The organism is Streptomyces sp. NPDC079141, assembly GCF_040686775.1.
Classification (GTDB): Bacteria; Actinomycetota; Actinomycetes; order Streptomycetales; family Streptomycetaceae; genus Streptomyces.
In genome coordinates this window covers 57,672-115,342 of record NZ_JBFBLP010000002.1, presented here as the reverse complement: position 1 = coordinate 115,342, position 57,671 = coordinate 57,672, and the positions used below count along the sequence as shown (strand labels likewise).

The window sequence follows — 57,671 nt, the reverse complement described above, 5'->3', positions numbered from 1 at the left end:
TTCCTGGCGGCGGGCTGCGGCTACGGGTCCCGGGCGCCGGGGGTGGCGGCCGCGCCGGCCGTGGGCACCGGACCGCCGCTGTCGGCGGAGGAGGTCTCCGTCGGCTACTTCGCCAACGTCACCCACGCCACGCCGCTGGCCGGTGTGCAGAAGGGCATGTTCACCCGTGAGCTGGGCGGCACCCGGCTGCGCACACAGGTGTTCAACGGCGGCCCGTCGGCGCTGGAGGCGCTCAACGCGGGCGCCGTGGACATCGCGTGGATGGGACCCTCGCCGGCCGTCAACGGCTTCCTGCGGTCCGAGGGCCGCGGTCTGCGGATCGTCTCGGGCGCCGCCTCAGGAGGGGTCTCGCTGGTCGTCGACGCCGACACGAAGGTGCGCGGCACCGACATCCGGGGGCTCCGGATCGCGACACCGGAGGCGGGCAACACCCAGGACGTGGCGCTGCTGCACTGGATCCGCGAACAGGGCTGGGAGGTGGACCCGCGCACCGGGCGCGGTGACGTCACGGTGGTAAGGCAGTCGTCCAAGGAGATCCCGACCAGCTTCCGGCGGGGCACGATCGACGGAGCGTGGGTGCCGGAGCCGGTGGCCGCGCAGCTCGTCGCCGCCGGCGGCCGGGTGCTCCTGGACGAGTCGGACCTGTGGGACGACGGCGCGTTCGTCACCGCCCTGGTGGTGGTGTCCCCGACGTTCCTGGCCGAGCATCCCGATGTCGTGGAGGCCGTACTGCGCGGCTCGGTACGCACCAACGCCTGGCTGAAGAGCCACCCCGCCGAGGGGAAGGCGGCCGTCAACGACGCCATCGAGACGGTGACCGGCAGACCGCTGGAGCGCGACGTCCTCGACGCGGCCTGGCGGCATGTGCGCCTCACCGACGACCCGCTCGCCGAGACGCTCGCCGAGGAGGCGGACCGGGCCGACCGGCTCGGGCTGCTCGGCGGGAACCCCGAGGCCCTGGACGGAATCTTCGATCTGCGCCCCCTCAACCGGGTCCTCGCCCAGCAGGGCGAACCGGCCGTGGACGACGCCGAACTCGGTGTCGCCACTCCGACCACCTGAACCCGAAGGATTTGATCCCATGTCAGAAACGGTGCTGCGGGCCGTATCGTCGGCCCGCCCGGTCGCCCTGGCCGAGACGGGGCAGGCGGCCGTACGGCTCAGCCATGTCTCCAAGTGGTTCGACACCGCGGGACGGCGCCAGACGGTCCTGGACGACATCAGTCTGACCGTCGGCCACGGGGAGTTCGTCTGTGTGCTCGGCGCCTCGGGCTGCGGCAAGTCCACCCTGCTCAACCTGGTGGCAGGACTTGACCGGCCGTCCGCGGGCGCCATCGAGGTCACCGGCGGCCGTCGGCCGGCCCTGATGTTCCAGGACCACGCCCTGTTCCCCTGGCTCACCGCGGGCCGCAACGTCGAACTCGCCCTGCGCCTGCGCGGAGTGCCCCGGCGCGAGCGCCCCGACGAGGCCCGCCGGCTCCTCGACCTGGTCCGGCTGAAGGACGCCTACGGCAAGCGGGTGCACGAGTTGTCCGGCGGTATGCGCCAGCGCGTCGCCCTGGCCCGCGCCCTCGCGCAGGAGGGCGACGTACTGCTGATGGACGAGCCGTTCGCCGCGCTCGACGCCATCACCCGGGACGTGCTCCACGAGGAACTCACCCGCATCTGGTCGGAGAACAAGCTCTCCGTCGTGTTCGTCACCCACAACGTCCGCGAAGCGGTCCGGCTCGGCAAGCGGATCGTGCTGCTGTCCTCCCGCCCCGGCCGGGTCGCCCGCGAGTGGACCGACTCCGAGCTCCCGGAGTCGGCGCTGACGGCCCGGATCACCGACGCACTGCGGGAGGAGATCCGCCGCCATGGGCGCCAGTGATACGACCGCCCCCCGAAAGCTCCAGGAGACCGCGGCCGTCGAGGCCGGTCTCGACGCGCTGGACAGCGCACCGGCCGGCCCCGCCCGCACCCCCGTGCGGCAGATCCTGCGCGAGCGGGTGCTGCCGCCGGTGGCCGCCGCCGTTCTCGTCCTGCTCGCCTGGCAGCTCGCGTACGAGGCCGAGATCAAACCGGACTACCTGCTGCCGTCACCGGCCGACGTGTGGCGGGCGCTGTCGGACCAGTGGTACGAGGGCACGCTGTTCTCCACGGTGTGGACGAGCATGCAGCGCGGCGCCCTCGGGTTCGCCGCGGCCGTCGTCATCGGAACGGCGCTGGGGCTGCTGCTCGGCGCGGTGCGCTCGCTGCGGGTCGGCATCGGGCCGGTGCTGTCGGGGCTCCAGTCTCTGCCGTCGGTGGCCTGGGTACCGGCGGCGGTCGTGTGGTTCGGGCTCACCGACGCCACCATCTACGCGGTGGTCCTGCTGGGCGCCGTACCGTCCATCGCGAACGGGCTGCTGGCGGGCGTCGACCAGGTGCCGCCGCTGTATCTGCGGGCCGGACGGGTGCTGGGGGCGACCGGGCCCGCCCGGGTCCGGCACGTCCTGCTGCCCGCCGCGCTGCCCGGCTACCTGGCCGGCCTCAAACAGGGCTGGGCGTTCTCCTGGCGGTCCCTGATGGCGGCCGAACTCATCGCCAGCTCCCCGGAGTTGGGCCTCGGCCTGGGACAGCTGCTGGAGAACGCGCGCACCTACCAGGACATGGCGCTGGTCCTCGCCACCATCGGGGAGATCCTGGTCGTCGGTATCGCCGTCGACCTGATGCTGTTCGCGCCGCTGGAGCGGCGGGTGCTGCGGTCCCGGGGACTGGCGGGGGCGCGTTCGTGACGAGAGGGGCGCCGGTCCGCGTGCCGTCTGCTGTACTGACCCGGTGAGCCTGCCCTCGGGTCCGGGGCCCTCGTGGCTGCTGCGGCTGGCGCCGTCCGCGGTGCCGCCGGAACCGGCGTGCCCGCCGGAGACGCTGGCCGTGGCCGAACGCCCGCTGGGCCCGGGCCCGGTCGGCTGGGCCGTCGAGGTGGCCCGGGACATGGCGGCGCACATCGTGCGACAGGTGCCCGAGCACGGCGCCCCCGGCGCCTACCCGCCGTTCCAGCGGGCGGTGGAGGCCACCGTTCTGACGGCCCTGCGGGGCCTTGCCACCGAACCGGAGCCGTCCGCCGCGCTGGTCGCACCGGAGGCGCTGGCCGGCAACGCCGAACTGGCCCGCCGCAACCTCCCGTTGGACCGGGTGCTGCGCGGCGTCCGGCTCGGCCACGCCTATCTGCACGCACGGCTGATGGAGGCCCTCGACAAGGAACCGGAGGACATCCGCGCCCAGGAAGCCCACCGGGTCAGCGAGTTGCTCTTCGTCTACGCCGACGTCCAGGCCAGCCGGCTGGCCGAGGAGTACGTCGCCGAACGGGACCGGTGGCGGCGCAGCACCGAGGCCGCCCGCCGCCGCACGGTGGACGACCTGCTGGCCGGACGGCTGATCGGCGGGGCGGTCGCCGCGCGCACCCTCGGCTACGAACTGGCCCGGCACCACGCGGCGTTCATCGTCACCTCCCGTTCCCAGGACACCTCCGCCGACGAACTGCGGCAACTGGCCGCCGAGTTGTGCCGTGCGGCCGGCGGGGAGAGCCTGCTGGCCGTGGCGGCGGGCGCCACCGAGCTGTGGGCGTGGGCCTGCTGGCCGGCCGAGCCGCCCCGCGGCGCACTGGCCGGGCTGCCCGGACTGGTCCCCGAGCGCAGACCGCTGCGGGTGGCGCTGGGACCGGTGGGATACGGCGCGGAGGGCTTCCGGCGCAGCCACCGCGGCGCCCGGGAGGCCGAGCGGGTGGCCCGCCTCGGCCGTACGGGCTGGCTGTGCGACTACGCCGACGTCAGCACGGCGGCGCTGCTCACGGCCGACGCGGAGCATGCGCGGTGGTTCACGGCTCGGGTGCTGGGAGCGCTGGGGGCCGATGATCCGCGGGTGCGGGAGCTGCGGGAGACGCTGCGGGTGTATCTCGCCGAGGGGCGCAGTCCACAGGGCGCGGCCGAACGGCTGTTCGTGGCGCGCAACACGGTGACGTACCGGGTGCGGCGGGCCATGGAGCTTCTCGGCCGGCCGTTGGAGCAGGACGCGCTGGAGCTGCGGATGGCGCTGGAGATCGCCCGGTTGCTCGGGCCGGGGTAGGTATGGGTCCGGCATCCCAAACAACGGCCGGAGTTTGGGCTGTCGGCCCAAAGCCCGGAAGGCGCGGTCGACGTTCACTGCAACGGAAGACCAACAGCACCTGACCGCGCGCCCCCACCGCGCACCCGCAGCCGTACCCCTTCTCCACTCCGGGATCAGCCATGCCCTCTTCTCCCGCAGCTCCGGCCTCCCCCACCCGCCGCACCCTGCTGCGCACCACGGCAGCCACTGCCGTCACCCTCCCCCTGCTCCCCACCCCCGCGCAGGCCGCGCCCCTGTCCAGTAGCGGCACCGAGCTGATCCTGCTCGGCACCAGCGGCGGCCCCGTCCCCATGCACGGCCGCGCCGGAATCGCGTCCGCGCTGGTCGTCGACGGCCAGGTCTACCTCGTGGACTGCGGCCCCGGCACGTTCGGCCGGTACGCGCAGGCCTGGCTGACGGCCGGCCAGCTCGCGGCGATCTTCATCACCCACCTCCACTCCGACCATCTGTCGGACCTGTACGCCCTGTTGTGGCTGCGATTCGGCGGCTTCCAGCCGCTGGACAACCCCGTGCACGTCTACGGCCCGGGTTCCGCCGGAAACCTCCCCGCGATCTGGCCGAAGGGCCGATCGGTCCGGACCGTCAGCCCGTCGGAACCCGCACCCGGCACGGAGGACCTGATCGCCGGGCACATCGCCGCCACCGCGTACGACATCAACGTACGGATGCGCAGCGAAGGCTGGCCCGACATCCGCACCATGATCCGCCCGCACGACGTGCGCTTCCCGATGCCCAAGGGAGCCGGCCCGCGCAAGCTGATGGCGCCGCCGATGGAGCCGTTCGAGGTGATGCGGGACGACCGGGTCCGGGTGACCGCGGTGCTCGTCGAACACCCGCCGGTCTTCCCCTCCTTCGCCTTCCGCTTCGACACCGCCGACGGCTCGGTCGTGTTCAGCGGCGACACCGCGCCGTGCGCGAACGTGGCCCGGCTGGCCAAGGGCGCGGACATCCTGGTGCACGAGGTGATGGACCTGGACACGCTGGCCCTCGGCGGGCTGAAGCCGGCGCAGCTGCGGCACATGGAGATCAGCCACACGGACGCCACCCGGGTGGGCCCGCTCGCCGAACGCGCCGGCGTGGGCACGCTGGTGCTGAGCCATCTGGTCCCCGGCGCCACGAACGTCGTCCCCGACTCGACCTGGCACACCAAGGCGAGCAAGGGCTACTCGGGCCGCGTGATCGTGGGCAACGACCTGGCCCGGCTGCCGGTGGGGGCGCGGCGCGGGTAGAGATCGAGGGCCGTGCGTACCTCGTGCTGAAACTCGGTGGTTTGCGGTACGTCGGGGGTGGGGGCGGCGGATACTGGCGCCCTGCACGGAGCCGCTCGGGGGGTACGAGGTGTTCAAGGGGCGTCTGGCCGGCATCGGCGTCGGGGAGTACACGTCGGATGCGCACAAGCAGCTGGATCATGCGGTGGGAGACGTGGAGGCGCTATCCGCGCTGCTGGGGGGCGCCTTCGACGGAGAACCACTGCGGAACCCCACGGAGGGGGAGGCGCGCGGCTATCTGAGGGGGCTGCGGGGCACGCTGGCGGCCGACAGCGCGCTGGTCGTGGTGTGGAGCGGGCACGGCAGCCTTCCGGCGGCCGGTGGTCTGCGGCTGCTCACCACGGACAGCGGCACATACGCGGACGACGGTCTCGGCCTGACCGACGTCGTGCTGCCCTGCGCCCAGTCCGGCGCCAACCAGCTCCTCTTCGTCTTCGACACCTGCTTCTCCGGCGACGGGATCTCGGCGGACGACCTGGCCACGCTGATCATGCGGGAGACCCGGGCGGCCGGACAGGTCTGGGTGGGCGTGATCACCTCCTGTCTGCCGCCGGAGAAGGCCCGCGACGGGCTGTTCGGGCAGCGGCTGCGCAAGGTCCTCGCCGTGGGTCCGGATCTGCCCGAGCTGCGGATGCGCTGGTCGGTGCACAACGAGTACGTGCGCGGCGACGACGTCTGCGACGCGGTGGTCAAGGAGTGGAACAGCGGCGCGCAGACCCCGGACTTCCGGTCCCGGGGCAGCGCGTGGTGGATGTTCCGGAACCCGCTGTACGACGCCGGGGCGCCCGAGCAGGTGGTCGAGCATCTGCTGCGGGCGGCGCGGAGCGGGGCGCGACTGGACGAGCAGTCCTGGTTCACCGGGCGTACGGCGGAAGTGGACCAGGTCGTGGAGTGGGTGCAGGCAGGCAGCCCCGGTCTGCAGGTGGTGACGGGGTCGGCGGGGACCGGGAAGTCGGCGATTCTGGGGCGGGTGGTCAGCCTGTCCAACCCGGAGGAGCGGCGGCGGCTGCTGCATGAGGACGGCCGTCCCTGGAGCCATGAGCTGCCCGCGGAACGGTCGGTGTCGGCGCATGTGCACGCACGCGGCCTGACGGCGGACCTCGCGGCCGAACAACTCGCCGGCCAGCTCGTCCGGACCGGCCTGCTGACCGCCCGGGAGGCGCGGCGGAACGCCAGTGAGCTGGTGGGCGAGGTGCAACGGGCCGTCGAGGACGGGGCCGAGCCGCCGGTCCTGGTGCTCGACGGGCTGGACGAGGCGCGCGGCGAGGCCTTCAAGCTCGCGGACGATCTGCTGACGCGGCTGGCCGCGCATGCGGTGGTGGTCGTGTCCACCCGGGACATGCAGCGCGGGGAGGGCCCCTCACTCGTGGCGACGCTGGCGCCCGAGGGGGCGGGGATCGACCTCGACGATCCCGAGGTGCGGCAGCGGGGACGGGACGATCTCCGGAAGTACGTACGCCTGCGGCTGAGCGACGTCGACCCGCGGATGGACGCGGAGGCAGTGGCGGGACATCTGTTCGGGGAGGACGCGGCCGAGGTTCAGCACACGTTCCTGCTGGCCCGGTTGGTGGCGGACCAGCTCTCCGCGGCTCCGGTCGACACGTCCGAGGCGGGCTGGGAGGAGAAGGTCAGCCACTCGGTGGAGGAGGCGCTGGACACGGACCTGGCGGCGGTGCCCGCGGACTCCGTCGACCTGGCCAAGTCCGTTCTGCGGGCGCTGACCTGGGCCTACGGCGCGGGATTCCCGGAGGACGAGTGGCTCGCCGTCGCCAACGTCGAGGCCCCGGAGGGGGCCGAGGTCACCCGGGAGGACCTCAGCCGGGTGCTGGAGCAGCTGGGCCGGCATGTCGTGCAGGACGGTGAGGAGGGCGTCGCCGTCTATCGGATGGCGCATCAGAGTCTTGCGGATCATCTGCGGCCGGTGTTCACGGGCTCGGCCGAACAGCCCTTCAATCCACGAGGGTTGGCGGTGGCCGAGGCGCTGCTCGGGGTGTACCGGGATCACCTCGCCGCGGGGATTCCGGCCGAGAGCCCGGCCTATCTGTGGCTGTACGCGTGGCGCCACGCCGCGGATGCCGGGCCGGAGGGGCTGGCGCTGCTGCGCCCGCTGGCGGAGACGAGCCCCCCTCTGCTGCCCGATGTCGGCATGACCGCCTCGTTCATCGGCGTGCGGTTCCAGCACTGGGGGCTGGAGGTCGAGGCAATGCCTCTCATCGAGGAATCGGCCGATCTCCACCGCACGCTCGCCGAGAACGACACCGCCTACCTCCCCTCCCTCGCCAGCGCCCTCACCCACCTCAGCAACGGCTACGGCAGCCTGGGCCGCCACCACAAGGCCCTGCCCCCTGCCGAGGAAGCCCTCGATCTCTACAGCGACCTGGCCGAGAGCAACCCGGCCCACTACCCCGAGCTCGCCATGGCCCTCACCAACCTCGGCATCCGCTACAGCGAACTCGGCCGCCACGACGACGCGCTGCTCCCCACCGAGCAGGCCGTCGACCTCTACCGGCTGCTGGCCGAACACGAACCGGCCCACCTCCCCGACCTCGCCAGCGCCCTCAACAGCCTCGGCATCCGCTACCGCAACCTCGGCCGGATGGACGAGGCGCTGAGCCCCGCCGAGGAAGCCGTGGACCTCTACCGCACCCTGGCCGAACGCGATCCGGACCATTTCGCCGACCTCGCCATGGCCCTGAACAACCTCGGCATCCGCTACGGCAACCTCGGCCGGCACCGGGAGGCGCTGGCCCCCGCCGAGGAATCCGTGCGGCTGCGGCGGGTAATGGCCCTGACCAACCCCGCCCATCTCCCCAGCCTCGCCAGCGCGCTCAGCAACCTCGGCACCCATTACGGCAGCCTCGGCAACCACACCGACGCACTGGGCTGCACCGAGGAGGCCTACCAGCTCTACCGCGGTCTGTCCGACACGAACGCCGCCCATCTCCCCAACCTGGCCGGGTCGCTCAACAGTCTCGGCACTCACTACAGCAGCCTGGGCCGGCACCGGGAGGCGCTGGCCGCCGCCGAGGAATCCGTTCGGCTGCGGCGGCTGCTGGCCGAGACGAACCCCGGCTACCTGCCCAGCCTCGCCGGATCCCTCACCAACCTCGGCAATCACTACCAGACCCTCGGCCTGCGCACCGAGGCACTGGACACCGCCAAGGAAGCCGTGGACCGATGGCGCACGCTGGCCGGGACCAACCGCGCCTACCTGCCCAGCCTCGCCGGATCCCTCACCAATCTCGGCAACCGCTACAGCGGCCTCGGCCGGCACAGCGAAGCGCTGGACTGCGCCAGGGAAGCCGTGGAGCGATGGCGTGTGCTGGCCGTGGACAACTTGGGCCACCTGCCCAATCTCGCCGGGTCCCTCAACAGTCTCGGCCTCCGGTTCAGCGAGCTCGGCTACCGCGCCGAAGCGCTGGACTCCGCCGAGGAAGCCGTCGGCCTCTACCGCACCCTGGCCGAGACCAACCCCGCCCACCTCCCCGAACTCGCCAGCGCCCTCACCAACCTCGGCATCTGGTACGGCGAGTTCGACCGGCACGAGGACGCGCTGCCCCCCACCGAGGAAGCCGTCCGCAGCTACCGCACCCTGGCCGAGACCAACCCCGCCCACCTCCCCAATCTCGCCAGCGCCCTCACCAACCTCGGCAACCACTACAGCAACCTCGGCCGGCACCGCGAAGCGCAGGACCTGACCGTGGAGGCCATCGGCCTCTATCGCACGGTGCTCGAAGCCAACCCCGCCCACCTCACCGATCTCGCCAGCGCCCTCGCCAACCTCGGCATCCATCTCGGCAGCCTCGGCGACCACACCGCCGCCCTGGAACCCGCCGAGGAGTCCGTCGCCCTCTATCGCACCCTGGCCGCCGCGAACCCCAACCATCTGCCCGACCTCGCCGTGGCATTCACCGCCCTCGCCAACCTCTACGGCCTGCTGGGGAGATCAGCTGAGCCGCTGTGGGCGGACATTCTCGGCGAGGCCACCCCCGTCAGCGCCGCTCACCTCCTGTTGCAGCGCTCCGCCCTCGCGCCCGCCGGCGACCCGAGCGCGGCGGCCTGGCTCGCCGAGGTCGAACGGTCCGAGACCGCCGCCGAGTCCAAACGGTCCAGGGCCGCCGTCGAGGACACCGGGCTCCTCTGGCTTCTGCACGCGGAGGGCCGACGGCACCGGGCCGCCGACCCCGAGGCCTTCGACCGGGAATGGCGCCGGCTCACCGCCGAGCCCCCACCGGCCTGGCTCACCCTCGACCACGATCTGCTGGAGCAGGTCCGGGCCTGGGTCGACACCGAGTCCTACAGCGCCGAACGGAACCATCTCGCGGCGCACCCGGAAATCCTCGCCCCTGAGGCCGACGTCTGTGTGGACGAGATCCTGTCCGGTCTCACCGACGATGCCGCCGAGCGCTACCGTGCCCTGCGCCAGTCGGCCCGGAGCGAGGGCGTCGAGGCCGCGTACCGCCCGATCCTGAGCTCCGTCCTCGCCTACGAGTTCGCCACCGCCTCGTACGCCGACCGGCGAACGCTCCTCGCGCAGCGCCGTGCCGACCTCCTGGACGACTATGTCTTCGGCACGCTGTCGAGCGAGGCCGCCGACGCCGAGGACCGCCGTCTGTTCAGTCAGGCCTACTGCCTGCTCAGGCTGGCTCAACAGGGCGCCGAGGCCGCCGCTTTCGACGCGCTGGACGACCCGTCGCTCTTCCCCGCCCTGCTCCACGACGCGGCGCGGCAGCCCGACCCCGTCGCCCTGCACGCCGCCGCGCTCGTCGCCCTCACCGCCGCCACCGACGACTCCTCCATGGCCGAGGCCGAGTTCCATCTGGCCATCGCCATCGCTGCCGCCGACGACGGAGAACAAGCCGCCGAAGCGCTGGCCGCCGCCTGCGACCGCACCCCCGACGCCATCCCCACCTGGATCGACGCCCTCGTGGACATCACCCCCCACCACCCCGCCGCCCGCACCCTCGTCCCCCGCCTCACCGCCCGCCTCCGGAGGACCACCCCCGATGACCACTGACCTCGTCGTAGTCCTCCCCGGCATCACCGGCAGCACCCTCCGCACTCCCAAAGGCCTCGTCTGGTCGCCGACCCCGGGCGCCGTCCTGGAGGCGATCAGGACCTTCGGCCGTTCCGTGAACGACCTCCGCCTCCCCGAAGGAATCGGCGACGACCACCCGGGCGACGGCGTGGAACCCGTGGCCCTGATGACCGACCTCCACCTCGTCCCCGGCCTCTGGACCCCGGTCAAGGGCTACGACGTCCTCCTCGACCGCCTCCACTCCCTCGGCTGGACCGAGGCCGCCGGCAACCTCCTCCCCGTCCCCTACGACTGGCGCCTGTCCAACCGGTACAACGCCCGCCGCCTCATCACCGTCGTCGAGCCGGCCCTGGAACGCTGGCGCGCGAAGCATCCCCGGAACGCCGACGCCCGGCTCGTCTTCGTCTGCCACTCCATGGGCGGGCTCATCGCCCGCTGGTACATCGAGAAGTGCGGCGGCGCCGGCCACACCCGCAAGCTCATCACCCTCGGCACCCCCTACCGCGGCGCCGCCAAGGCGCTGGCCCAGCTCGTCAACGGCACGCACCAGCGCCTGGGCCCCCTCTCCTTCGACCTGACGGCGTTCGCCCGCACGCTGCCCTCCCTGTACCAGCTCCTCCCCGAGTACGCCTGCATCGAGGACCCGACGACGGGAGAGCTCTCGAAGACGACGGAAGTCCGCGGCGGAATCCCGGAGTTGGATCACAAGCAGGTCCTCGACGCCATGCGCTTCCACACCGACCTGCGCACAGCGGAGTCCGCCCGCCCCGCCTCGCTCACCGCCACCCACGCCCTGGTCGGCATCCAGCAGAACACCCCGACCACCGCCCGCATCAAGAACGGCGGTATCGAACTCCAGGGCACCTACATCGGGGAACTGCACTACGGCGACGGCACCGTGCCCCTCCCCGGCGCCTGCCGCTCCGACGTCCCCATGGACAGCAACACCCTGCGCCGCATCCCCGACCAGCACGGAAACCTCCAGCGCAACACGGCCGCCCTCGACGAGCTCGAAGGCATCCTCACCGCAGCCGACGTCGTGGTCCGGGCGCCCGGGGAGACACAGTTGCGGCTCGACGTGCCCGAAGTCATCACGGCCGGCGAGGAGTTGTCCGTACGGATCGCCTCGGCGGGCGGCGCCGGGATCGCCGTACGCCTGACCGTCACCGACGAGAACGGCGGCCTCGAAGACGCCCGTGTGGTCCTCGCCGGGCCCGAGCCGACGCAGGCGCTCTTCGACGGTCTCGCGCCCGGCGCCCACACCGTCGACGCCACCGGCACCCGGCCCGGTTCACCCGTCGCGGCCGTCAGCGGCGACACACTCGTATGGGAATGACCCGAGGACCGGCTCACCCCCGCACCTCGCCCAGCACCCCCCTCAACCGCTGTGCCCGCAGCACCAGTTCCAGCTCGAAGCGGCGGTCGGGGTTGTCGATCTCGTCGCCCCACAGTTCACGGATCTGGCGCAGGCGGTAGCGGACCGTCTGGGGGTGGACGCCCAGTCTGGCCGCCACCTCCGGCGCCCCGCCCCGCGTCTCCAGCCAGGCCAGCAGCGTCTCCGCGAGGCGGCGGCCGTGGGTCGGGCCGCAGTGGGTGAGGGGGGCCAGGCAGCGCAGGGCCAGGTCGTCGATGAGTTCCTCGGGCTGCAACAGCACCAGCGCCTCGGTGTGTTCCGTGCAGTACAGGACCTCGCCGGCCGGCAGCAGGCCGCGTTCCATCAGCCGTACCGCCGCCTCCGCCCAGCGCAGCGACTTCGCCGCGTCGGCGAGCGGGACCGGGGGGCCGATCGCGCCCGACCAGCCGGTCAGCGCGCGGTGGAGCAGCTCCGAGCGGCCCGCCGCGTCCGGTTCGGGGACGACCATCCTCGGCTGTTCGTACTCCATGTCGAGCAGTACGCCCTGCCCGACCGCCGGCGCGACCGCCTCCCGGGCCGGGCGCAGCACCACGCCGACGGCGACCTTCGACGGCAGCGGCCAGCCGATGCGGGCGGCGCGTTCGGAGAGGGCGTCGGCCGGGTCGCCGCGGTGGTGTTCGGCCAGCAGGAGCTCCATCAGCCGGCGCTGGAGGCGCAGGCGTTCGCCGGCCTGCCGCGCCGCCGCCTCCGCGTAGCCGCGCACCGACTGGTCGACGAGGCCGTCGAGGTACTCGTAGCCCGCGTCGACGAGTTCGTACATCGCCGGGGGCGGGATCTCCACGCGCTGGCCGATGTCGGCGAAGCGGCGCCAGGCCAGGCGTACGCCCATGCGGTAGATCGCCTGCAGCGAGTCGAGGCTGCGGCCGTTGATGCCCTCGCCCCGGCCGAACTCCTGGAACACGCCCGGCGGGACCGTCGGGCGGCCCTCCGCCGTCTCCAGGTGCTGGACGAAGACCTCGATGGCGCGGCGGATGCCGACCAGGGCCATGGGCTCGCCGGACTCGTCGAGGACCACGGGCAGATGGGGGTACTCGCGGCGGATCTCGCGCAGGATCTCCTCGGCGAGCGCGGGCGCCTCGGCCATGGCGATCGCCGCGAAGCGGCGGACCTGGAGGCGGGGGACGTCGTGCCAGGCCGAGCGGGCCGTGACGGCGTCGGTGCGGGCGGCGGGCGGCACGGGTCAACTCCCCTGGCCTGCTTGTTCGTACGTGATCAGCGGGGTGTTGGGCTGGTCGGGCGTCGCTTCGAGCAGGGCGACCACGCCGAGCGCGGCACCGACCGCCAGGGCGGCGGCGAGCGCTACGGTCAGCGCGGCGGCGAGCAGTCTGGACATCGCAGGGTCAGCCTCTCTGTACGGCCGCTTCTCGGTCGTCCCCACCCGGGCTTCCCGTCCCTGCCTGTCGGCCCCCAGTGTCGGCAGGACATTGACACTCCGTCAAGGGGCGCCTACGGTTCCCGGCCCATAGAGCGGCCCGAACTCCGCCATCTCACCCTCTCCTGGAGTGCCCGGATGCGCCGAACCGCCTCACCTCTCTCGCTGATACTGCTGGGCCTCGGCACGTTTCTGCTGGTCCTGGCCCCCCTGCTCGCCTGGTACGTCGAGCCACGGGCCGCCGTGAACCCGATCGACATCGACACCACCGCCGTGTACGAAGGCACCGGCAGCGTCTTCGACACCGAGCGGATCGAGACCGTGCCGGACCGGAAGATCACCGTCACTCAGCGTGTGCGGGGCAATGTGGCGGAGAGCGAGCGCAGCGGCAACGCCGTGTGGGACGTCACGACGACCGTGGACACCGACAAGTCGCTGCCGGCCGCGGATCCGCACGACGCGCTGGACTTCGTGCCGCACCGCTGGGTGATGGACCGCAAGACCACCGAGCCGGTGCACTGCTGCGAGGAGAAGCCGTACATCCAGGGTGAGGCGTATCTGAAGTTCCCCTTCGACGTGGAGAAGCGCTCCTACCGGTGGTGGGACAACACCCTGGGCGGGACGGTCACGATGCGTTACCGGGGTACCGAGAAGGTTCAGGGGTACACCGGATACCGGTTCACGGCGTCGGTGCCGGCGACGAAGACCGGGACGCGGCTGGTGCCGGGGAGCATCGTCGACCTGGACGTGCCGCAGGTGCTGGCCGAGGAGTGGTACGCCAACCACGGTGTCGAGCTGATCGTCGACCAGACCACCGGCCGCGTGCTCTACGCGCAGACAGGCCCGCGCCGCACGCTGCGCGCGCCCGGCAGCGAGAAGGACGCGGCGGTGCTGCTCGACGCGCGGAAGATCTCGTTCACCACCGAGACGCAGAAGGAGGCGGTGCGGCAGGCGGAGCAGGACACCGACCAACTGCGCATGGTGGGAAAGACTTTGCCCATTGGTGCGGCTGTGGCGGGCTTTGTCCTCGCCGCGGTGGGGGGTGTTTTGGTGGTACGCGGGAGGCGCCGTCCCGATTCTTCCGAGTTGCCCCAGCCTCCGCTCACGATATGACGTGACGTCAGCTCTAATAAAGCCGGAAATTGTCATCTCGGTGAGTAGCCGTGGCGAACGGCTGGGCGAAAACTGTCCACCCCACCCGAGCACAACCCGTCCACAGTCCGTTCGCAGCAAGCACCTGGTTCCCCCACAGAAGCACCCATTCCGCCCCGGCCGTAACCAGTCGGCTCTTTTCCCCCACGCTGAGTTCCGCACCCCGAGACGAGTTGGAGCACCCATGCCCCAGCACGTGCCGTCCTCGCTGCACGCACCGTTCCCCACGGTGCCGCAGCACCCTCCGGCGCTCCCCCCACAACCGCGCCGAATCGTTTTCCTTGCCCACCGTGACCTCGGCAACCAGGCCGCCGGGGGCTCCGAACTGCTCGTCGACCGGCTCGCCGACGGACTGACCCACCTCGGCCACCAGGTCACCCTGCTGTGCGGCGGACCCGCTGCCTACCGCGACTACCGGGTCGTCTCCGCCGGCGGCGCCTACGGCCACTACCTGCGCGCCCGTTCCGCCTTCGCCCGTCAGGTCGGCGAGGCCGATCTGCTGGTCGAGGTCTGCAACGGGGTGCCGTATCTGGCGCCCCTGTGGCACCGCGGTCCCACGCTGTGCCTGGTCAACCACGTCCACACCGACCTGTGGCGGATGCGGTTCTCGGGGCCGCTGGCCCCCGCTGCCCGGATCGGACGAAGACTTGAGCACTGGGCGCTGACGGGGGCGCAGCAGCAGAGTCTGCTGGTGGCCGTGTCGCCGTCGACCGCGCATGCCCTCCGGGCGATCGGCGTGGAGCGGGAGCGGATACGGGTCGTCCACAACGGGGTTGAGGAGCCGGGGCCGCGCGCGGACCGCTCCTCCGAGCCGCTGTTCGTCGCCGTGGGACGGCTGGTCGAGTACAAGCGGATCGATCTGCTGCTGCGGTTGTGGGAGCGGGTGCGGCCGGTGACGGGCGGGCGATTGGTGATCGTCGGTGACGGTCCCGAGCGGGGGCGTCTTGAGCAACTCGCCGGGCCTGGAGTCGAGTTCACGGGGCATGTGACCGAGGCCGAGAAGCACCGGCTGCTCTGCGCGGCCTGGTTGCTGCTGCATCCCTCCGCGGTGGAGGGGTGGGGGCTGGTGGTGACGGAGGCTGCGGCTCGGGAGACTCCGGCGATCGCCTTCGACGTGCCTGGGCTTCGGGACTCCGTGGTTGACGGTGAGACCGGGGTGCTGGCCTCTGGGGAGTCCTCCTTCGCTGCTGCCTGGTGCACCTTGGCGCTGTCCGGGCATCGACGGGAGTTGATGGGGAAGGCGGCGCGGGATCATGCGGCCGGGTATCGCTGGGACCGGACGGTGAGGCAGTTCCGGGCTGTTGCGGCGGAGGCCGTGCGAGGTTGGCGGCCGTGACGCCTAATCGCCGGGTGAGTGAGGCCGTCTCGCGGCTGCGGGTGCGTCGTGGCTTGTCGCGCGCACGCGGCGGTAGCCGCATATCGGATACAGCCCCGCGCCCCTATTCACGCGACCCCTCGTTTGGCAGATCCCTCACTCTGTTTCGCGCCTTCATGCGCGAGCAGGACGATCCCGAAGCCTGCTACTCCCTCCTCGCCCGCGATGCCGTCTCCCAGGTCGAGGCCTACGACGGCCCCCTCGCCGGCCGTACCGTCGTCGACGTAGGCGGCGGCAGCGGGTACTTCACCGAGGAGTTCCGGCGGCGCGGTGCGGACGCGTATCTCTTCGAACCCGATCTGCACGAGCTCGGCCGGAAGCCGCCCGACGGGAGTGTGATCGCCGACGGCTATCTGCTGCCGTTGTACGACGGGGTCGCCGACGTCACGTTCTCCTCCAACGTGCTGGAGCACGTGGCCGACCCGCAGACCTTCCTCAGCGAGCTGGTGCGGGTGACCCGGCCCGGCGGGCTGATCTATGTGTCGTTCACCAACTGGCTGTCGCCGTGGGGCGGTCACGAGTGGGCCCCGTGGCACTACCTGGGTGCCGACCGGGCCCGCGCCCGCTATCGGCGCCGTACCGGCAGGCCCGCCAAGCACACCCTCGGCGAGAACCTGTTCGCCGTGCACATCGGGCCCACCCTGCGGCAGGTCCGCGCCCGCGACGACGTCACGGTCGTCTCGGCGCGCTCCCGCTACTGGCCGTTCCTCGCCGAGGCCGTCGTCAAGGCGCCCGGCATCCGCGAGGTCGCCACCTGGAATCTCCTCCTCATCCTCCGGCGGTGTCCCCCATGACGACCACGGTCCAGGCCCCTCCTCCGGCAGCCGTCCCCACCACCGCGGCCACCTCGGGCCCTCCTGAGGGGCCGCGGTCGCGGCGCTGGCTGCTGGGTTTCTGGGCCGTGGTGTCCGTGCTGTTCCTCGCGGTGCATCCGGGGCGGCAGACCTTCGACACCAAACTGGGTGTCACCGTGGACCCGGGGCGGTTCTTCACCGACCTGGGCCAGCTGTGGCAGGACCAGGGCAGCTTCGGCGGGATATCCGACCAGTACGCGGGCTATCTGTTCCCGATGCTGCCGTTCTACTGGCTGGCCGACGCCGTGCAGCTGCCGGTCTGGCTGGCGGAGCGGCTGTGGATGTCGCTCATCGTGTCCGTCGCCTTCTGGGGTGCGCTGCGGCTGGCCGAGCGGCTGCGGGTGGGCAGCGGGGCCTCCCGGCTGCTCGCCGCCGTGGCGTACGCGCTGTGGCCGGTGTTCACGGTCGTCGTCGGCTCGACGTCCGCCGCCGCGCTGCCCGGCGCGTTCCTGCCGTGGGTGCTGCTGCCGCTGGTCGACGAACGGTACAGCGCCCGGGTCGCCGCTCTGCGGTCGGCGCTGATCATCCCGTTCATGGGCGGTGTGAACGCGGCCTCGACGCTGGCCTCGCTGCTTCCGGTCGGGCTGTATCTGCTGTCCCGGCCGCCGGGGCCGCGGCAGCGCAAGCTGATCGCCTGGTGGGTGCCGGGGCTGATCCTGGCGACGGCCTGGTGGTGGCTGCCGTTGCTGCTGCTCGGCTTCTACGGCGAGAACTTCCTTCCCTATGTGGAGAGTTCGCAGACCACGACGGAGACCATGGCGGCGACGGAGGCGCTGCGCGGGAGCGGGAACTGGGTGGCCTATCTGCACTTCGGGGACGCCTGGCTGCCGGCCGGCTGGGCGGTCGCCTCCTCGGTCGTGGTGATCGTCTGCTCGGCGCTGGCGGCCGGGCTCGGGCTCGCGGGCCTGGCCAGACGGGACATGCCGGAGCGGCGCTGGCTGGTGCTGACCGTGCTGACCACGGCGCTGATCCTGCTCGCCGGGTACGGCGGCGCGTTCGGCGCGCCCTTCCACGGGGTCGTGCAGGACTGGCTGGACGGCGGGCTCGTCCCCTTCCGGAACATCTACAAGTTCCAGACCGGCCTCGCCCTCGCGCTCGTCCTCGGCCTCGCCCACCTGGTGGGTGTGGCGGCCGAGGCCCGCGGGGCGCGCCGGGTGCGCGGCCGGCGCTTCGCCACGCTGATCGCGGCCGTGCTGATCCTGCCGGGGCTGATGTGGCCGTATCTCAACGGGTCGATCCTGAACCCGGGTTCGTTCCGGGAGATCCCCGACTACTGGGAGGCCACGGCGGGCTGGATGGAGGAGTTCTCCCCGGACGCGCGTGCCCTCGTCGTCCCGGCGACCGCGCACGGCATCTACACCTGGGGCTCCACGATCGACCAGCCGCTCGATGTCGTCGCCGAGTCCCGCTGGGCGCAGCGCGACTACGTGCCCTTCGGCACCGCGGGCAACCGGCGCGCGATGGACGCCGTGCAGCAGGCGCTGACCAGCGGCGCCGAAGTGCCGGGTCTTGCCGACTACTTGAGCCGGGCGGGCGTGTACTACGTCGTCGTCCGCAACGACCTCGACCCCGACCAGATCGGCAATGTGCCGACAACGGTCGTCAAGCGCACCCTGGAACAGTCCGGGTATGTGCGGGTGAAGGGCTACGGCCCGGTCATGACCGGCGGGACGATCGCCCCCGACACCCCGCTCCAGGTGGAGGGCCTGTATCCGCGGCAGCGGGCGGTGGAGATCTACCAGCCGCCGCAGGGGGTGCCGCGGCCGGGGCAGGCCGGGCTGAGCGCGGTCGCCGACACCGCCGTGGTCTCCGGCGGCCCCGAGTCGCTGCTGCCGGTCGCGGGCTCGCTGCGCGGCCGGGCGAGCGTGCTGACCGGTGACAACCATCCGGGGCTCGGCTCGCCGCCGGTGCAGATCGTCGGCGACGGGCTGCGGCGCGCGGACACCCGGTTCGGGCTGGTCAACGCGAACACCTCGTACACGTACACGCGCGACGAGCGCAATGCCTCCGACGCCACTCAGGACGCCGGTGAGAAGCCGCACCAGATCCTGCCGACGAAGGGCCGCGACCATCAGACGGTGGCGGAGCTGCGCGGCGCCCGCTCGGTCACGGCCTCCAGTTACGGCAGCTGGCTGTTCCATCTGCCGCAGTACGACCCGGTGAACGCCTTCGACGGCAACCCGGACACCGCCTGGACGGAGGGCTCGGAGAGCTCGCCGGCCGGGGAGTGGCTGCGGATCGGGTTCTCCGACGAGTACGACATGCCGGGCTCCTTCAAGGTGGCTCCGCTGCCGCAGGAAGGCGTGCGGTCCGCGCCGACGCGGGTGCGGGTGGAGACCGAGCGCGGCAGCGAGACGACGTACCTCCAGCCCGACGGCACCGTGCAGAGCGTCAGGGCGCCGGCCGGGCCGACGGACTGGATGAAGCTGACGATCCTGGAGTCGGTGGTGCGCCGCGCGGGGCTGACCGGCGCGGGCTTCTCCGAGATCGACCTGCCGGACGTCCAGGTGACCCGCATGCTGCGGCTGCCCACCGACGCCGAGGACTCCCAGGCCGCCGCCGAGATCGTCTCCCTGTCCCGCCCGGCCGACCCCACCGGACTGTCCGCGACGGGCACCGAGGCGGGGCTGCACCGGCGCTTCTCGACGGCCGGCTCGGGGACGTACGAGGTGCGGGCCGGCGCGGTGCCGGTGCCCGGAGAGGCGCTCGACCGGCTGCTGTACGAGGTGGCGCCCGGGCAGCGGAACCAGATCGTCGCGACCGCCGACTCCACGGCCCGGCTCGGCGCGGGCCTGACCCCGCGCAACCTCACCGACGGTGACCTGACCACCGCGTGGATCGCGGGCGACCGGCCCACGATCCATCTGAGCTGGGAGGGCAAGGTCCCGGTCGGCGAAGTGGTGCTGCCGCCCGCCGGGGGCCTGGCCACCCGGCCCACCGAGGTGCACATCTCCTCCCCCGACGGCGCGGCGATCGCCGGCGTCGACGAGAACGGCAACGTCCGCTTCCCGCCGATCACCACCGACCGCCTCGACATCACCATCACCGACACCGCCCCGCTGACCCTGTACAACCCGTTCGTCGACGAGGACATGCAGCTCCCGGTGGGCCTGACCGAGGCCTACGTCCCCGCCCTCGGCGACCGCTACCGCACCCCGCAGCCGAAGGGCACCCGGACGTTCTCCCTGCCGTGCGGCAAGGGTCCGGTGCTGGCGGTGGACGGCGAGCTGTACGAGACGAGCGTCAGGGGAACCGTGCGGGACCTGGTGGAGCGCCGGCCCGTCGAGGTGACGCCCTGCCAGGAGGGGCGTACGGACGGCGAGTTGGAGCTGTCCTCCGGCTCGCACCGGGTCGAGGCCGGGGACGCCGGTCCGCTGACCGTGTCCGAGGTGACGCTGACCCGCGGCACGCTCACCGAACCCTCCGCCACTCAGCGCGAGTTGGGCATACGGGACTGGCTCGGCGACCGCCGCGAGGTGACCGTCGGCTCGGGCGCCGCCTCCTACCTGACCACGTACGAGAACTTCAACGACGGCTGGAAGGCCACGCTGGACGGCAAGGAGCTGACCCCGGTCCGGCTGGACGGCTGGCAGCAGGGCTGGCGCATCCCGGCCGGAGAGGGTGGCACGGTCGAGCTGTCCTACGAGCCCGCGGTGACCTACGAGGCCGGGCTGATCGGCAGCGGGGTGGCGCTGGCCGCCCTGGCGGGCCTGGCGCTGTGGCGTCGCCGCGCCCCCAACCCCGACGAGCAGCAGCCGCTCCCGCCGGCGCCCGGCCTGTGGCTCGGCACGGTGGCTCTGACGCTGGTCGCCGCGGTGATCGCCGGCTGGTTCGCCCTGCTGGTCCCGGCGCTGGCACTGCTGTCCCGGCGGCGCCACGAACTGCTCGTACCGATCGCGGTCGTCGCGCTCGCGGCGGCGGGCGTCGTGACGGCGATCGGGGCCGGGGAGCCGGTGGCGGAGGAGACGGGGGCGTTCGGCCCCACGGCCCAACTGCTGGCGCTGATCGGGTTGTTCGCGGCGCTGGTGAGTGTCGGGGAACGGGACGAGGAGAACGGCGAGGACGGCGAGGACGGCGCACCTGACGGACCTGCCCCCTTGCGAAAGGAGGAGCCGGCATGACCGCGCTGGACCGACCCGCCCGCGACTCCGCGCCGGTGCGGATCCCGTTCCCGGTCGTGGACGAGGTCGCCCGGCACTGCCTCCAGGAGGAGGAACCGGAGACGGTCCACATCGAGGTGCACCTGCCGGGCCGCCTGGACCCCGCCCGCCTGCGCACGGCCTTCGTCGAGGCGCTGCGCCGGCATCCGCGGATCCTGATGCGGGAGGCGCCGGGGCGGTGGTACCGGCGGCGCTACGAATGGGAGCTGACGGCGGAGCCCGACGTGGAGGTGGTGAGCTTTCCGGCGCCGGGGCGGGACGCGTTGCGGGCCGCGCGGACGCGTGCGCTGACGGCCGTACCGCCGCTGTCGGCGTCGCCGCCGATCCGGCTGGAGGTGGTGGAGGGGGCAGGGCCGGTTCAGGGGAGCGAGGCGACGGACGCGGTGGGCGCGACGGCCACCGCTGCGGGTAGTGGTGCCGCTGGGGCGGCACCCGTCCCACAGAGAGCGGCACCCCGCAAGCGCGGGCAAGCAAAACCCCCCGACAGCAACCCCAACCACACGGTCCTGTTCCTCACCATCAACCACACCGCCCTGGACGGCCCCGCCTGCCTCCGCGTCCTCGCCACGGCGGCGGAGCTGTACGGCGGCCGGGACAACTCCCCCGCAGCCGCACCCACTCGTACTCCTGAAGCCCCACCGCCCGTGGAAAACACCCCCTCCAACTGGAACCGCCCCGCCCGCGTCGCCCCCGGCACCCCCGAGCCCTCCCCCGGCAACGGCATGCTCGTCTGCGAACTGCCCCTCCCGCACCGCCCCAAGGGCTCCCCGTACACCGTGAACGACCAGCTCATGGCCGCCACGGCGCTGACCCTCGCGCACTGGAACCGGGAGCACGGCGCCCCACCCCGTCCTCTGCGCATCACGATGCCCGTGGACGACCGCCCCCGCGACACCACGATGCCCATCGGCAACGGCACCCGGCTCGTCGAAGTCCCCTTCTCGCCCGAGGAGCTGGACCCGTCCGACCTGCCCGCCCTCCTGCGCCGCACGGCAACCCGCACCCGCGCCCTGAAGTCCCTCCCCCGCCCCCAGCTCGGCCACGGCGCCGCCCTGCTCACCGCGCCGCTCACCCCCGTCGCCTGGCGGGCCGCGCTCACCCGGGGGCTGCGCCGGGCCGCCGCGCCCTGGACCTCGACGACCCTGCTCAGCAACATCGGCCGTATCCCGTACCCGCTGGACTTCGGCGAGGAGGCCGGCCGGGCGTACGCGGTGTGGTTCTCGGCGCCGGCCCGGATGCCGCGCGGCCTCACCGTCACCACCGCCTCCACCGCCGGCCGGCTGCACCTCGCCCTGCGCTGGTCGCGGGCGCTGCTCAGCCACGGCGACGGCGCGCATCTGCGGGACCTGTTCGAGCACTACCTGCACACGACGGAGGTCACCGAATGACCACCACCGCACCCCGGAGGGAGCTGCGGGACTTCTACGAGGACCCGGCCGTCCCCGTTTCCTCCGGCACCTCGCGCAGTCTCCGTCAGGCCCGCATGCTGGCCTCCGCCCTGGGGAGGACCACAACCCCGAGGACCGTCCTCGACATCGGCTGCGGCGACGGCACCGCGGCCGCCACCGCCGCCCCTCTCCTCCCCGGTCATCGCATCGTCGGCGTCGACTGGTCCCAGGACGCGCTCAGACGGGCCCGCACCCGGCTGCCGTACTCGGTGCGCGGTGAACTGACCGACGGCGGGCTGCCGTTCCGGGACGGCTCCGCCGACGCCGTGCTGTTCAGCGAGGTGATCGAGCACCTCGTGGACCCGGACGCGGCGCTGGACGAGATCCGCCGCGTCCTCAAACCGGGCGGCCACCTCATGCTCTCCACCCCGAACCTGGCCGCCTGGTACAACCGCGCCCTGCTGCTGGCCGGGGTCCAGCCCGTCTTCTCCGAGGTCAGCCTGCGTGCCGTCCACGGCCGCCCGGGAAGGGAGGTCGTGGGCCATCTGCGGCTCTACACCGCCCGTGCGCTGCGGGAGTTCGTCGCCGCGTCCGGCTTCGACGTCGTTCGGCTGGCGGGGGCGCCCTTCCACGGCGTACCGCGCCCACTCGTGCCGCTCGACCGGCTGGCCTGTGTCAGACCCCCGCTCGCCTCGATCCTGCTGCTGCACGCGCGGAAGACCTAGAAGGAAGGGGGGCGACCATGTGGTGGGGAGTGGCCGCGGCCCTGTTGGCGAACGTCCTGTACAGCACCGGATTCGTCCTGGAGAAGCGGGCGCTGGCCGCCCTGCCCGAGGTGACGATCCGTCAACCGGCCCGGCTGCTGCGGCTGGTGCTCGGCAGCCCGCTGTGGATCGGCGGTTCGCTGGCGCTCGCGGCCGGGTTCGCGGCCCAGCTCGCCGTGTACCGGACGCTGCCGATCGCCGCCGCCCAGGGCATCTTCGTCTCCGGCCTTGTCCTGCTCGTGCTGCTGTCCGCCCGGCTGCTGGGCGAGGAGACCAGCGGGCGCGAACGGTACGCGCTCGCCGCGATCCTCGCCGCCCTGTTGATGGTGGTGCTGTCGCTGCGCGAGGGTTCGGAGACGGTGAGCCGGGACGCGCCGTATCCGCTGATCCTGCTGGTGTGCGTGCCGTCCCTGGCGGGCGGGGTGTGGCTGTACAACTCCGCCGAACGGCGCACCCGGCACCGGCACCGGCTGCCGACCACGGGCGTGGAGTACGGCGTGGCGGTGGGGCTGCTGTACGGGGTCAGCTCGCTGGCGATCAAGGGCGTGTCGAGCTATCTGACGACCAGCGGCGTGGGCGGTGCGCTGCTCGATCTGCTGCGGTCGCCGTATCCGTATCTGCTGCTGTTCACCGGCGCGTTCGGTCTGGTGATGTCGCAGGCGGCGCTCCAGCGCTGCCGGGCGTCGCTGATCGTGCCGGTGTGCACGACCGTGACCTGTCTGTACACGGCCGTGCTCGGCACGCTCTCGTTCGGCGAGGCGCTGCCGGAGGATCCGCTGCGGCTGACGCTGCGGGTCGCGGGCACGGCGCTCGCCGTCGCCGTACTGCTGTCCATGCCCCGGCACGACCAGCCGGTGCGCACTCAACCCCCTCTCGGGGCCAAGGAGTTGACTCCGCCATGAAGGCCGACGACCCGCTGCTGCAGATTCTGGCGTGCCCGCTGGACAAGGGCCCGCTGCACCTGATCGTCCCGGACGGGCCGGCCGATCCGGGCGAGGCGCTGTACAACCCGCGGCTGCGCCGCCGCTATCCGGTCGTCGACGGCATCCCGCAGCTGCTGCCGTCCTCCGGGGAGCAGGTCTCGGACGACGAGCACGAGGCGCTCCTCAAGCGGATGGCCCCATGACCACGCTCGCCGCCCGAGTGTCCCCGCTCCTGCCCGTCCGGCTGGTCGCCGCGACCGCCCGGGCCGTCTACCCGCGCTTCGAGCCCGAGCTGGCCCGGCTCGCCGACCTCTGTCCGCCCGAGTGCGGCACGGCGGTGGACGTCGGCGGCTGGTACGGCCCCTGGACGCACCGGCTGGCCGGACGGGCCCGGCAGGTGGTGACCGTCGAGCCGGTGCCCCGGCTGGCCCGGCTGCTGGCCTCGGGGACCCCGCCCAATGTGCGCGTGATCCAGGCCGCCGCCTCCGACCGTCCCGGCACCGCCCGGCTGTGGCTGCCCTCCGGCGACGAGGGCGACCGCGGTGTGTCCTCCCTGGTCCGCCGGGACATCCACGGCCACACGCTCGACGTCCCCTGCGTCACCCTCGACGACCTGGCGCTGCGGAACGTCGGCTTCATCAAGATCGACGTGGACGGCAGCGAGCCCGCGGTACTGCGCGGCGCGACCGGGCTCCTCGCTCGCGACCGCCCGGCGCTCTTCGTCGAGCTGGAGTCCCGTATCCAGCCGATCGCGCCCGTGGTGACGTATCTGTCGCTGCTGGGCTACGACGGCTGGGTGCTGCCCGGCACGTCCTGGGTGCCGCTGGCGTCCTTCCCGCTGGAGGCCCACCAGGCGGCGGTCTCGCACGTCGTCTCGCAGGGCCTGCTGCGCCGGGTGCTGCCGTTCCGCGGGCCCCGGTATGTGAACTCCGTGCTGTTCCTCCCGGACGGACGGCTGCCGGGCGGGCCGGTGCGCGACGATGGGTCCCATGCCCTCCGCTAGCCCCTTCACCCCGCTCCACTTCCAGCTGGTGCTGCTGCGCCGCATGGCCGACCACAATCCGGACCTGGTGGAGGACGCCCGCCGTGAACTGGGCGTGTCCATCGCCGACATGCGCGAGGCGAACAAGCGGTGGCAGGCGATGGTGCGCTCTCCCCGGTCCCGCGCGGCCGCGTCCCGGTACCGGTCCGTGCTGGGCGCGCCCGAGTCGGTGATCAGGCGCAAGGTCGGTGATCTGGAGTGCGAGGCGTGGCTGTGGCCGGTCCCGCTCTGGCCCACCCTGCGCTTCGAGGTGCTGCTCGCCCCGAACGGCGCGGTGTGGAACGAGTGGCTGGTGCGGGCGCCGGACGCCGCCGGCCCTGCTCTTCGTACGGTGGAGGACCTCGTCCCCTGGTCCTGCACGGTCGACGAGGCGGCCCGTGCGTTCGCCCCCGCCCGCCCCCTGGAGGGCTCGGCCCCCACCCGCTGGGGCCTGGCGTTCACGGCCCCGGACCGGGAGGGCGTACGGCACCCGTGCACGGCCGAGTTCACCTGGGGACTGTTGCAGCGGGTGCGGCAGGCCGGGTGAGTGATCGACGGCGGCCCCCGCGCGGACGTATTCGATCACCCCTGGCCCTCATCCGCTCCGAACCCGTCCCGGTGATCGGACATTGCCGGTCATCCGGCGGACTGCGCTGCCCAGGGCCCTACGGTCCGGAGGTGAGTTCCGCATCCGCCGGGTCCCGACCCGCCCTTCTGGAGGCGTCCCGATGACCGAGATGACCGCGCACACGGACCATGCCCGTCGGACCGTGCCCGTCGAACGGCTGAAGCTGGGCGATCACGCCTGTATGAGCCTGCCCGAGGGCGAGTCGCCGTGGAAGGTCTTCACCGCGTACACCCGGACCAGCCTGGCCCGCCGGGAGAAGGTCCTGCTCGTGATGACCCCGGACGACATGAGCGACGACGACGTGGTCGCCTTCCTGGACGAGGGCAGCGGTCAGGCGGCCGAGGCCCGGGACAGCGGGCAGCTCTCCCTCAAACGCACCACGGAGGTGTACGTCCCCGACGGCAGCTTCCGCAAGGAGCGCACCGTCGAGCTGTACACCGACGAGGTCAACAGCGCCTACCGCGAGGGCTGGGCGGCGCTGCGGCTGACGTCCGACATGAGCTGGGCGCACACGATCGGGCTCGACCACGAACGGCTGCTGGACTACGAGGCGTCCGTGGCACCGCTGTTCGCGGATCCGCTGTTCACCGCGATCTGCTGGTACGAGCGGCAGCGCTTCGGCGACGACCTGATCGACGGCATGTGCAAGGTCCATCCGCTGCGGGTCATGGAGAGCCTCGACTCGCTGGAGGTCACCACGACACCGGACGGCGGCCGGATCACCGGCACCGCGGAACTCGACACCCGTACCGAGTTCGTCGAGGCCCTGCGGGAGGCGCTGAGCCGCCGGGACGCCGCCGCCGGGCCCACCCGGTTCGTCCTCGACCTGAGGGACCTGTGCTTCATGGAGGCGCACTGCGCGTGGCAGCTGGTGAGCCTGGCCCGCTCGCTTCCGCACGGCAGTGAAGTCACGGTGCGCTGCTCGGAGCTGTTGGCGGTGGTGCTGCGGCAGCTCGGCGCCGACGAGGTGCCGCAGCTGGTGCTGAGCGTCGAGGAAGACGAGGTGGCGGTATGAGCGGGGAGCTGCTGCTGCACAGGGAGTTCGGGCGCGCCGACCTGCCGCTGGTGCGCAGCCTGATCGCCGGGGGCGCGATCCGGGCGGGGCTCGCGGGGACGGCGAACGGGGCGTTCGTGCAGGCGGCGATGGAGGTCGCCACGAACGCGGTGGTGCACGGCGGAGGCGGCGGCACGGTCGAGCTGCGGCTCGTCGAGGGCGAGTTGCGGTGCGCGGTCACGGACACGGGGCCGGGCCTGCCGGAGCGCACGTCCGCCGCGGAGGGGCACGGGCTGCGGCTGGCCAAGGCGCTGACCGGCCGACTCGAACTGCACAGCGGCCCGGGTGTGCGGGGGACGACGGCGGCGCTGGCGGTGCGGGTCGACTGAGGTTGCGCCTCAGGGTGGCAGCTGCCTGCTGAACCACACCGCCACCTGGCTCCGCCTGCCGAACCCCAGCTTGACGAGGATCCGCTCGACATGCCCCTCGGCGGTGCGCCGGGAGATGACCAGGGCGTCGGCGATCTGCTGGTTGGTGCGGCCCTGCGCGACCAGCTCGGCGACTTGGAGCTCGCGGGGTGTCAGCTCCGGCGCGGCGGCGTCGGCGGGGGCTGCCGCCGCCGGCTTCCGCTCCTCTCCCAGGGCGTAGGCGAGAACCTCGTCCAGGGAGAGGGCGCCGCCCCGCCGGTGTGCGCGTTCGTAGGCGGCGTCGCCCAGCAGCCGGCGCGCGTGGCGTTCGGCGATCCGGTGCCGTCCGGGGCCGCGCGGCTCCACCGGGTTGCCGCCGATGGCACCCCAGATCCGGTCGACGGCCCCCCGCAGCACCCCCGCCCGCTCGGCATCCCCCGCGAGCGCCTCCGCGGCGGCCAGCACATCGAGGGTCCGGGCGAGGCTCTGGTGCTGATGGACGGTGTACGGCAGCCGGAGGCAGGCGCGCGCCTGCTCGGCGGCGCTGTCGTACTCGGCCGCCGACCAGTGCGCCAGCGCGAGTGTGCGCAACGCCCAGGACCGCACCCACTGTTCACCGTGCTCCTCGCACAGCGCTATCGCCTCCCGGCACAGCGGCACCGCCTCCTTCGGCCGGCCCCGGCAGACGAGGGTGCAGGCCAGTTCGACCCGGGTGAGGACCGTGAAGCTGACCGTCGAGGAGAGGGCCTTGCCCGGGCCGAGGCTCCCCACGGGGGCGGGGACCGGCGGCTCCTCCTCCGAGGCCGCGGCCGAGGCCGTACGGTCCGGGTCGATGCCCGCGAGGACGGCCGCCGAGCGGGTGTGGACCAGCGACGTCAGCGCACCGCCCCACAGCGCCCTGGTCAGCGCCTTGTCCGGCTGTGCCCCGGCGCGCAGCGCCCCGTCCATCCAGTGCCGCCCCTGGCCCCAGGCGCCGCCGGCCACCCAGTGGAACCACAGGGACGCGGCCAGCCGCAGCCCGTGCTGGGCCTCGCCGGGCGTGGTGAGGCAGAAGTCGAGCGCGGCGTGGAGGTTGTCCCGGTCGGTCCGCAGCCGGTCCGTGATCTCCACCTGGCACGGCCCGAACCAGGTCCGTTCGTACTCGGCGGCCAGCCGCGCGAAGTGGTCCCGGTGCCGTCGGCGGGTCACGGTCACCTCGCCGAGCTCCTCCAGCCTCTCCCGCCCGTACTCGCGCAAGGAGACGAGCAGCCGGTAGCGCACCTGCCCGCCGGTCTCCTCCCGGGCGAGCACCGACTTGTCGACGAGTCCGGCGACGGCGTCGAGGACGGCCGCGGGGTCGATGCCCTCCCCCGCGCACACGGCCTCCGCGGCCGTCAGGTCGAAGCTGCCGACGAACACCGAAAGCCACGCCCACACCAACTGCTCCTGCGGGGTGCACAGTTCGTGGCTCCAGTCGACGGCGGAGCGCAGGGTGCGGTGGCGTGGGGCGGAGGCGGGGCTGCCGCCGGTGAGCAGCCGGTAGCGGTCGTCGAGGCGTTCGATGAGCTGGTCCACGCCGAGCACCCGCACCCGTACGGCCGCAAGTTCGATGGCGAGCGGCAGCCCGTCGAGCCGCCGGCACAGGCGGGCCACGGCCTGCTGGTTGGACTCGCCGACGGTGAAGCCGGGCACCACGGCGGCCGCCCGGTCGGCGAACAGCCGGAGCGCCGGGAACCGTTCGGAGGCGTGGGCGCCCGCGTCGAGCTCGTGCGGGGCGGGCGCGGACAGCGGCGGCACCTCGTAGAGCCGCTCGGCGGCCAGCCCGAGCCGGTGCCGGCTGGTGGCGAGGATCCGCACGCCTTCGGTGGCCGACAGCACGGCGGCCGCGACCAGGGCGCAACTGCGCGGCAGATGCTCGCAGTTGTCGAGCACGATGAGGGCCTGCCGGTCCCGCAGGTGCTCGACGATCACCTCCAGCGGCGGCCGCAGGTCCTCGGTGTGCACCCCGAGCGCGTCGATCACGGCGTGCGGCACGAACGCCTCGTCGGTGAGCGCGGCCAGCGGCACCAGCCACACCCCGTCGGGGTAGGTGCGCGCGACCCGCCGCGCCACATGCGCGGCGAGCCGAGTCTTGCCGACGCCGCCGGGCCCGGTCAGCGTCAGCAGCCTGCCCTCGGACAGCAGCCGTCTGACGGCCGCCGACTCGTCCCGCCGCCCCACGAAGCTGGTCAGCTCCGCGGGGAAGCCGGACACACGCCGCGACCCCGATCCGCCCACGACCAGTCACGCCCTCTGTAGTGGTCCCCGCACGTGCTGTTGTTCCCCGCAGGGTAGGCACCGCGTGACCACGGCAGGCCGGGTTCCCCGATTTCCCGCCTCTACGGGTGACCTTGGCTTGCGCCCGCGGCGGCGAGCACCGCCTCGACCACGCGGGGCACCGACCCGGGGTGCAGCTGGAGGAACAGATTCGGCTCGACCAGCTCCAGCTCCATCACCTGCGGCTGGCCGTCCTCCCCGTCGACGAGGTCCACCCGCGCGTACAGCACCTCGGCCGCGTCCGGTACGGCGGCCAGGGCGCGCTCGGCGACGGCGAGCTCGGCCGGGGTCGGCGTCCACGGCTCCAGGCCCGGGTGGGCGACCTTGTCGGCGTCGAAGGCCGTACCGGGAGCGAGGACGGCCTGCTTGCGGCTGGCGTGCAGCAGCCGCCCGCCGAAGAACTGCAGCGCCCGCTCCCCCTGGCTGTCGATGCTGCGCACATAGGGCTGCACCATCGCGGTGAACCCTTCCTCGTGCAGCCGCGCGAGATGCGCCACGGCGGTGTCGTGCCGGTCGGGCGTGTAGCGGGCGGCGTACCGCGCACCCGCCCCCGAGGTCGGCTTGACGACGTACTCGCGGTCGCCCGGCAGGTCGGCCTCCTCCCCCGGCGCAACGTACAGAGTGGGTACGACGGGCACCCCCGCCCGCGCCAGCTCCCCGAGGTACCGCTTGTCGGTGTTCCACCGCACGACCTCGGCCGGATTGGCGAGCCGGGTCACCGAGCCGCACTTCTCCACCCACGCCAAGAACTCGGCCGTGCGCCAGCTGTAGTCCCAGGTCGACCGGATCAGCGCGAGGTCGTATCCCGCCCAGTCGACAGCGGCGTCGTCCCAGTGCACGACGTCCACCTCGGCCCCGGCGGCCGTCAGCGCCTCCCGCAGCACGGGCAGATCGCGGTCGAGGCTGGGCTCGGGCCGGGGGTCGTAGGTGACCAGGGCTATTCGGGGCACGGCGGGCTCCAGGGTCGTACGGAAGGCAGATGAAACGGCCACCGCAGGCTAACCGGGGCGCCTGCAACCGCGGCAACCCATTAGCGGACGTGGCGGACCGCACAGCCCGAGCGGCGTCCCGTACGGCAGGATCGTGATCGACGGCTTGTGCCCCAGTGAAGGAGTGCGTCGCGTGTCCTCTCTCTTCCCGGCCCTGGCGGCCGGTCCGGCGGGGCGGGTCGCCCTGCGGTTCGGTGACCGGGCCCTGACGTATGCGGAGCTGGCCGCCGCGACCGGTGCCCTGGCGGCGCGGGTGGCGGGGCGTGGCCGGGTTGCCGTGTGGGCGACGCCGACGCTGGAGACGGCGGTCGCGGTGGTGGCGGCGCTGGAGGCCGGGATCGCCGCCGTACCGCTCAATCCGAAGTCGGGCGAGAAGGAGCTCGGGCACATTCTGGCCGACAGTGCGCCGGGGGTTGTGCTGGCCGCGCCCGGTGACGAACTTCCGGCGGCGCTCGGCGGGTTGGAGCGGCTGGATGTGGATGTGCGGGCGGTTGGGGCGCGGCCGGACGAGCGGGCCGGCGAGGAGGATCCGGCGCTGATCGTCTACACCTCCGGCACCACCGGACCGCCCAAGGGCGCGGTGCTGCCGCGGCGGGCCGTCGCCTGCACCCTGGACGCGCTCGCGGACGCCTGGCAGTGGACCGGCGAGGACGTCCTCGTGCACGGTCTGCCGCTGTTCCATGTGCACGGCCTGGTCCTGGGCATCCTGGGCCCGCTGCGCCGGGGCGGCTCCGTCCGGCATCTGGGCCGGTTCGAGACGGACGGCGTGACGCGCGAGCTGAACGACGGCGCAACCATGGTGTTCGGCGTGCCGACGATGTACCACCGCATCGCCCAGGCCCTGCCCGGGGACCCGGAGCTGGCGAAGGCGCTGACCAAGGCGCGGCTGCTGGTCTCGGGTTCCGCCGCGCTGCCCGTGCACGACCACGAGCGGATCACGGCCGCCACCGGGCAGCGGGTCGTGGAGCGGTACGGGATGACGGAGACGCTGATGAACACCAGCGTCCGGGCCGACGGCGAGCGCCGGGCCGGGACGGTCGGCGTGCCGCTGCCGGGCGTGGAGCTACGGCTGGTGGAGGAGGACGGGACGCCGATCACCGCGTACGACGGGGAGACGGTGGGGGAGATCCAGGTGCGCGGGCCGAACCTGTTCACCGAGTACCTCAACCGGCCCGATGCCACGGCCGCCGCGTTCACGGCGGACGGCTGGTTCCGTACCGGCGACATGGCGGTGCGCGATCCCGACGGGTACGTCCGGATCGTGGGCCGCAAGGCCACCGACCTGATCAAGAGCGGGGGCTACAAGATCGGGGCGGGTGAGATCGAGAACGCGTTGCTGGAGCATCCGGGCGTACGGGAGGCCGCCGTCACCGGGGAGCCGGACGCCGATCTCGGCGAGCGGATCGTCGCCTGGGTGGTGCCCGCCGACCCCCAGTTGCCGCCCACCGCCGAGGAGTTGGCGGACCACGTGGCCCGCCGGCTGGCCCCGCACAAGCGGCCCCGCGTCGTGCACTATCTGGACGCCCTGCCCCGGAACGACATGGGGAAGATCATGAAGCGGGCGCTGAGCCGTGCCTGACCGCCTCTCCGCGCGGGAGATCCTCGCGCTCGTCGCCGACGCCTCCTCGTTCACCGAACTCCCGCACCGGGAGCGGGAGTCCGCGCCGGACGGCCCGCTGGGCTGGCGGGGCTACGACGCCTCGCGGCTGCGGGCCGCCGAGCGCACCGGCGAGGAGGAGTCGGTGGTCTGCGGCACCGCGACCGTCGGCGGCACCCGGGCCGTGCTGATCGCGTTCGAGTTCGGCTTCCTCGGCGGCTCGCTCGGCGAGCGCACCGGCGACCGGCTGGAGGGTGCGTACGAGCATGCGCGGTTGTACCGGCTGCCGGTCGTTCCGCTGATCGCCACGGGCGGCAGCCGGATGCAGGAGGGCATGCTCGCGCTGACCCAACTCCAGCGCGTGGCCCGGCAGTCGGTGCTGACCCGGGAGGCCGGGCTGCCGCAGATCGCGGTGTTGCGGGACCCGACGACCGGCGGCGGCTGGGCCACGCTGGGCGCGGGCGCCGACGCGGTCCTCGCGCTGCCCGGCGCGCAGGTCGGCTTCGCGGGCTCCCGGGTCCGGCCGCCGGACGCGGATCCGGCGGCGTACACGGCTCAGGCGCAGGTCGCGGCGGGCGCGGCCGACGCGGTCGTGGCGCCGGGGAAGCTGCACGAGACGCTGGGCCGGTGGCTGCGGCTGCTGACCTGCGCCTCGGACGCGCCGGCGCCGGTCCCGGCGGCGCTCGGCGCCACGGATCTTCCGGCCACGGGCTGGGACGCGGTACGACGGGCCCGCGCGCCCGAACGGCCCCGCGCCGAGCGCTACTTGGACGCCTACTTCACCGACCGTGTCACCGTCAGCGGGGACCGCTGCGGCGGCACGGACCCGGAGGGCATGCTGTGCGGCTTCGGCGAGCACGAGGGCCGCACCGTCGCCTACGCCGCCCAGACCGGCACGGCGACCCGCCCGGCCGGCTACCGCACGGCCGCGCGGCTGATCCGGCTCGCGGACCGGCTCGGCATCCCGGTGCTGACCCTGGTGGACACCCCGGGCGCGGCCAACGACGCGGAGGCGGAACGCCAGGGCGCGGGCGCCGCGATCGCGGACCTGTTCACCGCGGTGGCCGCCGCGCGCACCCCGGTCACCACGCTGGTGATCGGCGAGGGCGGCTCCGGCGGCGCACTGGCCCTGGCGGCACCCGGCAACACCTGGGCCACGCCGGACAGTTACTTCTCGGTGATCGCCCCGGAACTGGCCGCGGCGATCCTGAAGCGGCCGGCCTCGGAGGTGGAGGCGACGGCGGACCAACTGCGCATCAGACCGCAGGACTTGGCGGAGCTCGGGGTGATCCGGACAGGGGAGCAGATGTTCTGACGGCAGGAAAACCGAAGAAGCGGCGCCGCTCCCCGTCCCAGGGGGCGGCGCCGTCCGCGTTCCGGCGTGCGGAAACCGGGACAGGCCCGGGGACCGTCCGGAACAATGAACACGCTCGGTTCACGGGACGACGGGGGCGTCATGGAAGGCTTGGTCGAGTTCAAGACGGAGGACGGCACCGTGATCGCCGTCGAGGCCGCGGAGGAGGCGTCGGGCTCGCGCCTGGTCTCCCGCGACGGCACGCTGCAGGCCGCCCGCACCTTCGAGAGCGCGCTCGCAGGGGTCCGCTCGGCGGCCGAGGCCGCGCTGCGGACCTTCCGTGACGGAGCGCTCCAACCCGACGGCGTGGAGATCGAGTTCGGTGTGAAGCTGTCGGCCGAGACCGGCGCCATCATCGCCAAGGGAGCGGCCGAGGGCCATCTGACCGTGAAGCTGACCTGGTCCCCGGAGCCCCGCAGCACGCCATGAACCCCACCGAGTGGCAGGCCCGCATCGAGTGCGGCGGCCAGGTCGCCGGCGCGGGTTTCCTGGTGACCCCGACCAAGGTGCTGACCTGCGCCCACGTCGTCGCGGGCAGCGGGCACGGCAGCCCGCTGACCGTGACCTTCCCGCAGCGTCCCGGCGACGCCCCCGTCCCCGCCCAGGTGGTGGTGCACGGCGGCTGGGGCCGGGCCACCGACCCCGGCGACCTGGCCGTACTGGAACTGGACCGGGAGGTCCCCGTCACCCCGGCGGCGCTCGCCCCGGCCGACACCGCGCACGGCGACCGCAAACTCGTCGCCTACGGCTTTCCGCGCGGCTACGACGAGGGCACGCTCGCCGAGTACCGCACCGCGGGACCGGTGCTGATCAGCGGCGAGTGGATCCAGCTGGAGGCGTGGAGCGGGTACGGCCAGCCGCTGGCCGCCGGATTCAGCGGCGCCGCGGTCGCGCTGGTCGACACCGGCGAGGTCGTCGGCATGGTCACCGCGGCGGCCGGCGCCCGCGAGGTGCGCACCGGCCGCATGATGCCGACCCATGTCATGGCCCGCTACTGGCCCGACCTCGGCGGCCTCCTCCCCTCCCCCGGCGCGGCCCACTCGGACGGGGCGCGGCTGCGCGGACTGGTGGAGAAGGCACTCCGGTCGGGCCTGGACTGCGATCCGGTACGGCTCTACGCCGACGCGGCCGGGCCCTTCGACCCGCTGCCGCCGCCGGAGGGCTTCGACTCCCTGTGGTCGGCGGCGTGGTTCGTGCTGTGCGAGGTGGACGACGCGGCCACGGTGACCCGGTTCGCGGACCGGCTGGACGCGCTGCTGCACGCCCCGCCCCGGCCCGCGGCCGGCACGGCACCGGACTGGTCGCCCATCCTCGTCGAACTCGGCCACAGCGGCGCCGGGGACGACCTGGTGCGGGTGGAGGTGTCGGCGTACAGCGGGGGCCGGCGGCATCCGGTCGGCTCGGACACGGTCCCGCAGGGCAGGCTGCCCGCCTATGTGCAGGAGCGGATCGAGGCGGCGTTCTGTCATCTGACGCCCGGCGCCGACGAGTTGATCGCTTTCGCGCTGCCCCGCGACTGGCTCGACTGGCCCGTGGACCGCTGGGACAACGGCCCCGACGACACCACCCCGCTCGGCTGTGTGTACCCGGTGGTCGTCACCGACCACGGACGGCGCAGGGCCGGTACGCGGCATGTGCTGACCCGCGCCTGGCAGCGGCTGGACGCCTCCCGTGCCGGTTCGCGGATGCAGCGCGTCCCGTGCGGCAGCCCGGAGGACGCGCGCAAGCTGCGGCTGAGGCTGCGTCAGGGGCAGGCGTGTGTCGCGGGCTTCGGTGCGGAGCCGGGCTCGGCGCGCGTCCGGCCGCACTTCGAGGCGTCGTTGACCGCGCCCGCACCGGTGATCGTGTGGTCGCGCCGGGGCTGCGCGGCGGCGGACGGCTGCGTGGGCGACTGCTCGGGCACGGCGTTCCTGGACGCGCTCGACGCCCGCTTCCTCGATCTGCCGCCCCTTGAACTTCCCCGCAGCATCCTGGAGTTGCGCGAGGAGGCCGAGGCGGAGGACGAGCACTGGGCGCGGGACATCCAGTTGCTGTGGGACGATCCGCGCTGCTTCACCGACCCGCACGCCACCGCCGTACACGTCCAGTCACCCGTCACCTGACCGCCCACCGGACACCACGGAGAACGCAGCCATGCCGCACTGGTCCGTCTACACCGGCAACAGCGAGCCGCACGACGGTGTCGCCGAGCTGCCCGCTCCGCCGCCGTGGCGGGCGTTCGACGGCGGGCCGGTGGTGCCGCCGCCCGGCGAGGGCGACGACGACGCGGCCGTCTCGCCGGACCGGGTGCACCGCGCCCGCGCCTACGTCGCCACCCCGGAGAGCGTCCAGCTAGTCAACGCGGCCCTGTGTCTGCGCCGCCCGCTGCTGGTCACCGGCCCGCCCGGGGCCGGCAAGTCGTCGCTGGCGTACGCGGTGGCACGGGAGCTGCGCCTGGGGCCCGTGCTCCGCTGGAACATCACCAGCCGCAGCACCCTCGCCGACGGGCTCTACCAGTACGACCCGCTGTCCCGGCTGTACGCGGCGCGCGGAGACGGTGTGTCCGGCGAGGTCGCGGACCATCTGCGGCTGGGCCCGTTGGGCACGGCGCTCCTCCCCCACGACCGTCCGCGCGCCCTGCTCGTCGACGAGCTCGACAAGAGCGACCTGGACCTGCCGAACGACCTGCTGAACGTCCTGGAGGAGGGCCAGTACGAGATCCCGGAACTGGTCCGCGCGGCCCGGCACTCCGCCGACGGCACCGCCGAGGTCCTGGCCGACGGCACCGACAGCCCGGTCACCGTCCGGCGCGGCCGGGTGCGCTGCCGCGCCTTCCCGTTCGTCGTCCTGACCAGCAACGGCGAGCGCGAGTTCCCGCCCGCCTTCCTGCGCCGCTGCGTCCGGCTGAAACTGCACCGGCCCGACCGCGCCCAGCTCACCCGGATCGTCCGCGCCCACCTCGGCGACCCCGACGACCGTACGGAGTCCCTGATCACCGGCTTCCTGGAGCGGGCCGGCGCCGGCGAACTCGCCACCGACCAGCTCCTGAACGCCATCTACCTCACCGGCATCGCGGGCCTGGACGGGGCATCGCGCGAGAAGCTGGCGGAGCAGCTGATGCCGTTCCTGAGCGCGGCGGCGGACGGCGATGGGTTCTGATCCCGGGTCCGTCGCCAGGCTGGCGGCGGTACTGGCCGCCGCCGCGGGGGAGGAGGCCGGTCCCACTCCGCGCGAGATGGCGGAACTGCTGTGGTTCGCGGGGCAGTTGGGGGTGCCGGAGGAGCGGCGTCCGCGTCCCGGCACGACCGGGAAACCCCCCGCTCCCCTTCCCCCCAGCCCGCCACCCCCGCCGGACGCACCGAAGCCTCCCCCGCCTCCCTCGCCACCCCCCACCCGCACCCCCGACGGCCGCATCCCCCTCCACCTCCCGCGCCCCTCCGCCCCGCGCCCCGGCACACCGCTGCTCGCGCCCGCGCCGCCGATGCTGCACCACCCCCTCGCCCTGCAACGCGCCCTGCGCCCCCTCAAACGCAACGTCGCCTCCCCGCACGCCCGCGTCCTGGACGAGCACGCCACCGCCGACCGCATCGCCCGGCTCGACACCGACCCGTCCCTCTGGCTCCCTGTGCTGCGCCCGGCCCCGGAACGCTGGCTGCGCCTCAACCTCGTCCACGACACCGGCCCCACGATGCCCGTGTGGCGGCCCCTGGTGCGCGAACTGCACACCACGCTCGCCCAGTCGGGCATCTTCCGCACGGTCACCCTGCACCCGGCCGGACCCGACGGCCGCGCCCGGCAGGTGCCCGACCTCGCCGACGGCCGTACCGTCACCCTCGTCGTCAGCGACTGCATGGGCCCGCAGTGGCGGCCGGGCGAGGCGGGCGACCGCTGGTACCGCACCCTGCGGCACTGGGCGGCCCGGATGCCGCTGGCCGTCGTACAGCCGCTGCCCGAGCACCTGTGGCACACGACGGCGCTGCCCGCCGAACCGGGCGTGCTGACGGCCCCGGCCGCCGCGGCGCCCGCGGCGGCCCTGTCCTTCGCGCCCTACGCCCCCTTCCCGCCGCCCGCGGCCGCCGTCCCCCTCCCGGTCCTCGAACCGGGCCCGTCCTGGCTCGCCCACTGGGCGGGGCTGCTCTCGGCCCCGGACGGCGGCCGGGCCCCGGGCGCGGTGGCGTGGCTGCCACCGGCTCCCGTCCCGCCGCCCGTCGAACCGGACGTTCCCGACGTGGCTTCCCTGCCACCTCAGGATCTCGTCCTGCGCTTCCGGGCGACCGCGTCCCCGGAGGCGTTCCGGCTCGCCGGGCATCTGGCGCTCGCCGTGCCCGCGCTGCCGGTGATGCGCCTGGTGCAGCGCGCCCTGGAACGCAGTCCCCGGCCCCAGCACCTGGCCGAGATCGTCCTCAGCGGCATGCTGACGGCCGTCCCCGGACCGGCCGGCTCGTACGAGTTCCGGCCGGGGGTACGGGAGTTGCTGCTGCGGTCCCTGCCCCGCACGGCCCGTACCCGGACGCGGGAGTTCCTCGCCCGGGTCGGCGGGCTGATCGACGAGCGGGCGGGGATCGCGGCCGGGGAGTTCCGGGCGGAGGCGGGCGGGGAGGGCGAGGCGTTCGCGACGGTTCGGGCGGAGACGGTGCGCCGGTTGGGAGGTGGGGAGGAAAGGCCTCGGGTGATCGGGCGGCACTACCGGCTGGTCGAGCGGCGGGGGGCGGGCCGGCGGATGTGGGAGGCGGTCGACACCCGCACCGACGGGCGCGTACTCGTGCAGCTGTATCCACGGCAGCCGTTTCCCGCCGAACGGTTCCTGCGGGAGGCACAGGAACTCATGAACCTGGACCATCCGAACCTGGTCCGGGTGCTGGACTTCGGCGTCGAGCGCGAACAGCCTTATCTGATCACGGAGTTCGTGGACGGCCTGACCGTGAGCGAGCTGGTGCAGGGCAGCGGGCCGGGGGTGTCCTTCAGCGTGTTCGCACGGCTGGCCCGTGACGTCGTACCGGCGCTGGACGCCCTGCATGCGCGCGGCCTGGTGCGCGGCCAGGCGGGCTCGAACGGACTGCTGCTGCGGCCGGACGGCTCGGCGATGATCAGCAGGTTCGCACTGGGCGAGGAGTCCCGGGGACAGGACCTGGAGTCGGACTTCCTCGAACTCGACCAGCTCTTCTTCCAGTTGTCCGTGATCGCCAGAGCCACCGCCCCACCGCCGCACCGCACCCTGCTCGCCCGGATCGCGGACGGCGGCGTACGACGGCCCGCCCGGACCGCGGCGGCGCAGCTGGCATCGACCACCTGGCCCGGCCCGCGCTACAGGCTGCTCGGCCCGCCCCGGATCGAGGTGGGCAACCCCCGGCTGTTCGCGCCCTCGCCCGAGGCCCGCGCGATGCTGTGCATGCTGCTCCTCATGCGCGGCCGCCGCATCGCCAACTCCACGCTGGCGCAAGGCCTGTGGGAGAACCCGCCCCCCAACCCCGAGGCGACCGAGCGGATCGCCGAGCTGGCCGCGGACCTACGACGCCACCTGGGCCCGGGCACGCTCGCCGCCCTCGCCGACGGCTACGCGCTGTACGCGGCGGACTCCTACATCGACGTGGTCGCGGTCGAGGACCTCCTCGAACGACACACCTCCCCGCACAACGCGCTGGCCTACCGAGCCGATCTCCAGGGTGCTCTGAGCCTCTGGTACGGCGACCCCCTCGACGGCGTCCCCGGCCCGGCCGCGAAGCTGGCCCGCGCCCGCCTTCGCGCCCTGCACCAAAGGGTCTGCGTCGCCCGCGCCGAACTCGACCTGGACCTGGAGGACTTCGCGCAGGCGGCGGCCGATCTGACCACGCTCCTCGCGGACCACCCGGACAACGGGGAGTTCCGCCGGCTGCACATGCTGGCCCTCAGGGGCCTGGGCCGGATCTCCGAGGCCATGGACTCGTACGAGGCCTACGAGGCGATCCACAACCGCCAGTACGCGGACCCGATCGATCCCGCCCTCCAACTGCTCTACCGCGAACTGCGGGACGCGCCGCAGCAGGACCGGCCGGCCATCATGTTCCGGACCATCGACCTGAGCGGGTCCGCGGAGCGTGAGGCCCTCGGTCGGGCGGTGACCCGGCTGCTGTCACGCGGAGGGCTCGCCCTGGACGAGTACGAACTGAACGCCCGTGACAACGGCTACCTCGTCGTCACCGAGCCCGGCGCCCGGCTCCTGCCCGTCCTGGTCGCCGTCCTGCGCGGGCTGCCCGAGGCGCTGGCACTCCCGGAGCCGTTGCGCCCCCTCCGGCTCCTGGTGACCTTCTGGCCCACCCAGACGGACGTGCCACCGGACTTGCGGTCCGCGCTTGACCGTTCGGCGGACGGGTCCGTCGTGGTCATTCACGACAGCCTGTACGAGAAGTTCGTGGAGAGCTCGGCCGCCGGTTCCTACAGGTTCTGGCCGCTGTCACTGGACGAGGAGGTCGCCTGGTACCACGCCCTGTCCGGCGAGGACGGGCCATCGGCCCGCGACCTGGTGCGCGGACCGTTCACCACGGACGACCTCTCACGGCTCGGCCCTCCGGCCCCGGGCACGGCCGTCGTGCACACCCGGCCCGACGGCCCGCTGACGCTCCTCGACCCGGACGGATCGCACGGAGACCGCCCCCCGGGGCCCATCACCTTCTTCGACGTCAACCTGTCCACACAGCAGTACCACTCCACGGTGGCCCTGCCGAGTTCCCGCGGCGGCACCTTCGCCGCGGCCGTCGAGATCTCCTGGTACGTCGACGACCCGGTCGCCTTCGTCCTCGGCCGGAGCACGGACATCCCCCAACGCCTCCTCGACCACTTCCTCGACCGGGCGGCCCGCATCACCCGCCGCCACCCCGCGGTCCGGGCGGGCGCCGCCCAGCGCGAACTACGAACCGCCGTACGCGAATGGCCCGTCCCCGGGCTCTCGGTCACGTACTCGGTGAGCCTGAACCAGCCGCCCCTCCCTGACCGGCCCTCCTCCCCCCACCGCACCCTCGCCGACCTCCTCCGCCCCGCCGAATCCGTCCTCATCGCCTTCGAGGGCCCGTTCGTCCGCCTGTTCCCGCCCCAGGCCGCCCGCACCGCCACCCTCGATCTGCTCTCCCTGGCCATCGAGCACCGCGACCCCGCGGAGACCCTGGCCGGTCGTCCCTTCCCCGACGCGGGCAACGAGCTGCACCCGTTGGGCGTGCTGCGCGCCTTCGCCGACCACCCCCTCGGCCCGCTGCTCCGGGACCGCCTCGACGAGCTCGAACTGGGCGCGCTCGCCGGCTCGACCCCGACCCGCCACTCGGCCGCCCTGGTCCGCGCCCTGTACCAGGCGGGCCGTCGCGTGCGGGTGGTGACGGACTGTTCCGAGGCGGTCGTGCACGCACACCTGGGGAGCCGTTCACTTCCGGTGTCGGGGGTGTACGGCCGCGCCGAGGACCTGCGCCTGCTGATGCCCAACGCCGACTGCCTGCTGCGCGCCCTGCACTCGCCGGCGCTCCCGGCCCCCACGGGTCTGCTGATCGGCTCCTCGGTCGCGGAACTCGAAGCCGCCCAGAGCCTCGGCCTGGGCTTCATCGGCTACGCCCCCACCCCCGAAGCCGACCGCCGCCTCCGCGAGGCCGGCTGCGAGACCACCGTCTCTTCCCTCGAACCCCTGGTCGAAGCCGCCCGCACTCTCTGAAACTTATCTCTCCTTTACTTTGGACATAAGCGACAAAAACCCCCATTCAGCCGCACCCCACCCGGCCCACCACAACACGCGCCCCCTCCCCCGCCCCCCGCACGATGCCAGTGAGGCCCGCCACCCGGCGGCCCACGGTCTGTGCTCTCGGGAGGACCTGCCATGACCGCCAGTCTGGAGCAGCTGCGCCGCTGCCACTTCGCCGTCGACCTGGGTGCGGCGAGGACGCGGGTGTACGTGAAGGGCGCCGGGCTGGTCGTCGATCAGCCCTCGGTCGCCGCCGTGAACACCCGTACCGGCGCGCTGATCGCGGTCGGCGAGTTCGCGGAGAAGATGACGGGCCGCACCCCCGACTACATCCGCGTCGTGCGTCCCGTCTCCGGCGGCACGGTCGTCGACATCGAGATGGCGCAGCGCATGCTGCGCCATCTGCTCGGCGACAAGATCCGTCGTACCCTGCGCCGCAAGCCCCGGCTGCGCGCCGCCGCCTGCACCCCGCACGACGCCGATCCGCTGGCCCAGCGCGCGGCGATCGAGACGCTGGTCGGGCTCGGGGCGCGCCGGGTGGAGCTGGTGGACACGCTGATCGCCGCGGCCGTGGGGTGCGGGCTGCCCGTGGAGCGCCCCGAGGCGACCATGATCATGGTGTGCGGGGCGGCCGCGACGCAGGTCGCCGTGCTCTCGCTGGGGTCGATCGTGACGGCCGAGCGGATCGCGGTGGGCGGCGAGGCCGTGGACCACGCGATCGTGCAGCACCTGCGCCACCAGCACGAGCTGGTCCTGCCGAGCCAGTCGGTACGGCCCCTGCAGCTCGCCCTGTCCGGCAACGGGCTCACCCCGCACGGCCCGGCGTCGACGGAGATCCACGGACGCGATGTGGCCACCGGGCTCGCCCGCTCCGTCCAGGTGGACACGGCCGCCGTCCGTGACGCCATCCAGACGCCGCTGACCGCCGTACTCGACGGCATCGGCAAGGTGCTGCGGGACTGCCCGCCCGACCTGGTCGCCGACCTTGCCGACCGCGGGATCATGATGGTCGGCGGCAGCGCGCTGCTGCCGGGCTTCGACCAGATGCTCCGGCAGGCCACGGGGATGCCGGTGCACATCGCCGAACGGCCCGACGTGTGTGCGGTCCAGGGCCTCGGCACCATGCTGGAGGGCAAGATCGCACCGCTGGAGCTGGACCCGCTGGCCACGTGAACCCGCCGTGACCGTCCCCCGCTTCCCGCCCCTCCTCGAAGCCGTCCTCGGTGTCGGCACCGACCTCGACCTGCGCACCACCCTCCAGCACATCGTGGACGGCGCCGCCGAACTGACCGGCGCCCGGTACGCGGCGCTCGGCACCGCCGACCCCGGCCAGGACGGCCTGGCGGAGGTCCGTACGCCCGGCGCCGAGCCCCCGTACCCGCTGAGCGTGCCGATCCCCGTGCACGAAGAGATCTTCGGGCACCTGTACCTGGCCGGAAAGCGCGAGGACGCCCCGTTCACGGCCGAGGACGAGCAGCTGCTGCGCATCCTCGCAGCCCAGGCCGGCATCGCGATCGGCAACGCCCGGCTGTACGAGGCGGCCCGGCAGCGCGAGCGGTGGATCGAGGGTGCGGCGGCCGTCACCACGGCGCTGCTCGGCGGGGAGAACGCGGCCGACGCGCTGGTGACGGTCGCCGAACGCGCCCGCCTCCTCGCCGACGCCGCCGCGGGCGTCATCCTCCAGCCCACGCCCGAGGGCGGCATGGAGATCGTGACGGCGTCGACGCACGAGGACCCGGGGGACATCGTCGGTACGACCATCGAGCCCGGCAGCCCGGTCCTCGAACAACTCCTGGGCGGGGAGCCGGTGTTCGTCGACGACTCGGCGACCGACCCGCGCATGACGACGCATGTGCGGCACCGTTTCGGGCCGAGCATGATGCTGCCGTTGCAGGCGGGCGGACGTCTGATCGGCACGCTGGCCCTCCCCCGCCGCCGCGGCGACCGCCCGTACACCTCCGTGGAGCGGCTGCTGGCCGTCCAGTTCGCCTCCCAGGCCGCGGCCGCCCTCGTCCTCGCCGACGCCCAGCACAGCCGCGAGCTCCTCGCCGTCTTCGAGGACCGCGACCGCATCGCCCGCGATCTGCACGACCTGGTCGTCCAACGGCTGTTCGCCACCGGCATGATGCTGGAGTCCACGCAGCGGCGCAGCAAGGTGGCGGACGTCCAGGAGACCCTCGGCCGGGCGGTGGACGAACTCCAGTCGACGATCCAGGAGGTCCGTACGACGATCTTCGCCCTCCAGCAGCCGCCCGCCGAGGCGCCCACCACCTTGCGGGGCAAGGTCCTGCGGGAGACGGCCGGAGCGGCGGCGGTCCTCGGCTTCCAGCCGTCGGCGCACTTCAAGGGCGCGGTGGAGTCCCGCGTGCCGGACGACACCGCCGTCCGCCTCCTCACCGCCCTGCGCCGGGCCCTCGCCACCGCCTCCCGCCGGTCCGCCGTCAGCCGCATCGAGGTCACGGTCGACGCGACGGCGACGCTCCCGGACGGCCGGGCCGCCGTACGCCTGACCGTCCACGACGACGGCACGGCGGACGACGGCACGGCGGACGGCGGCGGGGCGGGGACGACGGTGACGTGGCAGGCGCCGATGTGACCACCGCAACGGCCACCCGGGCTCCGTCAGCGTGACAACTGCTCTGCGTCCGCGACCAGTTGCGCCGACAGCCGGCTCGCCGCCTCCGTGTCCTCGCTGTCCGCGGCCTCCCGGGCCTCGCGCAGGTCGTCGGCCACCTTCTCGGCCGCGGCGGACTCGTCCCGCAGCCGCTGCCAGGCCAGTTCGAGACTCGTCACATCCCCGGCAACCGCCCCGGGGTCACCGGCACTCGCATCGATCCCCAGCTGCCGCGCCCACAGATCGAACCGCTCCAGATCCACGGTGCGCACGGGCTCGTACCGCAGCCGCAGGTCCGTCACGTTCTGCGCCACGCGCAGCGCCGCTTCGTCCCCGTCCTCCGCGAGGGCGTCCAGGTCCCGTGTCATCTGCCGCTCCAGCAGGTCCGGCACCTCGTCGGCGGAACGGTACGCCGTCCACGCCTCCCGCAGCGCCCGCGCGTCCTCCTCGCTGACCTCGCCGTCCTGCGCCGCACGAGCGGCGTCGTCCAGCGCGGTGAGCGGGGCCGGCACCGCGCCCGGCCGTGCGTCCGTGGGCACGGCCAGCGAGACCGCCTCCAGGTCGCCGCCCTCGGTCCCGGTGGAGAACTCTCCGTACCCAGGGGCGAAGATCTTCTCCTCGGTGGATCCGTCCATGTGCACCTCGCGCACGGTGATGGCGCCCTCGACGTCGCCGTAGGGCCCCTCGACGGTCTGGTCGACGGTCTTGACCGTGACCTCCTCGAAGACGACACCGGGCTGGTTCTCGGGCCGGTACACATCGCCCTTTTCCGGATCCGCGGGCATGATCATCGCGGCGGGTGCCTTGTCGCGGCCCGCCTGCCAGGTGCCCTCCGTGTCGGCGACGACCCCGTCCTCGTAGTTGAAGACGTCCTCGCCGAGGTACCAGACGGAGCCGTCGTCGGCCTGGGCGTACCAGTCGAGGGCGACCTCCTGGATCCGGCCGTCGGCGTAGGCGACGTACTGCGAGGTCAGGGCGGAGACGGTGGTGCCGTCGAAGGTGATGGTCTTGGTGCCGGGCAGCACGCTGACCTCGGTGCGGAAGACCTCGTCGTCGGCCTGGCCGCCCATGACGACCTGGTCGACCTCGGAGGTGGGGTGCAGCGGGTTCGTGATCCGCGTCGGGTGGGAGAACTTCGGCTCGGCCAGGTCGACGCGGGCGCTCTCGGGCGCGAGCGGCAGGCACTCCTTGCCCGTCTCGCCGGTGTCCTCGTCGACGACCCGCACACATCCGTCGCCGTTGGCTCCCTCCGATCCCCCGGCGTCCCCGGAACAGGCCCCGGCCATCAGTACCACGGCCCCCACGACGGCCCCCGGCCACAGCAGTCTGCGCTGAGTGTTCATGGCGGCCTCCTCACAACCGATCCGCTGCTCGGAGCATCTCCCACGGCCGCTGAACGTCCCCTGAACGCCCCTGAACGCGCTGTCAGAATGGCGAGGGGCATGCCTGCCGCGACGGCGGGTACGACCCCTCCCGTACGGGGGAGTCGCGGAAGCGGCCGAAGAGCGAGAGGTGTCGGAAGTGATTCGAAAGCTGCAGGCGGTCGCGTTGGACTGCGCTGATGCGGTACAGCTTGCGGAGTTCTACGCGGAACTGCTCGGCGGCCGGGTGGTCCAGGACCCGGACGACGCCGACTGGATCGAGGTGCACGGGTTCGAGGGGACGCCCCTGGCCTGCCAGCGCGTGGACGGCTACCGCCCGCCCCAGTGGCCGGGCCAGGAGCGCCCGCAACAGCTCCACCTGGACTTCGACGTGGACGATCTCGAAGCGGAGGAGAAGCGGGCACTCGCCCTCGGCGCGACCGTACTGGAGCGGACGGACCAGCTCCGCCCGGAGGCCAACTGGCGGATCTACGCGGACCCGGCGGGCCATCCGTTCTGCCTCTGCCTCCACTGACTCATTCGCGGTTGCCGCAGCCCGGCCCGGACGGATAGGAAGCCTGCATGCTGAAGGGCGACAAGGTCGGGCTGCGGGCCCGTCACGAGGACGACATCCCGATACTGCGGACCGAGCTCTACAACGACGTGGTCAACGCCGCGCGGGCCGAGAGCGGGCCGTGGCGGCCGATCGCGCCCGGCTCGAAGGACCCGCGGCTCGTGGTGGACGACAAGGAGCAGGGCCATGTCCCGTTCTCCGTCGTCGAGTTGGACGGCGGCACGCTGATCGGCACCGCGACGCTGTGGGGCATCGACAACCACAACCGGTCCGCACACATCGGCCTCGGCCTGCTGCCGGCCTCGCGCGGCAAGGGCTACGGCACCGACGTCGTCGCGGTGCTGTGCCACTACGGTTTCGTCGTACGCGGCCTGCAGCGGCTGCAGATCGAGACGCTGGCGGACAACGACGCGATGCTGCGCTCCGCCGAGCGCAACGGCTTCGTCCGCGAGGGCGTGCTGCGCTCCGCGGCCTGGGTGATGGGCGAGTTCCTGGACGAGGTGCTGCTCGGACTGCTGGTGCGGGACTGGAAACCGGACTCGAAGCGCTGAGCGCTCCGCTCGAAGTGCGGCGCTGTGCCGTCGGTCGGCCGCGGCGCCGTCGTGGCTGGTCGCTCCCCCGCGCCCCTTCGGGCGCTACCGAACCGCAGCCGACTTCACCCGACCCGCTTGCTGTCACTCGCCCGCCGACGGCAGCGTCACCACCAACCTCGCCCCGCCCAGACCGTCCGCCGCTCCCGCCTCCGCCCGGCCCCGGTGCGCCGTCGCCACCTCCGCGACGATGGCGAGGCCCAGACCGGCGCCGCCGGCGTCCCGGGCGCGGGACTCGTCCAGTCGTACGAAGCGGTCGAAGACCCTTCTGCGGTCGGGGGGCGGGATGCCGGGGCCGTCGTCGTCCACCGTCAGCCGTACCTGTCCGTCCCCGGTGTCCGTCAGCGCGAACGCCACCCGGGTGCGGGCGTGCCGGGCCGCGTTCTCGCCGAGGTTGCGCACCAGGCGCCGCAGCGCCTCCTCGTCGCCGGTGACCCGGGCCGCGCCGACGCGCGTGCTGTCGACGGCGAGGTCCGTGGCCGCACGCAGGCGGCGGCTCTCGTCCAGGACCAGGTCGTCCATGTCGACGGGACGGCGCCGCAGGGCGAGCGCGCTCTCGTCGGCGCGGGCGAGCAGCAGCAGGTCGTCGACCAGCCGCTGCATGCGTACGGCCTCCTCGCGCACCGTCCCGGCCAGCGAGGAGGCATCCGCCCGGTCGGGGTGGGCGAGGGCCACCTCGGCGTGCTGGCGGACCGCGGCGACCGGTGAGCGCAGTTCGTGGGAGGCGTCCGAGACGAACCGGCGCTGCGCGGCCTCCGCGCGGGCCACCCGGCGCAGCGATCTGCCGACGGCCGCCCAGGTCGCGGCGGCCGCGAGGAGCAGCAGCACGGGGACGCCGATGAGCAGCAGCCGGGTCACCGTCCACGTCGCCTCGGCGACGCCCGAGGGGGCCCGGCCGTCCAGGACCAGCAGTTCCCGGTCGCCGTCCGCCGCGCCGACCGCGACGACCAGGAACGCGTCCTCGTCGAGGCCGGTGTCGACCGTCGTGCTGCCGCCGGGCGCGAGCCGGGCCAGCGCCGGGCGGCCGCGGACGTTGTCGCTGGCCGCCACGACCGTGCCGTCCGCGGCGACGACCTGGAGGAACTCCTCGTCGTCCGCGGACACCGCCAGGGTCGGCACCCCGCGGCCCGCCTCGATCACCCGGGCCACCTCGCCGGCGCGGTCCCGTGCCGCGTCCCGGACGTCGTTGCTCAGCTCGGTGCGCAGCCCGAGGACGAGGGCCACGCCCCCGGCGACCAGCGCCACCGCCACCGCGAGCACGGCGATGACCGTGGCCCGCACCCGTACGGCCCGCAGCTGCCGCCGCGCCTGCTCACCGGTCCCCGGGGTCATCCCGCACCAGCCGGTATCCGTGCCCCCGCACCGTCACCAGCGACCGCCGCCCGAACGGCCGGTCGACCTTGTTGCGCAGCCGCCGGACGTACACCTCGACGATGTTCGGGTCGCCCTCGAAGTCGTCGCCCCAGACCTGGTCGAGGATGGTCCGCTTGGACACGGCCTCGCCGGCCCGCCGCAGCAGGAACTCCAGCACCGCCAGCTCGCGCGCGGTCACCTCGATGTCCCGTCCGGCCCGGCTGACCGTCCGGGTCGCGGGATCGAGCCGCAGGTCACCGGCGGTGAGGACGGCGGGCCGCTGATGGGCCTCGCGGCGGAGCAGGGCGCGCAGCCGGGCGAGGAGTACGGCGTAGGAGACCGGCTTGGTCAGATAGTCGTCGGCGCCGGTCTCCAGGCCCTCGATCTCGTCCCACTCGCCCTCCTTGGCGGTGAGCATGAGGATCGGCGTCCAGTCCCCGGCGCCGCGCAGCTCCCGGCAGACCCGGTAGCCGTTGAGGCGGGGCAGCATGATGTCGAGGACGATGGCGTCGTAGGCGTTCTCGCGGGCCATCCACAGCCCGTCGACGCCGTCGAGGGCGACGTCGACGGCGAAGCCCTCGGCCTCCAGCCCGTCCCTGAGCCCGGCCGCGAACCGCTCCTCGTCCTCGACGACCAGCACGCGCACACTCTCACGCTACGGCAGCTCCTTCAGCAGCGCGGTGAAACTCTCGGCCCAGCCCTCGACGGTGGCGGCCGTGAACAGGTCCGTGGAGTACTCGAAAGTGACCTTGATGTCCTCGGCGCCCGGCTCCAGCACCACGTAGAGCTCGTTGCGTGCCACGCCGTAGGTCGGGAGCCCCTCGACGCGGGTGCGCAGACCGGGCAGGTCCAGGGTCGGCGGCGGGGTCGTGACCACGGTGAACAGCACCGTCGGGAACAGTCCCTGCCCGGTGCCGGGGGCCACCAGCTCCGCCACTTCCGTCAGCGGCAGGTCCTGGTGGTCCAGGGCGGCGAACAGGGTCGCGGCCAGCTGGGTCGCCAGATCCCCGAAGGTCCCGGCCTCGGACAGCCTGGCCCGCACCAGGACCGCGTCGCCGATCAGTCCGACGGTTCCCGCGCGCTCGCGCCGGGTGCGGTTGGCGCTGGACGCGGCCAGCACCACGTCCGTGGCGTCCCCGCACAGCCGGCCCGCCCAGCGGGCGAACGCCGCGGCCAGCACGGCGTACGGGGTCACCCCCAGCCGGGCGGCGGTCGCCGCGATCCTGGCGGGCGTCTCCCCGCCGACCGTCCAGCTGTGCAGGGCACCGCGGCCGGACAGGGCGGCCGGGCGCGGATGGTCGTAGGGCAGGGGCAACCGCAGGGGTACGCCGGTGAGTTCGGACCGCCAGTAGCGCTCCAGCTCCGCCCGGCGTGCGGCGGGCAGGGCGTGCTCGTCGCGGGCGAAGTCGGTGAACTGGGCGGTCACCTCGGGCAGTTGATCACCCTGGTACAGCCGCCCCAGCTCCTCCCGGACCACCCCGAGCGACCAGCCGTCGCAGATCGCGTGGTGGAACACCGTCAGCAGGATCCAGTGGTCGGCGGCGAGCCGGGCCAGCCGGAAGCGGAACAGGGGGGCGCGGTCCAGCGCGAAGGGCTCGCGGGCGTGCTGCTCGCACCAGCGGTCGGGGTCGAGGACCTCGTCGACCAGGACCTCCACCGGCACGTCGGCCAGTACCTCCATGCTCTGCCCGGTGCACCTGCCGCGCAGCGCGTCGTGCCGCCGCACCAGCTCCGCCAGCGCGCCCTTCAGGCGCTCCACGTCCAACTCCCCGTGCAGGTCGATGCGGTGGACGACGTTGTAGACGGAAGGGTCGGGGCGTTCGTGGTGCCGTTGCCACAGCCGGCGCAGGGTGGAGGTGAGGGGGACCCGCCGCTCCGTGCGCGACGCGATCCCCCGGATCGTCGGCGTCCGGAAGAAGTCGGCCATCGTCACCTCGACGTCCAGCTCCTCCGCCATCCGGTGCAGCAGCCGGATCGCGCCGAGCGAGTGGCCGCCGAGCTCGAAGAAGGGCCGGTGCACCGGCACTTGGGCAACGTCCAGCTCCTCGCACCACAGCTCGTGCAGGGCCTTCTCCAACGGGGTGACCGGCTCCGCTTCCGGCTGCTCCTCGCCCGCGGGCTCGGGCAGCCGGGCCCGGTCCAGCTTCCCGGCGGCGTTCACCGGCAGCCGGTCCAGCGTCAGCCAGCGTCCGGGCACGAGATGGCCGGGCAGCTCGGCGGCCAGCGCGGCCCGCAGCGGCCGCACGTCCTCCGCCACGACATAGGCGACCAGCTCGCTCTCCCCGTACCGGTCCCGGCGCGGCACGACCGCCGCGTCCCGCACCCCCGGCAGCGCGGCCAACGCCGCCTGCACCTCGGCGGGTTCGACCCGGTGGCCGCGGATCTTCACCTGGTCGTCGACGCGTCCGCAGTACTGGAGGGCGCCGTCGGTGCGCCAGCGGGCCAGGTCGCCGGTGCGGTACAGCGTGCCGTCCTCGACGAAGGCCGCGGCGGTCTCCTCGGGCCGGTCGAGGTATCCGTGCGCGACCGGGGTGCCGCCCACGCAGATCTCGCCGACGGCCCCCACCGGCACCGCCCGCCCGTCGGCGTCCCGCAGCAGGATGCGGGCGCCCGGCACCGGCGTGCCGATCGGCGGCAGCGTCCCGTCCTCGGGGTCGACGCGGTGCGAGGTGACGATGATCGACGTCTCCGTGGGGCCGTACTGGTTGTACAGCGCGCAGCCGGGGTGCGCGGCGAGGAAGCGGCGGAAGGCGTCGGTGAGGTGGAGTGCCTCGCCCGCGCAGTACAGCTCCCGCAGGGCGGGCAGCCGCGGCCCGGTCTCCACGAGGTACCGCAGCGGCGTGCACGGCATGAACATCCGCTGCACCTCGTACCGCCGCGCCGCCTCCGCGACGACCGCCGGGTCGTAGCGCAACTCGTCGTCGATCAGGACGAGTTCGGCGCCGGAGGCGAGGGTCGTGAAGATCTCCTGCACGCTGACGTCGAAGGTGGGCGAGGTCCACTGGAGAGTGCGCAGCGGCGGGTGCTCGGCGAGATGGGCGCGGACCAGTCCCGTCGGGCCCCGGTGCGGAACGACGACGCCCTTGGGGCGGCCGGTCGAGCCCGAGGTGTAGATGCAGTAGGCGGGGTCCTCGGGGTGCACGTCGGCGGTCGGCGGGTCGCAGGGCAGAGCGGGGTCGGTGTGCTCCACCAGGAGCGTGTCGGCGGTCAGCTCCGGGTGCCGTTCCCGCATCCCGCCCGAGGTCAGCAGCAGGACCGGGTCCGCGTCCGCGAGCAGCGCGGCCAGGCGCGGGGTGGGCGAGGCCGGGTCGAGCGGGAGGTAGGCGGCGCCGCTCTTGAGGACGCCCAGCAGGGCGGTGATCAGTTCCGGGCCGCGTGGCAGGAGGACGGCCACCCGTGTTCCGCGGGTTGCGCCGCGGGTGCGCAGGAGGTGGGCGAGGCGGTTGGCGGACGCGTCCAACTCGCCGTAGGAGACGCGCCGTTCGGCCGCTACGAGGGCGACGGCGTCCGGGGTGCTGCGCGCCTGCCGCTCGACCAGGCCGTGCAGCGTGTCCCCGGCCGTGGGCGCCGGCTCGTCGAGGCGACCCAGGCCGGCGAGGGCGGCCCGGTCGGCGTCGGTGACGGCGGTCAGCTCGGGCAGCGGGGCGGCAGGGTTGTCCAGGGCCCGGCGCAGCACCTGCTCCACATGGTCCACCAGACGGTGCACGGTGGACCCGTCGAACAGGGCCGTGTCGTACTCGACCATGAACCGCAGGCCGTCGCGGTGGTGGGTGAGATAGACGCTGAGGTCGAAGGGGGCCCGCTCGCTCGGCACGTCGAGCAGGGTGGCGGTCAGCCGGGGCGGGTCGAAGTCGGCCTCGCCCTCGTTCTCATACTCCACCATCACCTGGAACAGCGGATTGCGGCCCGGGTCCCGGTGCGGGTTGAGCGCGCCGACGAGTTCGTCGAAGGGGACGCTTCGGTGCTCGTAGGCCTCCATGCTGCCGTCGCGCACCCGGCGCAGCAGGGTGGGGAAGTCGGGGTCCCCGGTGAGGTCGACGCGCAGCGGCACGGTGTCGAGGAAGAGGCCGACGTGCTGCTCGGCGCCCGCGGGCCGGGCGGCGACGGCGGTGCCGAGGACCACGTCCCGCTGTCCGGCGTAGCGGCCGAGGACGGCACCGATGGCGCCGGTCAGGGTCATGAAGAGGGTGGCGCGGTGCGTGGCGGCGAACGTGCGCAGCCGGCCGGTGAGTTCGGCGTCGAACGCGTGCGTGAGGCTCGCGCCCGCTCCGGTCCTGACCGGCGGGCGGGGGCGGTCGGTGGGGAGGTCGAGGTCGGGGGCGCCGCCGAGCGCGTGCCGCCAGAAGTCGAGGGAGGCGGCGAGCCCGGCGGGCTCGGGGCGGGCGGGCACGGGCAGTTCGGGGAGCGCCGGCGGCTCCTCGTGGCGGTAGTAGGCGGCGAGGTCGCGGGCGAGGACGGCCGTGGAGGAGGAGTCGAAGACGATGTGGTGGGCCAGCAGGAACAGCAGATGCCGCTCGTCCGACAGCCGCAGCAGCCGCGCGGTGACCAGCGGGCCTTCGGTGAGGTCCATCCCGCCCTGCCCCTCGGCGGCGAGGACGGCCCGCAGTGCCTCCTCCTCGTCGGCGCCGCCGAAGTCCTCGACCGGACAGTCCAGGGACACCTGGTCCCGTATCTCCTGGTACGGGACCCCGTCGGCCTCCCCGAACACCGTGCGCAGGGCGGGATGCCGGTCCGCGACCCGCCGCAGCGCCCGGGACAGGGCGGGAACGTCGAGCGGACCGTCGAGGCGGATCGCCTTGGGCTCGCAGTACATGGTCGTGCCCGGGTGCAGCCGCTCCAGGAACCAGATGCGGCGCTGGGCGGGAGACAGGGGCAGACGGCTCGGCGCTGCGGCGGCCAACGGCTTCGGCTCGTACTCCCGGCGGCGCACCCGGTCCAGCACCGGCAGCGCGGCCAGCACCTTCTCCCTCGGCACTCCGAAGTCCACGAAGCAGGCGATCTCGTCCGCCCCCGCCGCCACCAGCCGCCCGACCGCCTCGGCCGCCGAGCGCTCGTCGCCGATCAGGGCCCGGGAGCCGCAGTAGCGCTCGTACGCCCGCCCGAGCAGGAACTCCACGTCGTCCTCGGGGGTGTTCTCCAGGTCGACGTCGAAGCCCAGGCTGTTGGTGACCTGGTCGAACAGGGACAGCGAGGAGCGCAGATACGACACGAAGGGCCGGTAGGCCTCGGCGCGGGCGCGCTCCGCGTCCTCGTCGAGATAGGTGTGCACCAGCACCACCACCCGGCCGGCCGCCGGATCGAGGCCGTGCTCGGCCCGGGTACGCCGGTACAGGGCGATGTTCTCCGCGAGCTGCTCGACGGTCTGCGTCATCAGGTTGGTGACCACGCCGAGCCCCTCGGCGGCGGCCCGCCGGTAGCTGTCCGGGTTGCCCACCACGGCTGCGTACAGCGGCAGTTCGGCCTGGATCGGCCGCGGGTGCAGCCGTACGTCGACCTGCGAGCCGTCTCCCGCGGTCACGCCGACGGGCTTGCCCGACCACAACCGGCGTACGGTGCCCAGCCGTTCGTACATCACCTCGCGGTGCCGGCCGAAGTTCTCCGGCGCGAGCGCGAAGTCCGTGGCGTGCCAGCCGCTCGCGACGCACAGGCCCGCCCGGCCACCGGAGATGTTGTCGACGACCGACCATTCCTCGGCGACCCGCACCGGATGGTGCAGCGGCAGCACGACGGAACCGGCGTTCAGCCGGATCCTGCTGGTACGGGCCGCGAGGGCGGCGGCGAGCACGGAGGGGTTGGGGAACAGTGCGCCGAAGGAGTTGAAGTGCCGCTCCGGGAACCACAGTCCGTGGAAGCCGTGCCGGTCGGCGAACTCGGCGGCGTCCATGATGAGGCCGTATTTGTCGTGGGCGGTGCCTTCGGGGTAGTCGCCGAAGAAGTAGAGGCTGAAGTCGGGGGCGGTGGTGGGGGCAGGGGCCGGCTGCGGTCGGGGCAGGGGCTTGGGAGTGGGCTGTGCCTGAGCGGTCAGTGCGTCCAGTTGACGGTTGATCACTCCAGTGACCTGGTCGGCCAGTTGTTGCGCAAGTTTGAGCTGCTGGCCGAAGAGTTCGTGCAGGTCGGGCGTCGCTGAAGGCGCGGGTGCAGGTGGTTCCGGCATCGGCTGTGGTGCCTCAACCTTCGGCTCCCCCAACCGCTCCGCCAGCTTCCGCGGTGTGTCGACCGAGTCGAACAGCTCGCGGACCGGCACGCGTACGCCGTACCGCTGTTCCAGCTTGGTCGTCATGCCCATCAGGGCGAGGGAGTCCGCGCCGAGCTCGAAGAAGGAGCGGTCCGGCGTGATGTCGGCGACGTCGGCGCCGAGGGCGTCGGCCACCAACTCCCGTATTTCACCGATGAGTTCGCCGGAGACAGGCGCGGCGGACGGCATCGTGACGGTACGGGCGGCGGACTCGCCGCCCACCGGACGCTGCCGCAGGGGATGCCCCGGCAGGGAGATCCTGCCCCCGTCCCCCGTGATCGCCCGCCAGTCCAGTTCCGCGCCGCGCTCGTAGGCCTCCCCCAGGGACTGGAGCAGCCCGGCCGACTGCTCGACGGCCTCCGCTCCCCCGCCCTGCCCGGCCAGCCAGCGGCTCGCCGGGGCGCAGTGCCGCCCGAGTCCGGTGAGCGTCTGTCCCGCGCCGATCTCGACGAAGTCGCCGTGTCCGCGGGCGGTCGCCGTGGCCATGGCGAGGTCGAAACGGACCGGCTGCCGCGCCTGGCGGAGCAGATAGCCGACGTCGACGGTCCAGCCCTCGGGCCGCAGTTCGCCGTCGGCGGTGGTGATCAGCGGGGTGGCGAGCGGGCGGTACGTCACCTGCTCGGCGTACGCCCGGAAGGCATGCAGCGCCTCCTCGACGGCGGCCGAGTGGAAGGCCCGGTCCACGGGCAGCGCGCGCCCGTCCAGTCCCTCGTCTGCCAGCAGGCGTGCGGCCGCTTCGAGCGCCTCGGGCGGTCCGGAGATCACCTGCGAGCGCGGCCCGTTGACCGCGGCGAGTTCGGCCCCGGCGGCCCGCGCGACACGTTCCGCGTCCGCCCGCCCGGCGCGGACGGCGAGCATGCCGCCGGGCGGACAGAGGGCGTGCATCAGCCGCCCGCGCCGGGCGGTGAGCCGCAGCCCGTCCTCCACGGTGATCGCCCCGGCCGCGCACAGGGCCGCGTACTCGCCGACGCTGTGCCCGAACAGCAGCGCGGGACGCACGCCGGCCGCCCGCCACACCTCGGCGAGCGCAGTCTGGTGGGCGAAGAGGGCGGCCTGGGCGGTCTCGGTGGGCCAGACCCAGTTGTCGGCGGCGGCCGTCCCGTCCAGCAGGAGGGGCAGCAGGTCGGCGCCGTCGAACTCGTCGGCGTGGATCTCGGCGCACCGGTCGAGGATCCGCCGGGCGGCGGGATGGGCGGCGTACAGTCCGCTCGCCATGCCGGCGCGGGCGCTGCCCTGACCGGAGAACGCGAAGGCGACGGGGCCCAGGGGTGCCGTGGCGCGTGCCCGGGCCTCCAGCGCCCCGGCGAGTTCGTGCGCCGTACGCCCGACCGCGGTGACGCGTGCCGGGCGGTGCGGCCGGCCCAGCGCCAGGGTGGCGGCGACGTCGGCGGCCGGGAGATCGGACTGCTGCCGCAGCCGGCCGGCGAGCGCTTCGGTCAGCTCGCCCAGGGCCTGCTCGTCGGTGGCCGACACCGGTACGAGAACGGGCAGTTGAGACGCGGTCGCGACAGACGGGCGTACGGGGGCCTCCTCCAGGACGAGGTGGGCGTTGGTGCCGCCGACACCGAGGGCGCTGACGCCGGCCCGGCGCGGGACACCGTCGGGGGTGGACCACGGGCGGAGCTCGGTCGCCAGTCGCAACGGGCTGTTGTCCAGGCGGAGTTCGGGGTTGGGACTGGCCAGATTGAGGGTGGGGACCAGTGTGCGGTGGCGGAGCATGAGCACCGTCTTGATCAGACCCGCCATGCCGGCACAGCTGTCCAGATGACCGATGTTCGGTTTGACCGACCCGACGGCGCAGAATCCGGTGCGCCCGGTGTCCTCGCCGAGGGCCCGGCCGAGCGCCTCGAACTCCACGGGGTCGCCGAGTTGGGTTCCGGTGCCGTGCGCCTCCACGTACGAGATCGTGTCGGCGGCGACGTCGGCACGGCGCAACGCCCGGCGCACCACGTCCACTTGTCCGGCCACGCCGGGCGCGGTGAAACCGACCTTGCCCGCGCCGTCGTTGTTGACCGCGGAGCCCAGGACGACCGCGTGGACGGTGTCACCGTCGGCGAGGGCCCGGTCGAGCCGCTTGAGCAGGACGGCGGCGACCCCGTTCCCGCCGACCGTGCCGTCGGCCTCCGCGTCGAAGGGCCGGCAACGCCCCGTTGGCGACAGGACAGAGCCGGGGTGACTGCGGTACCCGCTCTCCTGGGGCAGGTGCACGGCGGCGGCACCGGCCAGCGCGAGGTCCGCATCGCCGGAGAGCAGCGCCTGGCAGGCGAGATGGACGGCGACCAGCGAGGTCGAGCAGGCGGTCTGCACGCCGATCGCGGGCCCGGTGAGGCCGAGCCGGTAGGCGACCCGGGTGGCGAGGAAGTCGGGCTGCCGGCCGATGGCACTCTGCATGCCGGTCGCGGGATCCGACTCCGGCAGTGCGGCTTCGCCGGCCTGCTGATGGCCGTAGAGATTCATGCCCGACCCGGCGAACACCCCGACCCTGGTCGCCGGCTCGCCCCCCGCGTACCCGCCGTCCTCCAGCGCCCGCAGGCAGCACTCCAGGAACAACCGGTGTGCGGGATGCGTCAGTTCGGCCTCCTTGGGACTGATCCCGAAGAACTCCGGGTCGAACTCGTCGACCCCGTCGAGGACTCCGCCGACCGGCACCCGATCGCCGTCGATGTCCCCGAACACACGGACGCTGTCGACCCCGTCCCGCAGATTGCCCCAGAACCCGTCCACCGAGTCGGCCCCGGGAAAACGGAGAGCCATACCGACGACGGCGATACGACGATCGGCGGCGTCGCGGTCTGCGGCCTCCGTCCGCTCGAACTCCGGCCGGACGCCCGCAAGATGTGCCCCGAGCGCGGCAGCAGTCGGATGCTCGAAGAACACCGTCTGCGCAATCTCCACCCCGAGCCGCTCCTGAAGCCGCACCCGCAACCGTACGAGAAGAACAGAGGTCAGCCCCAACTCATAAAACGGCGCACGCACATCAACAGCCCGCCCAAGAACCCCGGCAAGCTCCTCACACACGACGAGCGTCACAACATCGGGATCAACCCCGACCCCCCGCGCTCCCGCACCCGCCGACGGCGCCTCAGCCCCACCAGGGCCACCCGCACCCGACAACGAATGCCGCACGGGTGGTGCGGGTGGGAACGAAACGGCCGAAGGCGAAGCCGAGGCCGTAAGACCACCGACAACCCACTCCCGCAGCACCCCCCGCCGCACCTTCCCCGCAGGCGTCCGAGGAAAGTCCTCCCCCGGCACAGCCACCACATACGCCGCAGTCAGCCGCAGCCGCCGGAACAGCTCCGCCCGAACCTCCCCCGCGATCCGCGCATCCTCCTCAGCCCCCCGGCTGACGAAGAACACCGCCAGTTCCTCGCTCCCCCGCTCCTCCCGAGGAACACCGCACGCGGCCACCTCCCCCGCCCGCACCCCACTCACCGCACACGCGACTTCCTCCACCTCGTGGCAGTACACGTTGTGCCCGTTGAGGATGATCAGGTCCTTGCGCCGCCCGGTGATCACCACCTGCCCACCGTCGAGAAAGGCCAGATCGCCGGTGTCCAGCCACTCCCGCCCATCAGGAAACGCCGCCGCGTCCGCCTCCGGGTTGTCCACATACCCCGGCGTCAGCCGCGCGGCGGACCGCACCTGAAGCCGGCCGATCCGCCCCTGCCCCGCAAGCTCACCTCGGTCGTCCACCACCCGCAGGGTGACTCCGTGCGCGGGCGCACCGGCCGCGACGAAGGTGACGGTCTCGCCCTCCGGCGCACCCGCGTCGGCACGCACCAGCTCCCCACCGAGGCTGCTCTTGCGCAGCCGGTGCACGGTCCCGGGCCGGTCGAGACGCCCGAACGTGACAGCCGTGACGGTCTCGGCCATCCCCCAGGCCGGAACGACATGCCGCTCCTGAACGCCGTACGCGGCAGTCGCGTCGAGGAAGCCCCGCATCACGGGCAGCAGAATCTGCTCGCCCCCGCACACCAGGGACTTCAGCCGGCCCAACTCCCAGTCGCGCCCGGGCTGTTCGGCCAGCGCATCGGCAACGAGCCGGAACGCGAACGTAGGCGCCCATCCGTGCCCGGCCCGGTACTCGTGCAGCAGATCGAGCCAGCGCAGCGGATCCGCGAGCACCCACTCGGTCGGAGCGTGGA

The 57,671-nt window shown here is 73.4% G+C and carries 37 protein-coding genes (2 of these 37 cut by a window edge); 29 read left to right on the top strand and 8 right to left on the bottom strand.

Going from position 1 to position 57,671, the window contains the following annotated elements; translation table 11 throughout:
* The 7 genes from AB0Q90_RS05590 to AB0Q90_RS05560 form a co-directional block, all read left to right on the top strand.
* A protein-coding gene (locus tag AB0Q90_RS05590; protein ID WP_363159695.1) for an ABC transporter substrate-binding protein crosses the window boundary here: on the top strand, positions 1-1,062 show its 3' portion. Its footprint begins 81 nt before the window's first position; only the last 1,062 of its 1,143 coding nucleotides appear in the window; the start codon falls outside the window, past its left edge; it ends in the stop codon at positions 1,060-1,062.
* A 19-nt stretch (positions 1,063-1,081) separates the two neighbouring features.
* On the top strand, positions 1,082-1,870 hold the full coding sequence (locus AB0Q90_RS05585; RefSeq protein ID WP_363159696.1) for an ABC transporter ATP-binding protein: 789 nt from the start codon (positions 1,082-1,084) through the stop codon (positions 1,868-1,870).
* Entirely contained in the window at positions 1,857-2,756 is a 900-nt protein-coding gene (locus tag AB0Q90_RS05580) for an ABC transporter permease (protein WP_363159697.1), read from the top strand. The genes AB0Q90_RS05585 and AB0Q90_RS05580 overlap by 14 nt, the downstream gene beginning before the upstream one ends.
* 43 nt (positions 2,757-2,799) lie before the next feature.
* Positions 2,800-4,086: a helix-turn-helix domain-containing protein gene (locus tag AB0Q90_RS05575; RefSeq protein WP_363159698.1), complete on the top strand. Its 1,287-nt coding sequence runs from the start codon at positions 2,800-2,802 to the stop codon at positions 4,084-4,086.
* Between the two features lie 161 nt (positions 4,087-4,247).
* Complete coding sequence (locus AB0Q90_RS05570) at positions 4,248-5,357, top strand: MBL fold metallo-hydrolase (RefSeq protein WP_363159699.1); 1,110 nt, start codon at positions 4,248-4,250, stop codon at positions 5,355-5,357.
* 109 nt (positions 5,358-5,466) lie between these two features.
* Entirely contained in the window at positions 5,467-10,413 is a 4,947-nt protein-coding gene (locus AB0Q90_RS05565; protein WP_363159700.1) for a tetratricopeptide repeat protein, read from the top strand.
* Positions 10,403-11,770 carry a hypothetical protein gene (locus tag AB0Q90_RS05560; protein ID WP_363159702.1) on the top strand — a complete coding sequence of 456 codons (1,368 nt, stop codon included), beginning with the start codon at positions 10,403-10,405 and terminating at the stop codon, positions 11,768-11,770. Before AB0Q90_RS05565 ends, AB0Q90_RS05560 begins: the two co-directional genes overlap by 11 nt.
* A gap of 13 nt (positions 11,771-11,783) precedes the next feature.
* On the opposite strand, the gene AB0Q90_RS05555 is transcribed toward AB0Q90_RS05560, so the two are convergent.
* Positions 11,784-13,025 (bottom strand): helix-turn-helix domain-containing protein, encoded by a 1,242-nt coding sequence (locus AB0Q90_RS05555; protein WP_363159703.1) that lies wholly within the window; start codon positions 13,023-13,025, stop codon positions 11,784-11,786.
* A gap of 3 nt (positions 13,026-13,028) precedes the next feature.
* Positions 13,029-13,181, bottom strand: a complete 153-nt coding sequence (locus AB0Q90_RS05550; RefSeq protein ID WP_010042314.1) for a hypothetical protein — start codon at positions 13,179-13,181, stop codon at positions 13,029-13,031.
* A 177-nt stretch (positions 13,182-13,358) separates the two neighbouring features.
* Here AB0Q90_RS05550 and AB0Q90_RS05545 point away from each other — a divergent pair, with 177 nt between their 5' ends.
* The 12 genes from AB0Q90_RS05545 (at position 13,359) to AB0Q90_RS05490 (ending at position 26,868) form a co-directional block, all read left to right on the top strand.
* Entirely contained in the window at positions 13,359-14,333 is a 975-nt protein-coding gene (locus AB0Q90_RS05545) for a DUF3068 domain-containing protein (protein WP_363159705.1), read from the top strand.
* Positions 14,334-14,556: 223 nt separating this feature from the next.
* Positions 14,557-15,708 (top strand): glycosyltransferase family 4 protein, encoded by a 1,152-nt coding sequence (locus tag AB0Q90_RS05540; RefSeq protein WP_363159706.1) that lies wholly within the window; start codon positions 14,557-14,559, stop codon positions 15,706-15,708.
* Between the two features lie 155 nt (positions 15,709-15,863).
* The gene (locus AB0Q90_RS05535; protein WP_363159707.1) at positions 15,864-16,541 is read left to right on the top strand and encodes a class I SAM-dependent methyltransferase; all 678 of its coding nucleotides are present in this window, start codon (positions 15,864-15,866) and stop codon (positions 16,539-16,541) included.
* On the top strand, positions 16,538-20,722 hold the full coding sequence (locus AB0Q90_RS05530; RefSeq protein WP_363159708.1) for an alpha-(1->3)-arabinofuranosyltransferase family protein: 4,185 nt from the start codon (positions 16,538-16,540) through the stop codon (positions 20,720-20,722). The genes AB0Q90_RS05535 and AB0Q90_RS05530 overlap by 4 nt, the downstream gene beginning before the upstream one ends.
* Positions 20,719-22,149, top strand: a complete 1,431-nt coding sequence (locus AB0Q90_RS05525; RefSeq protein ID WP_363159709.1) for a condensation protein — start codon at positions 20,719-20,721, stop codon at positions 22,147-22,149. Before AB0Q90_RS05530 ends, AB0Q90_RS05525 begins: the two co-directional genes overlap by 4 nt.
* Positions 22,146-22,874 carry a class I SAM-dependent methyltransferase gene (locus AB0Q90_RS05520; protein WP_363159710.1) on the top strand — a complete coding sequence of 243 codons (729 nt, stop codon included), beginning with the start codon at positions 22,146-22,148 and terminating at the stop codon, positions 22,872-22,874. The genes AB0Q90_RS05525 and AB0Q90_RS05520 overlap by 4 nt, the downstream gene beginning before the upstream one ends.
* 29 nt (positions 22,875-22,903) lie before the next feature.
* Positions 22,904-23,815 (top strand): hypothetical protein, encoded by a 912-nt coding sequence (locus AB0Q90_RS05515; protein ID WP_363159782.1) that lies wholly within the window; start codon positions 22,904-22,906, stop codon positions 23,813-23,815.
* Positions 23,812-24,039, top strand: coding sequence for a Trm112 family protein (locus AB0Q90_RS05510; RefSeq protein WP_363159712.1), 228 nt, complete (start codon positions 23,812-23,814; stop codon positions 24,037-24,039). Before AB0Q90_RS05515 ends, AB0Q90_RS05510 begins: the two co-directional genes overlap by 4 nt.
* Positions 24,036-24,839: an FkbM family methyltransferase gene (locus AB0Q90_RS05505; RefSeq protein ID WP_363159713.1), complete on the top strand. Its 804-nt coding sequence runs from the start codon at positions 24,036-24,038 to the stop codon at positions 24,837-24,839. Before AB0Q90_RS05510 ends, AB0Q90_RS05505 begins: the two co-directional genes overlap by 4 nt.
* Complete coding sequence (locus AB0Q90_RS05500) at positions 24,817-25,404, top strand: hypothetical protein (protein ID WP_363159714.1); 588 nt, start codon at positions 24,817-24,819, stop codon at positions 25,402-25,404. The genes AB0Q90_RS05505 and AB0Q90_RS05500 overlap by 23 nt, the downstream gene beginning before the upstream one ends.
* Positions 25,405-25,585: 181 nt before the next feature.
* Positions 25,586-26,500 carry an MEDS domain-containing protein gene (locus AB0Q90_RS05495; RefSeq protein WP_363159715.1) on the top strand — a complete coding sequence of 305 codons (915 nt, stop codon included), beginning with the start codon at positions 25,586-25,588 and terminating at the stop codon, positions 26,498-26,500.
* Positions 26,497-26,868, top strand: a complete 372-nt coding sequence (locus AB0Q90_RS05490; RefSeq protein WP_363159716.1) for an ATP-binding protein — start codon at positions 26,497-26,499, stop codon at positions 26,866-26,868. Before AB0Q90_RS05495 ends, AB0Q90_RS05490 begins: the two co-directional genes overlap by 4 nt.
* A gap of 9 nt (positions 26,869-26,877) precedes the next feature.
* Here AB0Q90_RS05490 and AB0Q90_RS05485 read toward each other — a convergent pair whose 3' ends face one another.
* The gene (locus tag AB0Q90_RS05485) at positions 26,878-29,118 is read right to left on the bottom strand and encodes a LuxR C-terminal-related transcriptional regulator (RefSeq protein ID WP_363159717.1); all 2,241 of its coding nucleotides are present in this window, start codon (positions 29,116-29,118) and stop codon (positions 26,878-26,880) included.
* A gap of 125 nt (positions 29,119-29,243) precedes the next feature.
* Positions 29,244-30,131, bottom strand: coding sequence for a hypothetical protein (locus AB0Q90_RS05480; protein WP_363159783.1), 888 nt, complete (start codon positions 30,129-30,131; stop codon positions 29,244-29,246).
* A gap of 172 nt (positions 30,132-30,303) precedes the next feature.
* On the opposite strand from AB0Q90_RS05480, the gene AB0Q90_RS05475 reads away from it, so the two are divergent.
* The 8 genes from AB0Q90_RS05475 (at position 30,304) to AB0Q90_RS05440 (ending at position 43,392) form a co-directional block, all read left to right on the top strand.
* The gene (locus tag AB0Q90_RS05475) at positions 30,304-31,749 is read left to right on the top strand and encodes an acyl-CoA synthetase (RefSeq protein ID WP_363159718.1); all 1,446 of its coding nucleotides are present in this window, start codon (positions 30,304-30,306) and stop codon (positions 31,747-31,749) included.
* Positions 31,742-33,082 (top strand): carboxyl transferase domain-containing protein, encoded by a 1,341-nt coding sequence (locus tag AB0Q90_RS05470; RefSeq protein ID WP_363159719.1) that lies wholly within the window; start codon positions 31,742-31,744, stop codon positions 33,080-33,082. The genes AB0Q90_RS05475 and AB0Q90_RS05470 overlap by 8 nt, the downstream gene beginning before the upstream one ends.
* A 141-nt stretch (positions 33,083-33,223) precedes the next feature.
* Positions 33,224-33,550: a CU044_2847 family protein gene (locus tag AB0Q90_RS05465; RefSeq protein ID WP_363159720.1), complete on the top strand. Its 327-nt coding sequence runs from the start codon at positions 33,224-33,226 to the stop codon at positions 33,548-33,550.
* Positions 33,547-35,223, top strand: coding sequence for a trypsin-like peptidase domain-containing protein (locus tag AB0Q90_RS05460; protein WP_363159721.1), 1,677 nt, complete (start codon positions 33,547-33,549; stop codon positions 35,221-35,223). Before AB0Q90_RS05465 ends, AB0Q90_RS05460 begins: the two co-directional genes overlap by 4 nt.
* A gap of 31 nt (positions 35,224-35,254) precedes the next feature.
* Positions 35,255-36,259: a MoxR family ATPase gene (locus AB0Q90_RS05455; protein WP_363159722.1), complete on the top strand. Its 1,005-nt coding sequence runs from the start codon at positions 35,255-35,257 to the stop codon at positions 36,257-36,259.
* Positions 36,249-40,769: an SAV_2336 N-terminal domain-related protein gene (locus AB0Q90_RS05450; RefSeq protein ID WP_363159723.1), complete on the top strand. Its 4,521-nt coding sequence runs from the start codon at positions 36,249-36,251 to the stop codon at positions 40,767-40,769. Before AB0Q90_RS05455 ends, AB0Q90_RS05450 begins: the two co-directional genes overlap by 11 nt.
* A 162-nt stretch (positions 40,770-40,931) precedes the next feature.
* A complete protein-coding gene (locus tag AB0Q90_RS05445) occupies positions 40,932-41,969 on the top strand; it encodes a rod shape-determining protein (RefSeq protein ID WP_363159724.1) in 1,038 nt (345 codons plus the stop codon).
* Positions 41,970-41,976: 7 nt separating this feature from the next.
* On the top strand, positions 41,977-43,392 hold the full coding sequence (locus tag AB0Q90_RS05440; protein ID WP_363159725.1) for a GAF domain-containing protein: 1,416 nt from the start codon (positions 41,977-41,979) through the stop codon (positions 43,390-43,392).
* Between the two features lie 26 nt (positions 43,393-43,418).
* Here the strand turns inward: AB0Q90_RS05440 and AB0Q90_RS05435 are convergent, their stop codons facing one another.
* A complete protein-coding gene (locus AB0Q90_RS05435) occupies positions 43,419-44,753 on the bottom strand; it encodes a hypothetical protein (protein WP_363159726.1) in 1,335 nt (444 codons plus the stop codon).
* Between the two features lie 178 nt (positions 44,754-44,931).
* Between AB0Q90_RS05435 and AB0Q90_RS05430 the strand changes: the two genes are divergently transcribed.
* Positions 44,932-45,306 carry a VOC family protein gene (locus tag AB0Q90_RS05430; RefSeq protein ID WP_363159727.1) on the top strand — a complete coding sequence of 125 codons (375 nt, stop codon included), beginning with the start codon at positions 44,932-44,934 and terminating at the stop codon, positions 45,304-45,306.
* A gap of 47 nt (positions 45,307-45,353) precedes the next feature.
* A complete protein-coding gene (locus tag AB0Q90_RS05425; RefSeq protein ID WP_363159728.1) occupies positions 45,354-45,896 on the top strand; it encodes a GNAT family protein in 543 nt (180 codons plus the stop codon).
* Positions 45,897-46,019: 123 nt separating this feature from the next.
* On the opposite strand, the gene AB0Q90_RS05420 is transcribed toward AB0Q90_RS05425, so the two are convergent.
* The 3 genes in view from AB0Q90_RS05420 to AB0Q90_RS05410 are tightly spaced (at most 9 nt apart) and all read right to left on the bottom strand, a layout consistent with a single transcriptional unit that may run on beyond the window.
* Positions 46,020-47,267, bottom strand: a complete 1,248-nt coding sequence (locus tag AB0Q90_RS05420) for a HAMP domain-containing sensor histidine kinase (protein ID WP_363159729.1) — start codon at positions 47,265-47,267, stop codon at positions 46,020-46,022.
* Complete coding sequence (locus AB0Q90_RS05415) at positions 47,248-47,934, bottom strand: response regulator transcription factor (RefSeq protein ID WP_363159730.1); 687 nt, start codon at positions 47,932-47,934, stop codon at positions 47,248-47,250. The genes AB0Q90_RS05420 and AB0Q90_RS05415 overlap by 20 nt, the downstream gene beginning before the upstream one ends.
* Before the next feature lie 9 nt (positions 47,935-47,943).
* Positions 47,944-57,671, bottom strand: partial view of an amino acid adenylation domain-containing protein gene (locus AB0Q90_RS05410; RefSeq protein WP_363159731.1) — the 3' portion only. 724 nt of this gene lie beyond the right edge of the window; 9,728 of the gene's 10,452 nt are visible here — the last part of the coding sequence; its start codon lies beyond the right edge, outside the window; its stop codon occupies positions 47,944-47,946.

Coding starts and splice junctions, on each gene's coding strand:
- AB0Q90_RS05585 (WP_363159696.1), top strand. CDS start 1,082: ATGTCAGAAACGGTGCTGCGGGCCGTATCGTCGGCCCGCCCGGTCGCC.
- AB0Q90_RS05580 (WP_363159697.1), top strand. CDS start 1,857: ATGGGCGCCAGTGATACGACCGCCCCCCGAAAGCTCCAGGAGACCGCG.
- AB0Q90_RS05570 (WP_363159699.1), top strand. CDS start 4,248: ATGCCCTCTTCTCCCGCAGCTCCGGCCTCCCCCACCCGCCGCACCCTG.
- AB0Q90_RS05560 (WP_363159702.1), top strand. CDS start 10,403: ATGACCACTGACCTCGTCGTAGTCCTCCCCGGCATCACCGGCAGCACC.
- AB0Q90_RS05550 (WP_010042314.1), bottom strand. CDS start 13,181: ATGTCCAGACTGCTCGCCGCCGCGCTGACCGTAGCGCTCGCCGCCGCC.
- AB0Q90_RS05545 (WP_363159705.1), top strand. CDS start 13,359: ATGCGCCGAACCGCCTCACCTCTCTCGCTGATACTGCTGGGCCTCGGC.
- AB0Q90_RS05540 (WP_363159706.1), top strand. CDS start 14,557: ATGCCCCAGCACGTGCCGTCCTCGCTGCACGCACCGTTCCCCACGGTG.
- AB0Q90_RS05535 (WP_363159707.1), top strand. CDS start 15,864: ATGCGCGAGCAGGACGATCCCGAAGCCTGCTACTCCCTCCTCGCCCGC.
- AB0Q90_RS05530 (WP_363159708.1), top strand. CDS start 16,538: ATGACGACCACGGTCCAGGCCCCTCCTCCGGCAGCCGTCCCCACCACC.
- AB0Q90_RS05525 (WP_363159709.1), top strand. CDS start 20,719: ATGACCGCGCTGGACCGACCCGCCCGCGACTCCGCGCCGGTGCGGATC.
- AB0Q90_RS05520 (WP_363159710.1), top strand. CDS start 22,146: ATGACCACCACCGCACCCCGGAGGGAGCTGCGGGACTTCTACGAGGAC.
- AB0Q90_RS05510 (WP_363159712.1), top strand. CDS start 23,812: ATGAAGGCCGACGACCCGCTGCTGCAGATTCTGGCGTGCCCGCTGGAC.
- AB0Q90_RS05505 (WP_363159713.1), top strand. CDS start 24,036: ATGACCACGCTCGCCGCCCGAGTGTCCCCGCTCCTGCCCGTCCGGCTG.
- AB0Q90_RS05500 (WP_363159714.1), top strand. CDS start 24,817: ATGGGTCCCATGCCCTCCGCTAGCCCCTTCACCCCGCTCCACTTCCAG.
- AB0Q90_RS05495 (WP_363159715.1), top strand. CDS start 25,586: ATGACCGAGATGACCGCGCACACGGACCATGCCCGTCGGACCGTGCCC.
- AB0Q90_RS05490 (WP_363159716.1), top strand. CDS start 26,497: ATGAGCGGGGAGCTGCTGCTGCACAGGGAGTTCGGGCGCGCCGACCTG.
- AB0Q90_RS05465 (WP_363159720.1), top strand. CDS start 33,224: ATGGAAGGCTTGGTCGAGTTCAAGACGGAGGACGGCACCGTGATCGCC.
- AB0Q90_RS05460 (WP_363159721.1), top strand. CDS start 33,547: ATGAACCCCACCGAGTGGCAGGCCCGCATCGAGTGCGGCGGCCAGGTC.
- AB0Q90_RS05455 (WP_363159722.1), top strand. CDS start 35,255: ATGCCGCACTGGTCCGTCTACACCGGCAACAGCGAGCCGCACGACGGT.
- AB0Q90_RS05450 (WP_363159723.1), top strand. CDS start 36,249: ATGGGTTCTGATCCCGGGTCCGTCGCCAGGCTGGCGGCGGTACTGGCC.
- AB0Q90_RS05445 (WP_363159724.1), top strand. CDS start 40,932: ATGACCGCCAGTCTGGAGCAGCTGCGCCGCTGCCACTTCGCCGTCGAC.
- AB0Q90_RS05435 (WP_363159726.1), bottom strand. CDS start 44,753: ATGAACACTCAGCGCAGACTGCTGTGGCCGGGGGCCGTCGTGGGGGCC.
- AB0Q90_RS05425 (WP_363159728.1), top strand. CDS start 45,354: ATGCTGAAGGGCGACAAGGTCGGGCTGCGGGCCCGTCACGAGGACGAC.
- AB0Q90_RS05420 (WP_363159729.1), bottom strand. CDS start 47,267: ATGACCCCGGGGACCGGTGAGCAGGCGCGGCGGCAGCTGCGGGCCGTA.